This is a genomic window from Methanobrevibacter sp. (assembly GCF_045539575.1).
In the GTDB taxonomy this organism is placed as follows: Archaea; Methanobacteriota; Methanobacteria; order Methanobacteriales; family Methanobacteriaceae; genus Methanocatella.
In genome coordinates, this window is record NZ_JAZQFM010000052.1 from 1 (window position 1) to 48316 (window position 48316).

General features: G+C 36.5%; 52 protein-coding genes. 38 read left to right on the plus strand and 14 right to left on the minus strand.

Annotated elements, in window-relative coordinates:
• The first annotated feature begins 16 nt into the window (after positions 1-16).
• The 6 genes from ACKI30_RS06290 to hdrA all read left to right on the plus strand — a co-directional run bounded on the left by ACKI30_RS06290 (position 17) and on the right by hdrA (position 6404).
• Positions 17-304, plus strand: coding sequence for a UPF0058 family protein (locus tag ACKI30_RS06290; protein ID WP_292742010.1), 288 nt, complete (start codon positions 17-19; stop codon positions 302-304).
• A gap of 169 nt (positions 305-473) precedes the next feature.
• Positions 474-1244, plus strand: a complete 771-nt coding sequence (gene comA / locus ACKI30_RS06295; protein ID WP_407410848.1) for a phosphosulfolactate synthase — start codon at positions 474-476, stop codon at positions 1242-1244.
• Between the two features lie 53 nt (positions 1245-1297).
• Positions 1298-2548, plus strand: coding sequence for a methanogenesis marker 16 metalloprotein (locus ACKI30_RS06300; RefSeq protein WP_407410850.1), 1251 nt, complete (start codon positions 1298-1300; stop codon positions 2546-2548).
• 12 nt (positions 2549-2560) lie between these two features.
• Positions 2561-3163, plus strand: a complete 603-nt coding sequence (gene hdrC, locus ACKI30_RS06305; protein WP_407410852.1) for a ferredoxin:CoB-CoM heterodisulfide reductase subunit HdrC — start codon at positions 2561-2563, stop codon at positions 3161-3163.
• Positions 3160-4101 (plus strand): ferredoxin:CoB-CoM heterodisulfide reductase subunit HdrB, encoded by a 942-nt coding sequence (gene hdrB / locus ACKI30_RS06310; protein ID WP_407410854.1) that lies wholly within the window; start codon positions 3160-3162, stop codon positions 4099-4101. The genes hdrC and hdrB overlap by 4 nt, the downstream gene beginning before the upstream one ends.
• Positions 4098-6404: a ferredoxin:CoB-CoM heterodisulfide reductase subunit HdrA gene (gene hdrA / locus ACKI30_RS06315; protein WP_407410855.1), complete on the plus strand. Its 2307-nt coding sequence runs from the start codon at positions 4098-4100 to the stop codon at positions 6402-6404. The genes hdrB and hdrA overlap by 4 nt, the downstream gene beginning before the upstream one ends.
• Positions 6405-6471: 67 nt before the next feature.
• Here hdrA and comE read toward each other — a convergent pair whose 3' ends face one another.
• Both comE and comD read right to left on the minus strand, forming a co-directional pair.
• Complete coding sequence (gene comE / locus ACKI30_RS06320; RefSeq protein WP_407410856.1) at positions 6472-7014, minus strand: sulfopyruvate decarboxylase subunit beta; 543 nt, start codon at positions 7012-7014, stop codon at positions 6472-6474.
• Positions 7015-7018: 4 nt separating this feature from the next.
• The gene (gene comD, locus ACKI30_RS06325) at positions 7019-7510 is read right to left on the minus strand and encodes a sulfopyruvate decarboxylase subunit alpha (RefSeq protein WP_407410858.1); all 492 of its coding nucleotides are present in this window, start codon (positions 7508-7510) and stop codon (positions 7019-7021) included.
• A gap of 195 nt (positions 7511-7705) precedes the next feature.
• Here comD and cofH point away from each other — a divergent pair, with 195 nt between their 5' ends.
• The gene (gene cofH, locus ACKI30_RS06330; protein WP_407410860.1) at positions 7706-8848 is read left to right on the plus strand and encodes a 5-amino-6-(D-ribitylamino)uracil--L-tyrosine 4-hydroxyphenyl transferase CofH; all 1143 of its coding nucleotides are present in this window, start codon (positions 7706-7708) and stop codon (positions 8846-8848) included.
• A 12-nt stretch (positions 8849-8860) separates the two neighbouring features.
• The gene (locus ACKI30_RS06335; RefSeq protein ID WP_407410862.1) at positions 8861-9433 is read left to right on the plus strand and encodes a thymidylate kinase; all 573 of its coding nucleotides are present in this window, start codon (positions 8861-8863) and stop codon (positions 9431-9433) included.
• 2 nt (positions 9434-9435) lie between these two features.
• Here ACKI30_RS06335 and ACKI30_RS06340 read toward each other — a convergent pair whose 3' ends face one another.
• The gene (locus tag ACKI30_RS06340; RefSeq protein ID WP_407410864.1) at positions 9436-9690 is read right to left on the minus strand and encodes a hypothetical protein; all 255 of its coding nucleotides are present in this window, start codon (positions 9688-9690) and stop codon (positions 9436-9438) included.
• 1 nt (position 9691) lies between these two features.
• Entirely contained in the window at positions 9692-10669 is a 978-nt protein-coding gene (gene priS, locus ACKI30_RS06345; protein WP_407410866.1) for a DNA primase catalytic subunit PriS, read from the minus strand.
• Positions 10670-10756: 87 nt separating this feature from the next.
• Here priS and ACKI30_RS06350 point away from each other — a divergent pair, with 87 nt between their 5' ends.
• Positions 10757-11272 (plus strand): hypothetical protein, encoded by a 516-nt coding sequence (locus tag ACKI30_RS06350; protein ID WP_407410868.1) that lies wholly within the window; start codon positions 10757-10759, stop codon positions 11270-11272.
• Here the strand turns inward: ACKI30_RS06350 and priL are convergent.
• A complete protein-coding gene (gene priL / locus ACKI30_RS06355; RefSeq protein WP_407410870.1) occupies positions 11262-12593 on the minus strand; it encodes a DNA primase large subunit PriL in 1332 nt (443 codons plus the stop codon). The two genes, ACKI30_RS06350 and priL, sit on opposite strands and share 11 nt — an antisense overlap.
• A 226-nt stretch (positions 12594-12819) precedes the next feature.
• On the opposite strand from priL, the gene metG reads away from it, so the two are divergent.
• The 5 genes from metG to ACKI30_RS06380 are packed head-to-tail and all read left to right on the plus strand — an operon-like array spanning position 12820 to position 18599.
• Positions 12820-14811, plus strand: a complete 1992-nt coding sequence (gene metG / locus ACKI30_RS06360) for a methionine--tRNA ligase (protein WP_407410872.1) — start codon at positions 12820-12822, stop codon at positions 14809-14811.
• 12 nt (positions 14812-14823) lie between these two features.
• Positions 14824-16401, plus strand: coding sequence for a DUF530 domain-containing protein (locus tag ACKI30_RS06365; protein ID WP_407410874.1), 1578 nt, complete (start codon positions 14824-14826; stop codon positions 16399-16401).
• 7 nt (positions 16402-16408) lie between these two features.
• Positions 16409-16873, plus strand: coding sequence for a hypothetical protein (locus tag ACKI30_RS06370; RefSeq protein WP_407410876.1), 465 nt, complete (start codon positions 16409-16411; stop codon positions 16871-16873).
• A 36-nt stretch (positions 16874-16909) separates the two neighbouring features.
• Positions 16910-17926 (plus strand): MraY family glycosyltransferase, encoded by a 1017-nt coding sequence (locus ACKI30_RS06375; RefSeq protein WP_407410934.1) that lies wholly within the window; start codon positions 16910-16912, stop codon positions 17924-17926.
• A 4-nt stretch (positions 17927-17930) separates the two neighbouring features.
• Positions 17931-18599 carry a 2,5-diamino-6-(ribosylamino)-4(3H)-pyrimidinone 5'-phosphate reductase gene (locus ACKI30_RS06380; protein WP_407410878.1) on the plus strand — a complete coding sequence of 223 codons (669 nt, stop codon included), beginning with the start codon at positions 17931-17933 and terminating at the stop codon, positions 18597-18599.
• Between the two features lie 135 nt (positions 18600-18734).
• On the opposite strand, the gene ACKI30_RS06385 is transcribed toward ACKI30_RS06380, so the two are convergent.
• Positions 18735-19400 (minus strand): histidinol phosphate phosphatase domain-containing protein, encoded by a 666-nt coding sequence (locus ACKI30_RS06385; RefSeq protein ID WP_295160507.1) that lies wholly within the window; start codon positions 19398-19400, stop codon positions 18735-18737.
• 65 nt (positions 19401-19465) lie between these two features.
• On the opposite strand from ACKI30_RS06385, the gene ACKI30_RS06390 reads away from it, so the two are divergent.
• From ACKI30_RS06390 to ACKI30_RS06475, 18 genes are all read left to right on the plus strand, one after another.
• The gene (locus ACKI30_RS06390; RefSeq protein WP_407410880.1) at positions 19466-20689 is read left to right on the plus strand and encodes an FprA family A-type flavoprotein; all 1224 of its coding nucleotides are present in this window, start codon (positions 19466-19468) and stop codon (positions 20687-20689) included.
• A 110-nt stretch (positions 20690-20799) separates the two neighbouring features.
• Positions 20800-21306, plus strand: coding sequence for a flavodoxin (locus tag ACKI30_RS06395; RefSeq protein WP_407410881.1), 507 nt, complete (start codon positions 20800-20802; stop codon positions 21304-21306).
• A 339-nt stretch (positions 21307-21645) separates the two neighbouring features.
• Positions 21646-22788, plus strand: coding sequence for an RNA-guided endonuclease InsQ/TnpB family protein (locus tag ACKI30_RS06400; protein WP_407410882.1), 1143 nt, complete (start codon positions 21646-21648; stop codon positions 22786-22788).
• Positions 22789-23034: 246 nt separating this feature from the next.
• Positions 23035-23580: a flavodoxin family protein gene (locus tag ACKI30_RS06405; RefSeq protein ID WP_407410884.1), complete on the plus strand. Its 546-nt coding sequence runs from the start codon at positions 23035-23037 to the stop codon at positions 23578-23580.
• Positions 23581-23605: 25 nt separating this feature from the next.
• Positions 23606-24451, plus strand: a complete 846-nt coding sequence (locus tag ACKI30_RS06410) for a pantoate kinase (protein ID WP_407410886.1) — start codon at positions 23606-23608, stop codon at positions 24449-24451.
• On the plus strand, positions 24444-24953 hold the full coding sequence (locus ACKI30_RS06415; protein WP_407410888.1) for an SAM-dependent methyltransferase: 510 nt from the start codon (positions 24444-24446) through the stop codon (positions 24951-24953). The genes ACKI30_RS06410 and ACKI30_RS06415 overlap by 8 nt, the downstream gene beginning before the upstream one ends.
• A gap of 230 nt (positions 24954-25183) precedes the next feature.
• Positions 25184-25978, plus strand: coding sequence for a 2-amino-3,7-dideoxy-D-threo-hept-6-ulosonate synthase (locus ACKI30_RS06420; RefSeq protein ID WP_292741056.1), 795 nt, complete (start codon positions 25184-25186; stop codon positions 25976-25978).
• 9 nt (positions 25979-25987) lie between these two features.
• Complete coding sequence (locus ACKI30_RS06425; RefSeq protein WP_407410890.1) at positions 25988-27118, plus strand: 3-dehydroquinate synthase II; 1131 nt, start codon at positions 25988-25990, stop codon at positions 27116-27118.
• Between the two features lie 8 nt (positions 27119-27126).
• Positions 27127-27684 (plus strand): RNA 2',3'-cyclic phosphodiesterase, encoded by a 558-nt coding sequence (thpR, locus tag ACKI30_RS06430; RefSeq protein ID WP_407410892.1) that lies wholly within the window; start codon positions 27127-27129, stop codon positions 27682-27684.
• Between the two features lie 5 nt (positions 27685-27689).
• Positions 27690-29057 (plus strand): CCA tRNA nucleotidyltransferase, encoded by a 1368-nt coding sequence (gene cca / locus ACKI30_RS06435; protein WP_407410894.1) that lies wholly within the window; start codon positions 27690-27692, stop codon positions 29055-29057.
• A gap of 72 nt (positions 29058-29129) precedes the next feature.
• Positions 29130-29474: a hypothetical protein gene (locus tag ACKI30_RS06440; RefSeq protein WP_292740911.1), complete on the plus strand. Its 345-nt coding sequence runs from the start codon at positions 29130-29132 to the stop codon at positions 29472-29474.
• A 177-nt stretch (positions 29475-29651) separates the two neighbouring features.
• Positions 29652-30206 carry a DUF2284 domain-containing protein gene (locus ACKI30_RS06445; protein WP_407410896.1) on the plus strand — a complete coding sequence of 185 codons (555 nt, stop codon included), beginning with the start codon at positions 29652-29654 and terminating at the stop codon, positions 30204-30206.
• A 9-nt stretch (positions 30207-30215) separates the two neighbouring features.
• Positions 30216-30905 (plus strand): NADPH-dependent F420 reductase, encoded by a 690-nt coding sequence (npdG, locus tag ACKI30_RS06450; RefSeq protein WP_407410898.1) that lies wholly within the window; start codon positions 30216-30218, stop codon positions 30903-30905.
• A gap of 6 nt (positions 30906-30911) precedes the next feature.
• The gene (locus tag ACKI30_RS06455) at positions 30912-31394 is read left to right on the plus strand and encodes a hypothetical protein (RefSeq protein ID WP_407410900.1); all 483 of its coding nucleotides are present in this window, start codon (positions 30912-30914) and stop codon (positions 31392-31394) included.
• 125 nt (positions 31395-31519) lie between these two features.
• Entirely contained in the window at positions 31520-31684 is a 165-nt protein-coding gene (locus ACKI30_RS06460; protein WP_407410902.1) for a hypothetical protein, read from the plus strand.
• A gap of 11 nt (positions 31685-31695) precedes the next feature.
• Positions 31696-33480, plus strand: coding sequence for an alkaline phosphatase family protein (locus ACKI30_RS06465; RefSeq protein ID WP_407410904.1), 1785 nt, complete (start codon positions 31696-31698; stop codon positions 33478-33480).
• A gap of 255 nt (positions 33481-33735) precedes the next feature.
• The gene (locus ACKI30_RS06470; protein ID WP_407410906.1) at positions 33736-37110 is read left to right on the plus strand and encodes a C1 family peptidase; all 3375 of its coding nucleotides are present in this window, start codon (positions 33736-33738) and stop codon (positions 37108-37110) included.
• 75 nt (positions 37111-37185) lie between these two features.
• The gene (locus ACKI30_RS06475; protein ID WP_407410908.1) at positions 37186-37515 is read left to right on the plus strand and encodes a TIGR04076 family protein; all 330 of its coding nucleotides are present in this window, start codon (positions 37186-37188) and stop codon (positions 37513-37515) included.
• Between the two features lie 5 nt (positions 37516-37520).
• Here the strand turns inward: ACKI30_RS06475 and ACKI30_RS06480 are convergent, their stop codons facing one another.
• On the minus strand, positions 37521-38150 hold the full coding sequence (locus ACKI30_RS06480) for a CatA-like O-acetyltransferase (RefSeq protein ID WP_407410910.1): 630 nt from the start codon (positions 38148-38150) through the stop codon (positions 37521-37523).
• 89 nt (positions 38151-38239) lie between these two features.
• Here ACKI30_RS06480 and ACKI30_RS06485 point away from each other — a divergent pair, with 89 nt between their 5' ends.
• A complete protein-coding gene (locus ACKI30_RS06485) occupies positions 38240-39571 on the plus strand; it encodes an FAD-dependent oxidoreductase (protein ID WP_407410912.1) in 1332 nt (443 codons plus the stop codon).
• Positions 39572-39593: 22 nt separating this feature from the next.
• Entirely contained in the window at positions 39594-40571 is a 978-nt protein-coding gene (locus ACKI30_RS06490) for an Mrp/NBP35 family ATP-binding protein (RefSeq protein WP_407410914.1), read from the plus strand.
• Here the strand turns inward: ACKI30_RS06490 and ACKI30_RS06495 are convergent.
• Positions 40568-40963 carry a hypothetical protein gene (locus ACKI30_RS06495; protein ID WP_407410916.1) on the minus strand — a complete coding sequence of 132 codons (396 nt, stop codon included), beginning with the start codon at positions 40961-40963 and terminating at the stop codon, positions 40568-40570. The genes ACKI30_RS06490 and ACKI30_RS06495 overlap by 4 nt on opposite strands.
• Before the next feature lie 50 nt (positions 40964-41013).
• Positions 41014-41892, minus strand: coding sequence for a peptide-methionine (S)-S-oxide reductase MsrA (gene msrA, locus ACKI30_RS06500; RefSeq protein ID WP_407410918.1), 879 nt, complete (start codon positions 41890-41892; stop codon positions 41014-41016).
• Between the two features lie 123 nt (positions 41893-42015).
• On the opposite strand from msrA, the gene ACKI30_RS06505 reads away from it, so the two are divergent.
• Both ACKI30_RS06505 and ACKI30_RS06510 read left to right on the plus strand, forming a co-directional pair.
• Positions 42016-42204, plus strand: a complete 189-nt coding sequence (locus tag ACKI30_RS06505) for a hypothetical protein (RefSeq protein ID WP_292740933.1) — start codon at positions 42016-42018, stop codon at positions 42202-42204.
• A 9-nt stretch (positions 42205-42213) separates the two neighbouring features.
• Entirely contained in the window at positions 42214-42492 is a 279-nt protein-coding gene (locus tag ACKI30_RS06510) for a hypothetical protein (protein WP_407410920.1), read from the plus strand.
• A 30-nt stretch (positions 42493-42522) separates the two neighbouring features.
• Here the strand turns inward: ACKI30_RS06510 and ACKI30_RS06515 are convergent, their stop codons facing one another.
• The 4 genes from ACKI30_RS06515 to ACKI30_RS06530 all read right to left on the minus strand — a co-directional run bounded on the left by ACKI30_RS06515 (position 42523) and on the right by ACKI30_RS06530 (position 44877).
• Positions 42523-42789 carry a hypothetical protein gene (locus ACKI30_RS06515; RefSeq protein WP_407410922.1) on the minus strand — a complete coding sequence of 89 codons (267 nt, stop codon included), beginning with the start codon at positions 42787-42789 and terminating at the stop codon, positions 42523-42525.
• A complete protein-coding gene (locus tag ACKI30_RS06520) occupies positions 42790-43233 on the minus strand; it encodes a hypothetical protein (protein ID WP_407410924.1) in 444 nt (147 codons plus the stop codon). It lies immediately after the preceding gene.
• Between the two features lies 1 nt (position 43234).
• Positions 43235-43723, minus strand: a complete 489-nt coding sequence (locus ACKI30_RS06525) for a hypothetical protein (RefSeq protein ID WP_292740939.1) — start codon at positions 43721-43723, stop codon at positions 43235-43237.
• Positions 43724-43926: 203 nt separating this feature from the next.
• Positions 43927-44877 (minus strand): ketopantoate reductase family protein, encoded by a 951-nt coding sequence (locus ACKI30_RS06530; protein WP_407410926.1) that lies wholly within the window; start codon positions 44875-44877, stop codon positions 43927-43929.
• A gap of 183 nt (positions 44878-45060) precedes the next feature.
• Between ACKI30_RS06530 and ACKI30_RS06535 the strand changes: the two genes are divergently transcribed.
• Positions 45061-46500, plus strand: coding sequence for a hypothetical protein (locus ACKI30_RS06535; RefSeq protein ID WP_407410928.1), 1440 nt, complete (start codon positions 45061-45063; stop codon positions 46498-46500).
• 4 nt (positions 46501-46504) lie between these two features.
• On the opposite strand, the gene ACKI30_RS06540 is transcribed toward ACKI30_RS06535, so the two are convergent.
• Positions 46505-47041: a hypothetical protein gene (locus tag ACKI30_RS06540; RefSeq protein WP_407410930.1), complete on the minus strand. Its 537-nt coding sequence runs from the start codon at positions 47039-47041 to the stop codon at positions 46505-46507.
• 243 nt (positions 47042-47284) lie between these two features.
• Between ACKI30_RS06540 and ACKI30_RS06545 the strand changes: the two genes are divergently transcribed.
• On the plus strand, positions 47285-48316 hold a 1032-nt coding region (locus tag ACKI30_RS06545), incomplete at its 3' end, for a Na+/H+ antiporter NhaC family protein (RefSeq protein ID WP_407410932.1).

Genomic DNA, 48316 nt, shown 5'->3' on the forward strand with positions numbered 1-48316 from the left:
AATGGGTTAGATATATATGTACAAAGACGAAATGATTCAATTACATCAATTTTTAGTATACGTTCTAAAATATTTAGCAGAAGATGACCAAATAACCAATGATTGCAGTGAATATATTACTCTAAAAATAAGCCCTCACCACATCCACAAGACAAAGGCTGAACATAAACATGCCATATTTGTTTTGTGTAAAATCATCGCACAAGTTGTTGCTGATAAGGAAAACAGTTCCATTCCTGAAAATGTTAGAAATTCCTTATCTGATCTTGTTAAAAGGTCTGAAGAAGAGATTAATGCACATTAATTTCTCTTATTTTTTTTACTATTTTTTTTTAATTTATTATACTCGTTATTTTTTTTAATTCTTTATATAACACCCTTTTACCGCCTTTAAAAACCAAAGGGTTAAAAATATTTAAATACTATTATTCAATATTATTATTTAAAAAATTAAAATTAACACACGTGATATTTTGAAATCTTTTGAATTTTTATCCAAAAAAAGAGAGGAAAAACCTAGAAGTAAAGGAATTACAATGGTTTTGGACAAAGGTTTAGGCCTTGAAACTGCAGAAAGTTTAATGAACATTTCAGGAGAATATGTTGACTACTTGAAATTCGGTTGGGGAACATCCATTGTCCATGAACAGGAAATTATCCAAGCAAAAGTTGAAATGTATAAATCACATGATATAACTCCTTATACTGGAGGCACACTGTTTGAACTGGCTTATATGAACGGAAAATTGGAGGATTTTTTCCAGGAGGCTCATGAATTGGGATTCCCTGCAATAGAAATATCCGACGGATCAATCACTATTCCTCATGATAAGAAGGTTGAATGCATCAGATTAGCAAGGGAAAACGGATTCGAGGTATTGTCCGAAGTGGGTAAAAAAGACCCGAATCTTGATAAGGAGTTGAGTTTGGATGAAAGGATTCAATACATGCAGGAAGAATTGGATGCAGGATCATCTCTAATTATTGTTGAAGCAAGGGAAGGCGGAAAAAACATAGGCATATTTGACAAATCCGGAAACGCTAAAGAGGATGAAATCGACTATATCCTTGATAATTTTGACGGCAGCAAATTGCTGTGGGAAGCACCAAACAAGGACCAGCAGGTATTTTTTATCCTCAAATTGGGAAATACAGTTAACCTTGGAAACGTTTCCAGTGACGATATCACTTCTCTTGAAACCTTAAGGAGAGGTTTAAGAGGAGACACAGTTGGAAAAATTTAAGATTATTAAAAACTCGGGCTGAATTCAATTAATAATAAAAAGAGGGTATTAAATTGACTAATAGAACAATTAGCCAAATCAATGAAAAAATTGAAAACGGCGAAGCAAACATATATACTGCAGAAGAATTTAAAAAACTCATTAAAAACAATGATGCTCCCAGTTTTGATGAGGTTGATGTTGTAACATGCGGTACCTGTGGAGTGATGAGCGGAACAGCCGCAATACTGAATTTCATTGTCTCACCTCCTGGTGAATTCATAAGGGCAAATGAAGTTTACTTAAATGGCGTTCCGGCATATGCAGGGCCATGCCCGAATGAATGGCTGGGTTCAGTTGATGTTATTCTTCACGGAACCGCCCATTCAATTCATGATGAAAGTTATGGGGGAGGATTTTTACTGAAGGACCTTCTTGAGGGCAACAAAATAGATGTGAGAGTTGAAAGTGCAGACGGAAAAACAATAGAAAATACCATTACTATTGAAGACATTACCCGTGGACAAATCATAGGTGCAAGGATGGCATTTAAAAACTATACTGCATTCACTAATCCGAATAGGGAACCGGTCAGCTCAATTTTTGCAGCGACACCACTTGAAGGCAACTTGAGAGGACTGACATTTTCAGGCTGTGGAGACCTGAACCCGCTTCAGAATGATATTCCACACAATGTAATTAAGGAAGGCTCAAAAGTACTCATCAACGGTGCACAGGGATATGTCCTTGGCGATGGAACAAGGTCAAGCGCTGAAAAGCCAAATCTCATGTTATCTGCTGATTTGACAAAAATGGATCCGTATTACATCGGAGGATTCAAGACAGGTCAGGGCGGGGAAATCTACGATACCGTGGCCATTCCAATACCTGTTTTGAATGAAGAGATATACAATAATCTCATGGTAACTGATGATATGGTTGACATTCCTGTTGCAGACATCAAAGGACGTCATCTGCCATTGGATGAGACAACCTATGCTGAACTTTGGGGAGAATATGATTTAAGGCCTCAATATGACAGGGCTAAATGTAAGGGTTGTGACAGTTGTATTGTAGAGGAAATATGTCCTACAAATGCATTTGCAAATGAAAGATTGAATCTTGCATACTGTTACGGATGCGGAATGTGTGCCAATTACTGCAGAAATGATGCCTTTGACATGGATACCGGAAGCGTTGATTTAAACATCAACGGCCGTGATGTTAATGTTCCGATAATATGCAGACAATCTGACAGGCTAAGGGGAAACAAATTATCCTTAAAATTAAAGAAAATGATTGAATCAAAGGAATTCGAATTGTAGTGAGGTGGGATTTTGTCCAGCCAACAGAAGATTACAGATTCACCAATCGATTTTGCAGTGGAAATTATCAATGATGTCAAAAACTCAAAAGATGAAGGGGTTTTAAAATGCGTTCAATGTGGAATGTGCACATCAACATGCCCTGCTGCAAGACACTCCGATTATAACCCTCGTGAAATTATAGAGAGGGTGTTGGACGGTGACGAAACAATTTTAAAAGACGATAACATCTGGAATTGTTTTTACTGTTACACCTGCCACAGCGTTTGTCCTGTGGGAAACAGCGTATGTGAAGTAAACCAAATTCTCAAACAGATTGCAATTGAAAATCAAATAGGCTATGAAAAGCTATATGAATATATGGGATTTGCCGATTCATACTTTACAGCGGCAATAGGTGCAATTCCAGAAATATTCTTCACAGACATTGACCGTGATGTTCCGGGATGGTGGGATTTCAGACAGCATTTGGATGAAATCAGACAGGAACTTGAACTGGATCCTCCGTTAATGCCATCAGAAGAGGTCATTGATGAGGTAAGTAAAATATTGACAATAACTGGTTTTAAAGCTAAAATTGAAAAAATAAGAGCTTCACAGGAGGCGGAAAAATGAAGAACGTTCCTGATAAAGATATCTTGCTTTTTAGAAGTTGTCTTGTTAGTGTAGAGTATCCCGGTGTCGAAGCATCAACAAAATTCGTATTTGATAAGCTGGGAATCGATTATGCAATTTCAGACAAGCAAACCTGCTGCACAGGTCTCGGCCATTATTCCGATGTGTTTGACCAGATTGACACTTCAGCAATCGGTGCAAGGAATTTCAAAATAGCCCGTGAAATGGGCCGTCCGAATCTGGTCATGATGTGTGCAACATGTTATGCAATCAACAAGAAATCTGTTAAGCTGCTCAACAAAAAAGATGATTTGAGAGAGCACATTAACAAGCTATTTGACGATAACGGATTGTCTCATTTAAAATATGAAAAGGATGACTTAAAACCTACAGAAAACATTTTTCATGTAGTTGACATACTTTACGGCAAAAAGGATGAGATAAAAGACCATATCAAATATGACCTGAGCGGTTATACAATAGCCACTCACCACGGATGCCATTACTGCAAGGTGCATTATGAGGATACCATCGGTGGGGTGAGAGATCCGAACATAATGGATGAGATTATTGAGGAATGCGGCTGTAGGACAATTGGCTTTTATGACCACAAGAGAGCCACCTGCGGGACAGGTTTCAGACAGAGATATTCCAATCCTGACTTGTCTTTTACAGCCACTGCAGATAAGATGAATGCAATAGCAGATGAGGACGTGGACATTCTGGTTCACCTATGTCCTAACTGCCATATTCAGTTTGATAGGTATCAGCATTTGATAGCTGAAAGGGAAGGCAGAAAATTCAAAGCTATACATTTGAATATTACACAGTTCATTGCATTGGCTATGGGCGGAGATTTGGACAAAGTTATTGGGCAAAAAGCACATACTGTACCGATAAATTCAATTATTAAGGAGTTAAAGGAGGTTGAAAAATGAGGGATGATTTGAAAGTTGGCGTGTTTTTATGTGAATGCGGAGGAAATATAGCAGATATTGTTGATTTGGACAAGGTCAGAGAGGAGCTTGATGTTGAATTCATCGGCCAGTTTGAAAACTTATGTTCATTAAATGGCCGTAAAATTATCAGGGATGCAATATTTGACCATGATTTGGACAGGGTTGTGGTTGCGGCATGCTCACCGATTTCTCATGAAAAAACATTTCAGGACTATGTAAAACCTCTAAATCCTTATTTGATGGATATGGCCAATATACGTGAACAGTGTTCTTGGGTTCACTCAGATAAAGAAAAGGCAACACACAAGGCCATAACATTGATTAACGCATCAATAGAAAAGGTGAAACAATCCGATGCAGTAGATCCGATTTACTGTCAGACTCCTGATGAAGTTGCAGTTATCGGTGGTGGAATTGCCGGTATGAATGCAGCATTGTCCCTTGCAAAGCAGGGAACCAAAGTAACATTGATAGAGCAGTCCCCTTCAATCGGTGGGCATATGGCAAAAATAGGTAAGGTGTTCTCTCCGGTTAAAATCGCTGAAGAGTGTGGAATGTGTCTTTTAAATCCTATTTTAAACGAACTTGTCTGGAATGAAAACATTGAGGTTTTAACAAATACCAAGGTCATTGAGGCGGAAAGGCGTGCAGGAACATATAATCTGATTTTGGAAAAATCTCCAAGGTATGTTGACACGGAAAAATGTATTGCATGCGGAAAATGTGCTGAAGCGTGCGAAGTTGAAGTTCCTAATGATTGGAATGACAATCTCTCAATGAGAAAAGCTATTTACAGGCCATTTGGGCAGTCTTATCCTGAATCATATGTAATTGACATGGACAACTGTACAAAATGCAGTAACTGTGTTAAAGTGTGCACTATGAGAGCAATCAAGCTTAGGGGAAAACCGGAAAGGATACCTCTGCAGGTTGGTTCAATAGTTGTTGCAACAGGCCATAAGCTGTTTGACATGGAAAAGCGCCCTGAATACGGATACACAAGATATGATGATGTGATAACACAGTCCGAATTGGGCCGTATTACTGGTGTTAACGGTCCGACTAAAGGAAAACTCCTTAAATCAAATGGGGAAGTTCCAAAACGTGTCGTAATGATACAGTGTGTTGGTTCACGTGATGAAAAGCCTGATGGGCACAGGTACTGTTCAAAAATATGCTGTACAGTGGCCTTAAAGAATGCAAACATCATCAAGCACAAGTATCCTGATACTGACGTATTAATCTGCTACACTGATATCAGAACTCCGGGAATGTTTGAGAAATACTACAAGCACACTCAGGAAAATGAGGTCAGGTTCCTGAGGGGCCGTCCTGGTGAGGTAGTTAAAAAAGGAGACAACTTCATTGTCAGAACTGAGGATACTCTCAAGGGAGAATTTGTTGAAATTGAAGCTGATATGGTAGTGCTTTCAACAGCAATGGAGCCTTCAGACGGTACAAAAGAGATTGCTGATATTTTAAATGTCGGTGTTACTGAAGATGGATTTATCAAGGAGTCACATCCAAAAATCAAGCCGATAGCTACTGATGTTCAGGGAATATTTGTATGCGGAACCGCTCATGACCCGAAAGACATCACAGATTCAATCATGCAGGCAACAGCCGCCGCTGCAAAAGTCAATGAATACAACTATGGTGGTGTTGAAATAGAACCGTTCATAGCGGAAATCGACACTGAAAAATGTATAGTTTGCGGTGAATGTATAGAGCGATGCAAATACAAGTCCATGAGTGTACAGAATGACCAAATATACATTGACCCTATGAGCTGTACAGGATGCGGCAAATGTCTGAACGGATGCAGGCAGAGGGCCATTACCGTAAACGGTAACATTGATGAAAAGATCATGTCGACCATTAATGGAGTATTGTCTAAAAAACAAGATGGCGAACGCATGATTTTAGTATTCCTTGACAATATAGGCTATACTGCTGCCGATAATATTGGTGTAAATAGGATGTCATATCCGGAATCAATACATATCATTAAGGTAATTTCCGTAAATCGTGTAAGGCCAAGACATATCAGACATGCTCTTGAAAACGGTGCGGACGGAGTATTCATCGGTGAATTCCCAGGAGATTTAATGTACGACGAAGTTGAACGTAAAATCCAAAGGGCTAAAGATAGAATTGCGGAAATGGGTCATAATCCTGATAGAATTGCCTTTTCCAAAGTGTATATTCCGTATTTCTCAGGACTGGCTCGCAAGTTCAATGACTTCGATGAAAAGATTGCCGAGTTGGACTCATCCAAATAGTAAAATAAGTTTAAATGAGAATCTTTTGGATTCTCATGAATATTTTTTTTTAAAATTAAATTTACAGCTATTTTTCAATAGCTTTCATGAATCTGTTTTTGATGGTTATCGGATCCAAATCGATGATTGGCGCTTTGGAATTTCCAGGTTCTGTTTTATAGACAATAAAGCTGGCATCATCACTGCCGATGATTTCCTTTAAATTAATCTCGCTAAAATTATAGCTGTTTTTAAATCCTACGCTTTTTGCAATATCAACAAGGTCCAATTTTTGGGCGTAGGTGTCCTGATTTCCGGTTGAGCCGTAAGCGCCGTTGTCAATAACAATCCATGTTAGGTTTCTTGGTTTATTTGCAAATATTGTTACGAGTGAACCCATGTTCATTAAAAGAGACCCGTCTCCGTCAATGACAACAATGTCCTTATCATCTCTGGCCAAAGCCAGTCCAAAACCGATTGATGATGCAAGACCCATTGATCCGATCATATAAAAGTTTTCGTCCCTGTCGTTTATCTCATACAGTTCTCTTGAAGGAAATCCGATATTGCAGATAATCAGTTCATCGTCAATATATTCCATTATTTCGTAAATTGCTTCGAATCTTGCCATATTATCACCAATATTTAATTTCTAAAAGTATGCTAACAGGTTTTCCTTCTTCATTAGACAAATCCCATGCTTTTTTAACGTCTACATAAGCTCCTTCAGGGTTTGCAGGTTTGAAAAAATTAAAATCCATTGCCTCAAGGATTCTTGGTGTTGACTCGCCCATAGGGACCTGTCCGCAGATGTTTTCCCCTTCAGTACCTCTGTGACTCATTATCATCAAAAGAGGAAATTCATATAATTCCATCAGTGACTTGAGTGCGTTGATTGAGTTTCCAAGTCCGGAATTCTGCATTAGGATTGCTGGGCTTTTCCCTCCAAGATAAGCTCCTGCACAAATTCCGATTCCCTCCTCTTCACGGGTAACTGGGATATGGGTAATTTCTGAATCGTCATCAATCATGTTTAGTAATTTTGATAAGTTTACGCATGGAACACTAACAACAAAGTCAATTCCACAGTCTTTAAGACTATTGTAAATAGCTTCACTACTGTCCATAATATCACATTTTTTTGTTTATGTTTTTAATATAGTGAGATATATTATAAAAATATATTTAAATTATCAATTTTCATTTAATTTATAATTTTATGAATATATTTGTCATAATCTGCAATATCTTAATGTACATTTTCATACATTTGATTTAATTAATAGTAACCTTTTTATTTAACTTTTTACTTATATATATTCATGTTTGATAAACTACCAATTTCTTCTAAAACAGAAAAGATTTTAACCAAATCTTTGGATGAGCAAATCACTGTTGAAGAAGCAAATCATTTAATGAATATAAAAGGTGCAGATTTGTATCCTTTACTAGCAACTGCTGACTATTTACGACAAGAAATCGTCGGAGACGACGTTACATTCATTAATAATTGTAATATCAATTTTACAAACATTTGTACTGTCAGATGTGGATTCTGCGCATTTGGAAAAGATGCCGATGACCCTGAAGCATACATTTTAAATGACGAGCAAATCTTGGCTAAAGCCCAAGGCGCTGTAGAAAAGGGAGCTCATGAGTTCTGTGTAATGGGCGGAGTGCTGCCTGATGCTGACATTGAATATTATGAGCATTTAATGCATTTGCTGAAGGATGAATATCCGAATGTCATGATTCATGGATTTTCACCAACTATGATTAACGATGCATGTCTGGTTTCAGGAATAGATATTGCTGAAGGATGTGAAAGACTTCGCGATGCTGGTCTTGATACACTTCCTGGAACTGCTGCTGAAATATTGACTGACAGGTCAAGGGATTTGATTTGTCCTGAGAAGGTAAGCGTATCCGAATGGGTTGACATTGTAAAGACAGCTCATGAATGTGGAATTCCGGGCTCAGCTACTATCATGTACGGGCATGTGGAAACTTTAGAAGAAAGGGTAGAACATATTGATGTTATTAGACGTCTTCAGGAAGAGACTCACGGATTCACTGAGTTTATTCCAATGACTTTTATGCATGAGTACTCTCCAATCTTTTTGGAAGGCCAATCAGATTTGGGAGCTACTGGAACTCAGGATTTAAAATTATATGCGGTTTCAAGATTGATGCTTAGGGATCTGATTCCTAATATTCAGGTTTCATGGGTTAAAATGGGATTCAGATTTGCTCAGGTTGCTTTAACTGCAGGAACCAATGATTTGGGAGGTACCTTAGGTGGAGATGAATTGTCAGAAGCTTCAGGTGCGCCTGATGGAGTTGAAGCATCTATTGGAACTTTAAGCAGAATGGTTGAGGATTTAGGAAGAAAACCAATTGAAAGAAATTCCAAATATACTGAGTTCTATCCAATTGATGATGCAATTGGAATGCACTCAAAATAGACAAGTGATGCTATGAATAAGTTTATTGTTATTGATGGATTGGACGGTTCAGGAAAGGACACTCAGGTTAATATGCTTGCTGATGCATATGAGAAGAAAGGTCGCAGTGTCATTGTCCGCTCTCATCCATGTTCTGACAATAAATTCGGTAGAAAATCAAAACAGGCATTGCTTAAAACCGGAAAATACAATAAAATTAAAGCTACTGTTTATTTTGGACTTGATGCAATCCGATCAGTTCAAATGTACTATTATAATAAGGATGTTGATGTTGTAATATTTTCAAGATATATTCTGGCAGTGATGTACCTTCCAAATGTCGTAAACACAATCGTATATAAGATTGTTGCGTTCATTCTTCCAACATCAGATTGCATGTTCTTTTTGGACATCACTCCCGAAGAATCCTTAAGGAGAATAGGTGCCCGTGATGAGGAAACTGAAATGTTTGAAAATATAGACTCACTGAGAGAAAATCGCCAAAAATCAAAAAAATTTACCTATAACTGGAACGTGGTTTCAGCGGATGACGCTCCGGAAATAATTTCAGAAAAAATAAAAGCAAAGTGTTTCCAGTCCGATTAGTTTTAAAACACTTTTTTAATGCCGTCACTTGTAATAATCATCATTGAGTTTAGGTTTTCCAATACTATGGAAACGATTGGATGGGTTTGAATATCCTTATGCATGAATATCGCTTCATTTTCAACAATATCAATCCAATTGACATGGTATATGACAACGCCATTCACGATCAATCCCAGATATTCCGGAATGAATCTGCTTTCGGATACCTCTTCAAAATACTGATTTTTACGTAGAACTTCTCTTAAATCATCCATTTTAAACACCTTTTCTTTCATAAACAAATTTAGGGACGGCCTTGTCAAAAGGATCAAATGTTTCCCTGTTTTTGACTTCCATACATTTCATGCTGACCTTTGAGTGGAGTGATGAAGGAAGTCTTAAAATCCTTTTCAAGTCGATTGACACTTTGGCATCGATTGTTGCAAGATTGACCCTTGCCATTGCTTCAACAAGATTTTTATACCTTCTAGGGCCGATATCCTTTTTGAAAAGTCCCCAGTTGTCATTGTCCAGGTGATGTCTTGAAGCGATGATGTCCTTCATTAGCTTAGGGTTGATTCCGTCGAGCTTTTCATTTCCCACAAGATGTTGAATATTAAACTTAACCTTGTCTGTGAATATTTTGGAATATCCAATAGGAATTGAGAAATGCTCAAAGTTAAAGCTTTGGTTTGAAATTTCAGAGTTTATAAACTGTGATTTTGGAACTTCAGCACCTGCAGCGTACTTAAGCACTTCAGAGCGTAGTTCACTGTTTGCAAGCATCATTTCCTCATCCAAAATTCTGATGTGGTAACCCCTTCCTGAATAAATCAGATGGATATTCTTAAGGCCCAAATCACCTTCCAAAGTATCAATTAGAGTATTAACTATTTCTAAAGCTTCACCAAGGCATATTTCACATACTCCATCGCACTGACAGGACCTTATAGGTATGTCTTTTGCATCAACATCGAAAATGTATTCTGCCTTTAGCCAATCTTCTCTTCTTCTTGGATTGTTATAGAAAGCTACAGAGATATAGGCTGCAAAAGGAGCCTTATATCTTAAGAATTTTCTCAATGATTCAGTATTGCTGAAGACTTTATATCTGTCGTTAGGACCTCTTCCGTTATGGTCAAAACCGAACTCCCTTTTTTTAATGTCGGTTGAAATGAATTCCGGCAGGTCTTTAGGGTCCCATTCCTCACGATAATATTGTCTTCGCTCTTTGATTGTAGCTTTAGAAAACATGATTAATAGTTTATTTTTAAAGTATATATTATTTGGGCAAGCGTGATTTTGCACACTTTTATTAGTTATGTAAAATAATATAATTACATGGAAGATTTTGTTGAAGTTATAGGAGTTGAACATCTAAAAACAGTCCTGTCAGGATTGTCTCCTGAAGAAATCATTAAACCTGCTTATGACAATTGGATGCCTGGCATTAAAACAGGCCACACTATTGTAAATTTGGAAAACGGTAATGTTTACGGTTTAGGAGTGGACTTTAATGAGCTGCATTTGGCCACTGAAATATACATTGAGTTATTTACTTTAAAATTCGATGAGTGTCCAATCAATGAAGAGGAGCTTTTTTCACCTCATGAATATGAGGAATTTTTAGAGTTCAGCAGCGATGATCCATGCGAATACATTCCGGACATTATCACTGATTTTTGTGAAATGAAGGGCATTGATGAACATGAGAGAAAAATCGGGTTATTGGCTTATAACTTTGAAAAAAATGAGCAGGCCAACTACAACATGTGGGAATCTAAAATATTAAATAAGTATTATGATGCAATCTATGAGGACCACAATCCGTTCAAGTTTTCACAATCTACTCTTTAGGAGCTTCCTTGTCCAATTGGAATTTTTTACGTCCGTAACAGGATAAAGGATTGTTTATTCCTTTGCATGACTTGTCGGGATGGCACAGGTGTGGAAGGTGAATCTTGATTTTCTCACAGCTCATAGGAGTGTACCATTTTGTTTCGCCTTCATGATTGATGTCTATTCTGTCATGCATTCCAAAGCCTAATTTTGATATGATGTTTATTTTTTCCTGTGGTTGGTCTTCAAATAATGGTGGTGTACAGTTATCTGCAGCATCAAAAATCAAAGGCAAAATCTCATTTTCAGTAATTGACAGGTCAGGGTCCATATCAGATACCTTAACGCTTTCATCTGATGCAAATATTCTTGGATAAAGTCTGGCATATGATGCGAATGATGTAAGCAGAAGTACAATTGCATCGTTACGTCCTCCTGATGACACTCCATCAACGGTTGCCTTAATGCATGGTGGAAATGCATCCGGATTTAATTTTCCAGCCTGAACTGAACCGAACAGTCCTCCGCTTCCTGCATAATACTGATTGTATTTGCTGATTTCTTCAGGGATGAAATCCTTGAGATCTTCACCTATCTTTATGATAGCAGGGTGAATTTCGATTCTTGCTGACATCTCCTTGATTCTTGCAATGTATTCTTCAGTCTTTTGCATGACAAGTCTTGAAAGTATCTGTTCCTTAACGCTGTCTCCAATAAGGATTCCATACATTCTGTCAGGGCTTCTGTCGGTAAATTCTGATGCGAACCTTTCCAAAAAGTCGTCCTGTTGAAGAATAACGTCTCCGTTGTCAATAAGCAAATCGGTAAGCTTGAGTTTTTTGGATGCCACTACATCCCTTAGGGATTTCCAGTGTATGGCTCCGTCCACTTTAACTTCATCTAAAACTTCATCAATTATTTCAGCTCTGGTCATTGGAGGTATTTTCGCCAATCTTTCTAAAATCAGTGTTCCCTGTGATTCAACGAATAACCTGGTTTCGCGTGAACCTGTATTGAACTGAATAGCTATTGCCTGGCATAAAATGTGAAATATCACTACATCCTGCATGAACAGATCTGAATTTGTCAGGTATTCGAATTCAGCCTGTGTAAAATTCTTATTGTTCTTTTTCTCAATTGCCCATTGCATGCGTTTCATTGCATAGTCAGCATAGGATTTTGGAATCAGGGAATCATCAGATATCCTTTGGTTTGTTGTATGTGTAATGGTTTCTATTAATGACTCGTCTTCATCAAAAATCTGGTTCAAATCACCGTATTGTCTGATGATTTGTCTTCCTTCGTTGGACAACGGATTGATATAGGATACTTCAGCCATGCTTTTAACTTTTTATTTTATATATTAAATAGCTATCTCATTTTTTAATGCAATTTTGAATTGGTTTTGAAAAGTTGTGTGAAAAAGATTTTATCATTATTTTTCAGTTATTTAATTTTAATTTCAATTTCAGTACTTCATGTTATAACACTGTTAAAAATATTACTTTATTATATAGGAATAACATAATTATATCATGTTTAAAATAATTGAGGGGATAAATTAAATGTCAAAAATTTTTATTTCATGTGCACTTCCTTATGCAAATGGACCATGTCATTTAGGCCATATCCGTTCCACTTATCTGCCTGCAGATATCTATGCAAGGTATAACAGGATGATAGGCAATGACGTGCTGATGGTCTGTGCTACTGACGAGCACGGAACTCCAATTGCTGTTAAGGCAGACAAAGAAAAGAAAAAACCTATTGAAATTTCTAAAAGGTATCATGACATGATTGTCAGTGATGTTGAATCAATGAACATCTCACTGGACAATTTTACAAGAACTACAGATGAAGCTCACTATGAGATTGCTAAAAATTTCTTTAAAAAGCTATATGATGACGGATACATCTATAGGGAGGATATCCAACAGCTGTACTGTCCGAAATGTAACAAGTTCCTGCCGGACAGGTATGTTGAAGGATTATGTCCTGTTTGCGGATCTGAAGCAAGAGGAGACCACTGTGAAAAATGCGGTAAGGCTCTTGACCCGACAGAGCTTGATGAACCGCACTGCATTACCTGCGGTACAACTCCAGTAATCAAGGACACCTTCCAGTATGCATTCAAACTTTCTGAATTTGAAGATGACCTTAAGGAATACATTAACGGCAATGAAAACTTGCCTGCAAACGTTAAAAACTATGCATCCAACTGGTTGAAAGAAGGATTGAATGACTGGATTTTAACCCGTGATATGGATTGGGGTATTCCAGTACCATTGGATGAGGCAAAAGGTAAAGTATTGTACGTTTGGATTGAAGCATTCTTAGGTTACATCTCATCAGCATCACAATGGTCAAAGCAATCCGGCAGTAAATGGGAAGAATATTGGAATGACTTTGTAGTTCATTTCATAGGTAAGGATATCATCTACCACCACTCAATCTTCTGGCCGGGACTTCTTAAGGCATACGGCTGCAAGCTGCCTGACATGATTTATGCAGGTGAATTCCTGTCCCTTGAAGGCGAAAAGATGTCAACAAGTAAAAATTGGGTAATCTGGATTGCTGATTTCGTAAAAGATTATGATCCTGACCTTTTAAGATATTATCTGACAATCAACGCACCTTTAAACAAGGATTCAGACTTCTCATGGGATGATTTCCAAAAAAGAAACAATGATGAATTGGCAGATGTAATTGGAAACTTCCTTCACAGAACATTTGTATTCACCAAAAAACAATTTGACAGTAAAATCCCTGAATATACAAATCCGACCGAGGAAGATGAGGAATTCAGATTGGCTATTGAAGCGCTTCCGGACAATGCAGGTGAATACATAGCGAACTTTGAATTTAGGGAAGCATTGCTTGAAATATTCAAGGTCGCTAAAAAAGGAAACAAATATTTCAATGATGCAGAACCATGGAAGGCAGTCAAGGAAGACAAAGTCAAAGCGGCAAACTGCCTGCACTTATCCAATCAATTGGCTAAAACCTTGGCCTACATGTTAAAACCGTTCCTTCCAACAAAAGCTGATAAAATTGCTGAAATCATGAACCTTGGAAGTTTGGATAATTGGAATGATGCAAAAATTGCATTGCCTGCCGGCCATGAAATCAATAAGGCCAAACCTTTATTCAAAAAAATTGATGATGAAGAAATCGATGCTCAAAAAGCAAAATTACAGGAAAATTTAAAAGAAAATAATGAGGATGAAAATATGAGTGACTTAATTAGTATTGATCAGTTTGATGAAGTTGTAATTAAAATAGGACAAGTAAAAGAAGCGGAAAAAATCGAAAAATCCGATAAATTATTAAAATTGCAAGTCGACATCGGCGAAGAAAAACCAAGACAAATCGTTGCAGGCCTTGCAAAATTCTACTCACCTGAAGAGTTAATCGACAGAAAAGTATGTGTTGTAGCTAACCTACAGCCAGCAAAACTGTTCGGAACTTTATCCGAAGGTATGATTTTAGCTACCGGAGAATCCGGAGCATTACTTTCCCCAGATGAAAAAGGAGAAGTCGGTGAAAGAATTCAATAAATCTTGATTTAAATGGAAGAATCTGTCCTGGTAAACAAAGCCGAGAACTACTTAAAAGAAATTGCAAATGATTCAATTAGTCTAGTTGATATTGATGATTTTGACAATTTCAAAAATCTTTATTTTAAGCTAGTTGACAGATTAGACTATTTACAGAAACTTAAAGATGACATGGATGCACAGGGATACACCACCCCTTTCACATCCTTAAACAGATACGGAACCAAATCAGGTTCAGATGTATCATTGGAGGAAGTTGGTGAAAACTCTCGTCACAATCAGATATTCAGGATGAGAGCTAATTCTAAAAAGAACATTTTGGACAGAGTGAAATCAGCTATTGACTCACACAAGATTGCTATTGGAAATCTCGAACAGTTCGGATATGTGAAATGCAATAACTGCTATAAGAAATATTCAATGGATGAGTACCGCCAACGCGAAGCGAAATGCAGCTGTGGCTCACAGGGTTTCACATTTAAAATCAACAGGGAAGCTACTTTTAGACTGGAGATAATCCCATACCTTCCGCTTTCAGGAAACTACATGGTTTTGATGAGTCAGTTTTCCAATTATGGAAGGGAATCATTTAAACAGGTATTGAACATTTTAAAACAGGAAAGAAAAGGTGTTGTAAAGACAATTTCACTGGTCATTAGATTCAGGGGTAAAAACAATCGTCTAATCAGGAAAAACGTTTCTCTAGGTTCTGAATATGTCAATAACTATGAGGAAGAGGTCAGACGCATCTATGGACGAAACGTCAGAATTGAGGCCTTGAGATTCCACAGAACCAAACCTGCAATCATCGATGACAAGCATGCAAGGACAGCTCTTGCAATTGCATATGTAAAGTATGGTGAAGAAATCATTGATAACATCAAGGATGACATTTTAAAAAGAAGACTGACTGATTTTAAAAGATTGAATAAGTATTATGAGATAATTTCAAAATATGAAAATGAAACTCCGGATTTCATTGACAAGTATGATTTCAATGCCATTGAAAAATGGAGACAGACTCAAATCACAAATGAATTTGTCAAGTTAAATTATGCCGACAGGTTCGGTAACCTGAAAAGATCCCTCAATCGTGATATAAAGATAAGGGATTCAATTTATATTAATACATTTAAAAACATTGCAACAACTTTGATTATATGGGATATTTTCAGATATTACATGACCACTTCCAACAATGCCCGTAAAATCACATCAGGTCCTTTCCCTTATATCAGGGTGGAGCTTGACCGTGAACAGAGGAAAGTGTTCCAGACAACCTACACAAAGGTTATAGAGACATTGAATAACTTTACAGACATCAAGATAATGTCAGTTCCCGAAATGGATCTCTTGCTGTATGAGAAATTCAAATTCGAAAAGCAGTCAAGAAGCTCCAATATCAAATTCAACTATGTGGCATTGGGCGCAGCATTGATATGCCAAAACTCTGACATTGCAATTGATGAAATATGTAATGCATTCAATATCAATGCCTCAAGAGTTAAAAAGGAAATCAAGCATATTGACCAAATCAGAAATCCGAAAAGTGACAAATCCAAAAAATTCCTGGATTTAATTAAAAAATAGTGATTTTATGGATGAGGACGTAACAACAATTCATATTACAAAGGCCCTTTCATCTTCAATGATTGTGGAGCTGATAGAGGAGTATCCGAACCTCTCAATGATAACCTGTTCTCCAAGCGTTTATAACAGAACCTCAAAAACATATATTGATGCTTTAGAGCAGCTCGACATTGAAGTTGAGAAAAAATATAACTGGGGAGCCAAATCACAAACCGAAGGGATTGAATTTGAGGTTTTAAAACTGTCAAATGATGGTTTAAAACCAAAAGAAATAGCTGAAAAGTTAAACATGACTTTAAATCGTGTTTATTACCTTTTAAGAAAAAGCAAAGCTACTTTTGACAATAGAAAACGTAAATACAACCACACTGAAATTAAAAACCTTAAAGCTGATGGGTTATCTGCAAAAGAGATTTCTGAGAAATTGGATATTCCATTAAGAAGTGTTTATTACATTTTAAATAAAAAATAATTACTTTTTTTAATAATGAGTATTAAATATTTAACTATGATGATTCTACCGCAATTGCCTTTATATGTGATAGCAATAATCTGTGGATTACTTTCCTTTTTTGTAACCAGATTATTCATGCCGAAGATTATTAGAAAATTAGAAGAAGCTGACATTGTTGGAAAAGACATTCATAAGTCATGGAAACCTGTTGTAGCGGAAATGGGTGGATTCGGAATCATATTCGGTTTTGTAATCGGAATGTTTTCAGGAATTTACATGCATGACCTTCTTGCATTTCCGTTGATTGTTGTTCTGGTTGTAATATTGCTTGTGGGAATGATTGGAATTCTCGATGATTTGCTTGCGCTTTCATCAAGGTCCAAGTTCTTCTTGCTTTTCATTGCAGGTCTTCCTTTGATGTGGGCGGCACCTCCTAATGTAGGTATTTTATATTTAATAACCATTCCGATAGCTCTTTCAATCGGATCAAACCTGACAAACATGCTTGCAGGACTAAACGGTATCGAATCAGGTTTAGGCGTTATTTCAATGGCATCACTGACAATAGCATGTATAATTCTAGGAAAATATGATGTAACAATCATTTCCATGAGTATGCTCGGTGCATTGCTTGCATTTTTATACTTCAACAGATATCCTGCTAAAATTTTCCCTGGAGACACAGGAACATTGATTATCGGTGCAGCTATCGTATGTATTGCGTTTATTGGTAGGGTCAAACTGATTGCATTAATCGTATTGATGCCAAACATCATTGATGCGGCATTGAAATTCTATTCTGCTGGTGTAATGAACCGTTCCCAGCAAAAACCGACACAACTTAATGATGAAGGAAAACTTGTAAGGCCTGATGTCGGTTTCAAATCATTGATAAGATTAATTTTAAGAAAACCTATTGCCGAAAAGGATGCAGTTAAAATAATATGGGCAATTGGAATTGCATTCGGAATTCTTGGAATCATTGTGGCATTGGTAATGCCTGGAATGCTTGAAAGCAAAACACTGATGAACTTCCTGCAGATAAAAGAGATGTTCTATCATTTAGGGTGATTGAATGAGGCCATATGTGATATTGAATGCGGCAATGACCCTGGACGGAAAGATTGCAACCGCTACCGGAAGCTCCAACATTTCCGGTGAAGAGGACCTCAAAAGAGTTCATGAAATCAGAAAGGACTGTGACGGAATAATGGTTGGAATCGGAACAGTTCTGGCTGATGATCCTCGTTTGACAGTTCACAAAATCAATGCAAGGCCTGAAGACAATCCAGTCCGTGTTGTGGTGGACAGCAAATGCAGAACTCCGATTGATGCGAGAATCACAAATTCTGATGCAAAGACAATAATTGCCTGTGCAAATGAATATAAGGATGAATTCGTTAAAACTGAAAAATATGAAACCTTCAAAAAACGTGGCGTCAAATTCATGTGGTGTGGCGATAAAAGGGTGGACTTGAGTTTGCTTATGAGCTATCTTCATGAGGAAGGAATTGATAAGCTGATGCTTGAAGGAGGATCCACACTAAACTTCTCTATGATTAAGGCAGGTCTCATTGATGAGATAAGCATTTGTATAGCTCCTATGGTTGTTGGCGGTGCAAATGCAAAGACTTTCTTCGATGGAGAAGGCTTTGACACTATGGATGAATCCGTAAAATTAGAGTTGATTGATTCATTTTCCTTAGGAAAAGACTTAATTTTAAGATATAAAGTTTTAAAATAATTATTTTTTAATTTAGACAAAAAGTTGTCTGAGTATGTAATTGCTGTTATTAAACAAGTAAATTTATTAAATAAGGATTTGGAGATTGCATCAACTTAATGGAGTTTTCAAGCAATTAATCCAATTCCAAAACAATTATAAGATTCCTTTTGATTTTAAAAGTTGGCGAGGATTGTCAACAAGGGCTTTCATAGCTTCATCATGGCTCAATCCAGCACCTAATGCAACTTCGTAGGACTTTTCAAATGTAATCAAGTCGCTTGGTGCATGGGTATCGGTGTCAACCAAAAGGTTGTTTCCAACTTCACGTGCAATGTTTGCAACATGCCCGTTTCCGAGACAATGTCCTTTACGTGCTGAAATCTCAAGATAAATGTCATTTTCTAAGGCAATTTCCGCCTCTTCTTTGGTTATCAAACCAGGATGGCCTAAAATGTCAACATGTTTTGATTCAACAGCTGCCCTGTTGGTTCCTGGTGTCACTGGTTCATTTAATGTTTCACCGTGAACGACAACTATTTTTGCTCCAAGCTGTTTTGCTCTTTTTGCAATGCCGTCAATTGATTCGCATGGTGCATGGGTTACTTCAGCACCCAATACGACGGTTATGTCCCAGTTTGCGTTTATATCATCAATTGCATCCTGGATTGCAGGTATTGTTTCAACATTTGACCAGTCGACATGGTCTGTAATTGCGATTACTTCGTGATTTAGTTTCAATGCTCTTCTTGCAAGTTCGGATGGCAGTAGTTCTCCATCGCTGAATAAACTGTGCATGTGTAAATCGATTCTTTTGTTCATATAATAATTTATATAATACGTAGAATATATATTTATATAACTTAAATTTTTTTGAGGTTATGAATATGAAAGCAAAAGCTGTAAAAATGGCAGACGGTGTTTACTGGGTTGGAGTACTCCACTGGAACAGCAGAACCTTCCATGGATATGGAATTCCAGGAACCACCTACAACGCATACATAGTATTCGGTGAAGAAAAAACCGTATTAATCGATAATGTATACAGAGGAATGTTCGAACAGTTTGATGCAAGAGTAAAAGATGCTTTCGAACAAGAAGGAAAAGAATTCAAAATTGACGTATTTGTTCAAAACCACTCAGAAATGGACCACTCCACTTTTTTACGTGAAACAATTGAAAAATACAATCCCGATGCAGAAATCTATGCCTCTGCAAACTGTATCAAATTCTTAGAAAATCAGTATCACAACTTCTCAGACCTGGAAATCAATGCAGTAGCAACCGGTGACGAATTGGATATCGGTGGAAGAACCTTGAAATTCGTATCAGCTCCAATGCTTCACTGGCCTGACAGCATGTTCACCTTCTTAGCTGAAGAAGGAATTCTGTTCTCCAATGATGCATTCGGACAACATGTATGTCACTCCAAAAGATTTGACAAAGATTATTCTTTAGATTACTTACTTAGGGAAGCTCAAAAATACTATGCAAACCTGGTTACCTTAGGTTCCCCAATGCTTAGAATGAAATTAAACGAATTGACCGAAAACGGTCTTTTGGAACAAATCAAAATGATTGCTCCATGTCACGGTCAAATTTGGACAAACCCTGCTCCAATCGTTGAAAAATACTCCGAATGGGGATCAGGTGTATGTAAAGACAAAATCACAGTTATTTATGATACAATGCACCATTCAACCGAAAAGCTTGCATACCAAATTGCTGAAGGTATCATGAGCGAAGGTGTTGAAGTTGAAATGTACTTCATGCAGGAAGACGGTCCTGATGATGTCATTACCGACATATTGGACTCCAAAGCTATTGCATTAGGTGCTCCAACAATGATGAACAAGCCGTTCCCAAGAATCGGTAACATGATGTACTGGTTGGACTGTGTAAACTTCAAAGGAACAGGCAGTGAGAAAAACGCTTTAATCTTTTCATCCAAAGGATGGGGTGGAGGAGCTGTTGCAAAACTCCAACGTGACCTTGAAGAAGCAGGATTCACTGTAACTGACACTTTGGATGTTTTGTTTGTGCCTGATGAAGATGTTTTAGCAGAAGCATTCGAAAAAGGTGCAGAACTTGCTCGTTCTATAAAAGAATAGTTTTTTAACTATTTATTTATTTTTCTTTTTTTATTTAGATAATAATTGTTGCAAGTAGCAACATTTATATATTAGATATTGATTAATATTATTTTAATAAGGTGATTAAAATGGCAAGTTTAGTTATTTACTTTTCAAGAAACGGTGAAAACTACTTCGGTGGAGAACTTAAAAACATTGAAAAAGGAAACACTGAAGTCATTGCTGAATACATTCAGGAATTTGATGGTGCTGATTTATTTAAAGTCGAACCGGCAAATGAATATCCTGCAGATTACATGAAATGCATTGATGTTGCCAAAAAGGAACAGCAAGCAGATGCAAGGCCGGAAATCAAGGAAACTCTTGAAAGCATTGATGATTATGACACAATCTATATTGGTTTTCCAAACTGGTGGGGAACATTGCCAATGCCAATGTTTACCCAATTGGAACAGCTTGACTTTGCTGGAAAAGTAGTTAAACCATTCGTAACTCATGAGGGATCAGGTTTTGGTTCATCTCAAAGGGATTTGGCAAAATTATGTGATGGTGCTGAGATTAAAAAAGGTTTATCAATTCCTGGCGCTAATGTCTATGATGTAAAAGACACTGTAAAAGCATGGATTGATGAGTAATCAATTTTATCTTAAAAAAGCGAGAATACCTCGACTTCTTAAGTCGAGGATGAATCGCAAGTTTAGGAGTACTTTTATTTTTACTAGTTTTCTGTATTTATTTTTCTAAAAACACGCTTTTTATTTGTTATTTGTTTTGTATTTTTTATTCGGCATACATTTTTCTCTATTTTTTTCGGGGTCGGAGAATACTTGTCAAATGCTCTCACATAATTTGTTTATATATAGTGTGTATTAATTGTATATTATAACCTGTAAATGTCTTTTTTTCTTTTGAAGAAAAGTAATAATATGGGTTGTTTTTGGAATGTAAATAAAAATAATGGTTGTGTTGATTTTATGGATGAGCGGACTATTGGTGTTGTGGTTAGAATTCTTCCTAATAGTGAGCAGCGTGAAGGATTTCATAGAAATTTCGGTTGTGTACGTAAAGCCTACAACGAAACCCTAGGTAAATACAATGCATTATATGAAAAGGATGATAGTATACAGCCTACTTATACTTTCTTGAATAAGTTGATGATGGAATCTAAAAAAGCATTGCCGTATCTGGATGCTATGGAATCTACCAGTTTACAGCAGGCAATAAGAGATTTAAGCTGTGGATTCGATAATTTCTTAAAAAACCCTCATTTTAATTATCCTAAATTTCACAGCAAAAAAGAAAACCGCAACAGCTTCAGACAAACCATACCTTCAAACAAGAAAATCATAGACAAAAATAAGTTATCTTTGAGAATATATGGCGAAGTCAGGTTCAGAACCAGTCCCAAATACCGTGAACTATTGAATAGCAGTGATATTAAGTTTAACAATATCACAATAGCATATGACGGCATACATTACTATGCAATAATCAACATAACCACAGATTACTCAGAACAATTACCATTAACAGGAGATAAAATTGGCTGCGACATCAATTCCAACATTAACGGCTGGCTAGTAACAAGCGACGAGGTTAAAGAGTTTTTCGATATAAATCATGAAAACCAAATGATAAAACACGTAAACCGACTAATGTCAAAATGCAGAAAACTAAGCCGCCGATGGAAAAAATTACAAAAAAGACTGCAAAAATGGTACAACAAAAGAACACATAAACTCAATGATTATATCGAAAAATTAACATATAATCTGGTAAAAGACTATGATACCATTGTTTTCGAAGAAAATTACGCCACTATCAAAATCCTGATAGGAGGAGAACAAAACATGGTCTTTCCACTATCACAGTTCATACAACGACTAAAAAACAAATTTGAAGTGTACAAACCTGATGCAGAGGGAGTAGTGTTTGTTGATGCTAAAAATACCAGTAAAACATGTCATCACTGCGGACACATAAACAAGGATTTAGATGTTAAAACAAGAAACTGGATTTGTCCAAAATGCGGTGAAGAACTTGATAGAGACGTAAATGCCGCAATTAATATATTGAACCGGTGGTGCCCCGGGGATAGCCTAGAAAATACTCAATAAACCGATTGAGTGAAAAAAAATAATCTAGGAATCCTCGCCTTCTATAAGGCGAGGTTGTTCAATTTTTTCATTGTTTACATTGCATTGTTCCTACCATGCATTAGAAGAGTTAAAAAACAAAAATAAACATTTTAAGGAGTTTTAATTAACTCATATCTTTTTCTTTTTTTAAATATAATATATCCACAATTTTTTAGTAAAATTTATATGCCTTTCTTAAATTAATTAATAAGCGAGGTAGTTAATATGAAAATTTTAGCTTTTCAAGCAAGCCCTAGAAAAAAGGGAAACACTAATCGTATTTTAGATGAAATGATCAAGGGTGCCGAAGATAACGGCCACGAAGTCATAAAATATTATTTGCAAGATTTGGACATCAAACCGTGCAGCGGTTGTGAAATCTGTGCAAAAGGCAAGGACTGCAGATATGAAGATGATGGAGCGGAAATCATCAATCAGCTTGCAGATGGAGCGGGCGTGATTTTAGCTTCCCCAATATACTTTGGACAAATGACTGCACAGGCAAAAACAATAGTTGACAGATTTTATTCAATTTTCAACAATCCTGACAAGAAATTTAACGGAAAGGCAGCAATGATTTTCACCCATGCTTATCCAGATAAAGACATATACCAAGATTACATCAAACTCACGGAAACACAACCCTTCTTAAACAATACTGAACTTGAATATATTGAAACATTGGAAGTAGCCGGTGTTAAATTCATTGGTGATGCAGATAATGCTGAAGAAGACCTTAAAAAAGCATATGAGATAGGTCAAAAGTTTTAATTAATTTAAAAACATATTATTTATCATGTCAAATTCAGTTTTTGTACCGGGCCACATTACCGGCTTTTTTACAATAGAAAATCATGAGATAAAACTGAAAAACGGTTCATGCGGTGCCGGATTTTTACTTTCTAAAGGTGTAAAGACAACAATATCTCCTTGCGATAAACTCATAATTGATGTAAATCAGGGAGATAAAACTGTAATTGATGAAGTCTTATCCATTTTGGAAATTGATACTAATTTTAAGATTACTCAGGATATTCAGCTTCCGATTGGAGCGGGTTTTGGAACATCCGCCGCATCGGCCTTAAGCCTGACCTTGGCTCTAAACGAATTTTTGAATCTTGGATACTCCGATGAGCTGTGCGGTCAGATTGCACATATGGCTGAAGTAGATTTGGGAGGCGGCCTTGGCGATGTCATTGCGCAGACAGGAAAAGGACTGGTTTTAAGGACAAAACCGGGCGCTCCGGGAATAGGTGAGATAAAATCATTTAATGAAAATGTATTTATCGGATGGAAAACCTTTGGAAGAATTGACACGTCAAGTGTAATACGTGATTCTCATCAAAAGGAGGTCATCACCTCTGCCGGCGGGAAATATCTGGGACTCTTTGAAGATGACCCTTCAGTGGAGAATTTTTTGGATTTTTCATTGAAGTTTTCCCAGGATATAGGATTAATGTCAGATGAAGTGAAAAATCTAATTGATTATTTTAATTCTTCGAGTGATATTTTAGGTAGTTCCATGGCAATGTTGGGAAATACAGTATTTGCATTTGCATATGATGAAGATGTGCTCAAAAACCTAAACGTTGAAAACTTGAATATAGATGAACTTAACAACATTGGGATAGTTTATGATTAAACTCAGTTATAATGTAAAAAACTATAGGAAAGATCTTCAGGATTTAATTGAAGATGGTGATGTGGTAATTGAATTGGGCTGCCATACAGGAGGTACAACACAATTGATTGCTGATAAATGCAGTGTTATTGCTGTAGATAACTCACCTGAGGCCGTTGATGAAATGGCAAAACTTGATGTTGAGTTTATTTCAGGTGATGTCAGGCTTCATGATGTTATTGCAGAAGTATTCAAAAAGGTTCAGAAATGTGATGTTCTTGCAATTGATCTGGGTGGAGGATATCATCCAGACACAGTCTTTAAGGTGTTCTACATTTGGTCTTCCACATTCAAGCCGAAACACACTGTAATAAGAAATCGTGGACTTCTGGAATTTTTCAACTCAGCTAAAAGCAGCGGTGAAGATTATTTCAGCGAAGAGGGTTATCTTGAAAGCTATCATGATTCAGGCATTCCTCCTCAAATCAAGGAATTTGAATTGTGGACTCCTTCCCTAAAATAATGAATAGTTTTATTTTTTTAAAATATGTGTCCAATTAAAACATGCGCATAAAATTCATTATTTAATCATTTTTTTAATATAAATTTTTTAAAGTAATGTAATTTTTATTATATATTTTTATTCATTTATTCAATTTTAATTAATTAACTTTATAGAATTGTATATTTTTGTACAATCAAGATTTATATATCATAATGAAGAGAAATATAATTCATAAGTAAAGAGGTTTTATAATGATAGGTAAAAAGATTCGTTTAGAAAGAATCATCAACAGAAATACGGGTAGAACCGTCATTGCACCTATGGATCATGGTGTATCAAGCGGTCCTATTCCAGGAATCATCAATATGGATGAAACAGTAGAAGAAATCTCCCAAGGCGGAGCAGATGCAATCTTAATGCACAAAGGTATTGTTAAACAAGGGCACCGTGGTTACGGTAACGATATAGGTCTTATTGTGCACTTGTCAGCAAGTACTTCTCTTGCACCAGATCCAAACGATAAGGTAACTGTAACAAGTGTGGAAAAAGCTATTCAGCTCGGTGCAGATGCAGTTTCCATTCATGTAAACCTAGGTTCAGAAACAGAAAGCCAAATGTTACAGGAATTGGGTGAGATTGCAGAAACCTGTGACTACTGGGGAATGCCACTTTTAGCTATGATGTACCCACGTGGACAAAAAGTTGAAAACGAGCATGACGTTGAATTCGTAAAACATGCAGCACGTGTAGGGTCAGAACTTGGTGTAGACATTGTCAAAACCAATTATACCGGTGATCCTGATTCATTCAGGGAAGTTGTTGAAGGAGCAATCGTACCTGTTGTAATTGCAGGCGGTCCTAAAGTGGAAACCGATGAGGAATTACTCCAGATGGTTAAAGATTCTCTTGAAGTTGGTGGTGCAGGTGTTGCGTTTGGACGTAACTTGTTCCAGGCAGAACAGCCAGGTAAAATCACCAGGGCAATTTCCGAAGTTGTTCACCACGATTTAGAAGTTGAAGAGGCTTTAGAATTCTTAAAATAGGTGTATTAAATGCAAAACAAATTCGCTTGGATAAGCACTCCTGATGAACTGTGGGAAGACAAAAAGGAAATGATTACCACTGCGCTTGAATCAGGAATTGACCATGTCCTTGACTTCGATGACATCGAAAACATCAGAAAATTGGGCAATGTAAAAATCATTGCAAATTCAGATGACGCTGACATTTATCTTGTCGGAATAAATGGTGAAGGAGACGGTTTTGTAGAGTTGAACGATGACTTTACAGATTCTAGAGATATTGCAGATGCAAAAAGAGCAAAAAGCGAAGGTAAACAAGTTTGTGCTTATATTAAAATTATTGATAAGGCTCATGAACAATTGGCAGTTAAATTGGGTCCGATTGTTGATTATATAATATTGGTCGGAACTGACTGGACAATCATTCCTCTTGAAAACATCATTGCAGACCTTCAAAAGGAAGATGTTGAAATCATTGCGGCAGTCCGTGACCTTGACGGCGCACGTGTCGCACTTGAAACATTGGAGCACGGAACAGACGGAGTCATATTTGAGGCAAATGACTTCAATCAAACTAAAAAAATTGCTGAAGAGGTCGTTAAGGCATCACAGGCAAAATATGAATTGAAAGTGGCTACCATAACCAATGTAAAACCATTGGGCTCAGGCGACAGGGTATGCGTTGACACCACAGACATGATGAAGCCGGGTGAAGGAATGCTCATCGGTTCATATTCAAAATCAATGTTTTTAGTGCATTCAGAATCACTTGAAAGTGAATATGTTGCATCACGTCCGTTCAGAGTAAATGCAGGTCCGGTTCAGGCCTATGTGATGGTTCCGGGAAACAAGACCAGATATCTTTCCGAACTTGTAGCAGGTGATGAGGTATTGATCGTCAATACTGAAGGAGAGACAAGAACAGCATATGTCGGAAGAAGCAAAATAGAAAGAAGGCCTTTGATTTTAATTGAAGCTGAATATGAAGGAAAAACTATCAGAACATTACTGCAGAATGCGGAAACAATCAGAATTGTAGATGAAAACAATGAACCTCTTTCAGTGGCTGATGTAAAACCTGGAGACAAGGTAAAAGTCTACATTGAATCCAGTGCACGTCACTTTGGAATAGCTATTGATGAGACAATCATAGAGCAATAGGTGTCAAAATGAGTCAGCTTAGGGCATTTTTAGCAATCGACGTTGATGAAGACTTGAAAGCCAAGATGTATAAGATCATCAAGGAATTTAAGCAAATTGATGCCAATATCAAATATGTTGATTTGGAAAACCTGCATCTTACACTTAAGTTCTTTGGAGACATCGATGTTGAGGGAATCGACTTATTGTCTTCAAAAATAGAAAGTGTAGTTTCAGGATTTGACAAGTTTCCGGTTAAAATCAAGGGATGCGGTGCCTTTCCAAATACAAAAAGAATAAAAGTCATCTGGCTGGGCATTGACGATGATGCAATTGTTAAAAGGCTTCATGATGAGCTTGACAAGGAATTTGTTAAGTTGGGTTTTGACAAGGACAAAAGATTCTCATCCCACTTGACCATTGGCCGTATGAAAACCGCCAAAGGCAAAGACAAGGTCAAATCAACAATCGAGGAATTTAGTGAAGTTGAGATTGGAGAAATGACAGTGGATAAAATCATTCTCAAAAAATCCACTTTAACTCCTCAAGGACCGATTTATGAAGATTTAGAAATATTTGAATTGTGATTATAATGGATTATGAGCTAATATTGAAAGACATTAAACCTACCGTTGAAGAAAAACGTCATATTGATGATGTTTCTTCAAGATTGATGAACTTCCTGCAGAAAACCTGCGATGAAAAGGGCATTGATGCAAAAGTTACACTGGTAGGTTCAGTTGCAAAAAACACTGCTCTTAAGGGAAAATCAGACATTGACATATTCATTGCATTTCCCCTTGATACAGACAAGCAGTTTTTAAAGCAAACAGGTCTTGATTTGGCTCATATCTGTTGTGATGAATTCGGTTCAACTCCTGAACATCACTTTGCATCACATCCTTACGTTACAACTGATATTGAAGGATGTGAAGTTGACATCGTTCCATGCTATCAGATTGAAGACGGAAGCCAGCTTAAATCCGCAGTGGACAGGACAATCCTGCACACCCGCTATGTCAAGGCAAACTTAGCTGAAGGACAAGAAGATGAGGTCCTGCTTTTAAAACGTTTCATGGCAGCGACCGGAACTTACGGTTCTGAATTTAAAGTCGGAGGATTTGCAGGTTATCTGTGTGAACTTCTTATTATTCACTACGGCAGCTTTGAAAATACTCTAAAGGAAGCTATCAACTGGAAGCATGGCCATTCAATAGATTTGGAAAACTACAACACTTCTAGCTTGTTTAAGGGAGATCCTTTGATTGTAATAGATCCCACTGACATGAACCGTAATGTGGCTGCAGCTTTAAGATTGAATAAGATGGCGGAATTCATTCAGTCCGCCCGTAATTACATATTTTCAGATAATAAGAATGATTATTTCTATCCTTTGAAAAGAAATCTTAATAAGGAAGATATTCTGGATGAATTTTCAAAAAGAAACAGTGATTTGATTGCAGTCAGATTCAACATTCCTGACATGCCCCTGGACACTCTTCATCCGCAGCTTAAAAAGACCTGTGAAGCGTTGGAGCGCAAATTAAATGAAAATGAATTCAATGTCTTTAAAGCGGATTACTGGAGTGATGAGATATTGAATGCTGTTATACTTCTTGAAATGGCGTCATCAAAGCTCAACGACATTAAAGTCAATGTGGGGCCAAAAGTGTTCATTAACAAGGCCTGTGAGAATTTCACTGCAAAATACGGCCGTGAAAACTGCTATATACAGGATGACTTTTTGGTTCATATGCAAAAAAGGGAATTCAGTCAAGCGGAAGACCTATTGAAATATGTTTTCACACAGGAACATATCGGCCTTATTAAAGTAGGCAAAAACCTTAAAAAAACCATTATCAAATCACATGAATTCATTGACATTGCCGATGTGGGCAATGAAAACTTCCTGGAGTTTTTGGATGACTTCATTAACCCCGGACAGCATATCGTAAGATGATTTGCAGTCACTATTTTTTAACTTATTTTTTTGCAAAAAGTACATATATTTAGTTATACCTTAAAATTAACTATGACTCAAAAAACATTTCTTTATGAATATTCAAAAGAGGATTTTGAAAATTTGGAATATATAGAAAAGGAAGCTTTCAAGAAAGCCGATGAGATCAACGATAAATTTCTTGATGTTAAAATACTGATGGATGAAATAACTGAAGAATTGAATGAATATTTGAAATATCTTGAAGTCAAAAAAATCTCTAAGATACATGAGTTCAGGGGAGGCACATGCATTGAATTTGACGATGAGCTTAGGCATGCAATAGTAAACACCCTTAAAAAATCACTTACCGACACTCAAAAATCTGTTAATTTTAACACTAAAAAAATTGCACTAAATCGTGTAATCAATGGTTAAATATATTATTTTGTTCAATTTTAAGGGGATTAATTTGGATATGAAATTGGCGAAAAAATAGAAATACGGTCTTTTCTTATTCAAATACCAATCATTTTTAATTTTAAACAAATTTGATTAAATTTTGAAATTTTTCAATAGAAACTTTTATAATGTTCAATTTATATATTGATTATTATGTCAGAGATAAAAAAACTCACATGCGATGTTGATGTGGGGGAGTTTGTGGAGAAATATGTAAATTTTGAAGAGGTTTCAAAATTATGCATTGAAGAGGAGGAAGCGCTGGGATACAACTGGAATTATCCTCCGTTTGATTTTGATGTTTATGGGGATGTATGGAATGCATACAACAAATTAAAGATTATTGCTTTTAAAATTGACTTTTCTGCTGAAGAATTGGAGCACGAATTTTCAGAAGAGGAACTTCAATTCATCCTAAAAAGATTTGAACGCATGAAAGTCAAATTCATGAATGAAATTTACATGCTAGAAAGTGAGGATGCACTGGGATTATTTATGGGAAAATGCAACCTGTGCATGAGATGTACAAGAGAATTCAACATGCCGTGCAAAATGCCATTTAAAATGAGATATTCCCTTGAATCATTGGGGGCATACACTGATAAGGCTATTGAAGATTATCTCGGATGCGAAATTAAATATGCGCGAGACGGTAAACTGCCTGAATATTTGATTTTCGTAGGCGGATTATTATATGATAAAAAATAGGTGAGATATATGAAAGTAAGTATAATAGGTGGAACAGGCCCACAAGGACTTGGTATTGCTGAAAGACTAGCTATTGCTGGTGTAGATGTAATTGTCGGATCAAGAAAAGAAGAAAAAGCATTGGATGTAGTTGCAAAAGCAAAAGAAGACCTAGCAGACTATGACTTATCCAACATGGTTGGAATGGCAAACGAAGATGCTGCAAAAGAAGGTGACGTATTGATTATCACAGTACCTTTAGTTGCTCAAAAGCCAACTGTCGAAGGAATCAAGGAGTTCTGTAAGGACAAAATTGTCATGGACGCAACTGTACCTCTAGAAACAGCTATCGGTGGAAAACCTTTCAGATTCATTGATTTGATGGAAGGATCTGCAGCTGAAAGAACTGCTTCCATCTTAGAAGGAACCGGTGCTAAGGTAATATGTGCATTCTGTAATATTTCCAACTCCCACTTAGCAAATATTCCTGAAGAAATAGACTGTGACTGTTTAATTGCAGGTGACGACAATGATGCTAAGGCAGCTGCTGCTGAAATCATCGACAAAATCCCTGGAATTAAAACAATTGACTGTGGAATTCTGGAAAAAGCAAGAATCATTGAAAAAATCACACCATTATTAATCGGATTGAACATCAAATACAAATCCCACTATGGCGGATTAAGAATTACAGGAATTCCTGCTTTAGACAAAGACTAGATTAACATGGATTCATTTGAGGCATTGATTGGTAAAAACATAAATGAAGTTGTCTTGAATGAATCAACAACTTTTTTTATTGCTCCATTGGAGTATTTTTACAAGAACTGCGGTAAAAGATACCCTGCAAGCAAGTTTAAACTGGCTGACTTGGATTATTTTAACCTGATTGAGTTTTATGAACTGTTTAAGTATGAGTCAATCCTGATAATATGGTATTGCAATGACATAATCACTGATTTGGAACTCTATTACTTAAGCAATGACTTTGACGTGCTTTTTGGCGATTACTATATAATAAAAAAGGCCATTGACAGAGGCGAGGCCCACAAGTTGCGTGAAGGGGATACCAAATATCTGGGAGCTTCAAGACTGAATGAAAAGGTTCCGCAGCCAAACAGCGACAAATTGGCCAACAAACGTGAACTTGTTTTAAAAAAGAAATACCTGCAAAAAATCCTTAATGAGCTTGGATTTAAATGCAGATAGCTATTTGATTGATGGAAAGGTATTTTTATTATTGTTTTGCTGGTTTTTTTATTTTTATGTTTTTAGCGTCTGAGATAAAAATAGATGGGAAATATTTTTTAACATAAATAAATATAATAATTGTTATGGAAAGAATTAGTGAAAAACCGCCACGAAATATTTCGATTAAAAGAACCTTGATATTATTTTTTGCAAACGTAATTGCCATGTATGTGGTCAGTTATTTCGGTTTAGGCGTTGAGATTGAGTATCTTGATGAATTCTTCTTTTTGTTTTATTTTACAGTTTAGTAAATGCTATTTTGTGGCCGATTATCACTAGATTATTCCTGCCGTTCATACTTTTGACATTTGGTTTTGCTTTATTCATAGTGAACGCTATTATAATAGTGATTATTGCACCGATGTTTTACATTAACCTGGTTGGATATGGCTTTTTAGTTGCGGCATTTGTATTAACTGCAGTAAATACTCTGTTAACAGCAATTCTGACTATTGATGATGATACTTCATATTATAGGGTTGTTTTGAGGGATGCAAGAAAGAAAAGGAAAAAGGAAGTTAAGGATTATCCAGGTGTTATAGTGGTAGAAGTTGACGGTCTTTCCTATGGAATGCTGCGTGAAGCTATTGAAAGCGGTTATATGAACAATGTTAAAAAGCTAATTGAATCAGAAACTCACACTCTTAAACCTTGGATTACCGATCTGTCTTCTCAGACCGGAGCAAGCCAGGCCGGAATCCTGCATGGAAACAACAGTGACATTGTTGCTTTCAGATGGGTTGAAAAGGAAAATAATAATAAAATTGTCGAATGTTCCTCTTTAAAGGATATTGAAGTATTGGAAGAGAGAATTTCCGATGGAAATGGGTTGCTTGCAGATAATGGAGCTAGCCGGTCAAATCTATTTTCCGGTGATGCTAAAGACATTATTTTAACATCAAGTAAATTCAGAAACTTTAAAAAATTATATAACACTGCATGGTTTTCCCTGTATTCAAGTCCAAGTTATACAGCACGTATTGCACTTTTGGGATTATATGATTTGATTAAGGAGCTTCGTTCACAAAGAAAGCATAAAGTTGAAGATATTCAACCAAGAATTGACAGGGATTTCAAGTACGCTTCCATCAGAGTCGGAACAAATGTCTTTTTGAGCGAAGCCAACACTGCTACATTGATTGGAGACGTGATGGTGGGGGATATTGACGTTGCATATTCCACATATCTCGGCTATGATGAAATAGCGTATCATTCAGGCGTTGAAGATGAGGATTCATATTATGCCCTCAGATTAATAGATAAGCATATCAAACGGTTAATTGAAGGAAGCAGGTATGCTTCAAGAGAATATCAGTTTGTAATTCAGTCAGACCACGGGCAAAGTAAAGGGGCAACATTCACACAGAGATACGGAAAGACCTTTGAGGAATTCGTTATTTCACTGCTTCCGGAGGACATGTCCATTTATGCCAATCTCTCATCACAGGAAGACCACCACACAGAAATTTTCAATCCTTTTTCACGCAAAAAGGATGAAGAAGAGGAAGAGGATGAATGCATAGAATCCCAGGTAACTGTACTTGCATCAGGAAATCTAGCACTGATTAATTTGACTCAATGGGATTACAGATTGACTTATGAGGAACTGATGGAACAATACCCTGACCTTATTCCAGGCATCCTTGACAATGAGTACATCGGTTTCATAGTGGTCTATTCACAAGAGCACGGCAATTTGGTTTTAAGCAAAAACGGCAAATATTTCCTTGACAGTGATAAGATTGAAGGTGAAGATCCTCTTAAAAACTACGGTAAAAATGCTGCTGAAAAAATCAAAAGGCACTGCACTTTCAATCACCTCCCGGATATTCTGGTAAACAGTTTTTATGAGGCTGAAAAAGATGAGGTCTGTGCATTTGAAGAGCTGATTGGAAGCCATGGAGGAATAGGTGGTATGCAGTCCGAACCGTTTATTTTATATCCTTCAGATTGGAAAGTGCCTGACGGGGATATTGTAGGTGCGGAAAATATTTATTCAGTTCTGAAAGAGAATCTGCAGTTATTGAAAAATAACGGAAAATAACGTGTTGGCAGAGATTTAGAGCTAATTTGATATTTTTTTTAAATGAACAGTTATGAAAAAATTGAATATGTCAGTTTAGAGACAATTGGATTATGCATTAATACTTTTGACTACATTTCTTGTTCAGCATTAAATCGATAGTTATATGAATATTTATAATTATATGATAAGTTAATAACTCAATTGTTAATATAATTAGGGGAAAGGGAAATGAAATCAATAAAAAATTTAATATTCCTTTGTTTTTTTATATGTTTGTTTTGTATAGCCAGCGTAAGTGCAGCTGAGTTGGATATAAATGCCTTATCGGCCGAAACGGACTTTGAAAAAACAGCAGATGAAATAATAAGCGTTGAAGACAATGCTGTCATTACTGGAGATAAGGGCAGTGAAGTTAAGACATTCGATGATTTGAAAACAGAAATTGATGATGCTGAAGATGGGGGTATTTTAAACCTCACACAGGACTACATTTACAAATCAGGTTCCTGTGATGGTTTGATAATTAATAAGAGTCTGACAATTGATGGAAACAACCATAAGATTGATGGGGATTCACAGTCAAGAATATTTAAAACATTCGACGGCAACATTACTTTAAAGAATCTTATTTTGGTAAATGGTCATGCTGATAAGGGCGGAGCAATATTCGTCACTAATACTGTCACCTGTATCAATGTTATTTTTGAAAACAATAATGCTCAGGAAGGGGGATCCATCTATACGATGCAAAATGTAACTTTGGATTCCTGCACTTTCAACGGAGGTTATGCAAAAACCGGTGCTGCGATTTATATTAATTTCATTAATCCGAGAAGCAGTGATCTTTCTGATGATAACTTAGATAACATTTCTGATGATGATTTGTATAATGGGAGTGATTTTGGTCCTGATGATGATTTGGATGATGGAAGCGATTTAAATCCGGATGATATGTCTGATGAGATACCTATTGATGATGATGAAGAAGAAGATACTGACTCTCAGGATTTTCCAGAACCTAGGGAAAGATTTATAGATGATGAAAATGACTTTGAGTATGAGTGGTCTGATATTGCCTACAGATGTGTCATTTCAAATTCCATATTCAAGAACTATGATGATATTGGACTGGCATTGATATACGTAGGCGAAGAGCAGCAAATCTCCATAGTCAACACAACATTTGCAAACTCAACTTCACAGTATGCCACAGCAATATACTGTCCATCTATGGTGAGTGTATACTTGGCTAATGACACATTTATGAACCTTCATGCAAACAAAAGCGGTGGTGCAATTGGTTTTAACGGATTTTCAATGTGGAAAATTGAAAATTCTACATTTGATAATGTCTCATCCAATTTGGGTGGAGGAGTTATAAATGCCGACGGAGAGGGTTGGCGTACAGGAATTCAGGCTCAGGTATTGCTTAACAATTCAATATTCAAGAATTCCAAAAGCAGATACGGATCAGTAATAGCCCAATTCGGTAATGAACTCTACATAACCAATTCCACATTCACGGACAATTATGCGGGAGCCAATGCACTGATTTATTCATCTCAGGGAAGATTGAAAATCAAAAATTCCACATTTAAAAACAATGAGTTGAATTCAACCGGAGATGACGTTACAAAAGCCATGATGTATCTCTATGCTACAAATACCATCATAAGCGACTCCAAATTCATAAATAATTCCGACTTGATATTCTCATTGGAGGGCAGGTACAATATAACAAACAGCATATTTGACAATAACGGTCGTGTTGTATATGCTGCAGACCCATTATATTATGTTTTAAAAGATAATGACTATAACAATGATACTTTGGTTGAAAATGCAAGCGGCTCCCAGTTCTATGTTCTCATTGTCAACAGCAAAGGAGCCAATATCGAGCTGGTTGAAAACAATATAAATGTTGAAAAGCTTCCTTCACGTTTTGACTCCAGAGATTGGGGATGGGTGACTGTACCTAAGGACCAATGGATTTCAGGAGCCTGCTGGGTCTTTTCAACATGTGCCGCTCTGGAAACTGCCATTCTAAAATCAACAGGTGTTGAATACAATTTATCCATTCAAAATATTCATAAAAATCTGCTGAGATACTCTCCATACGGATTGGCCTGGCTTTCCGAAGGGGGATGGACTATCTTTGTGGGACATTACATGCTGAGCTGGTATGGGGCATTGCCGGTTGAATACGGTGAATTTGACATGATTGGAAAGGTAAGCGGACCAATCATTTCATCAGATGCGGTTCATGTCCAGGATATGATATGGACTAATCCGCGCAATGGCAATTTAAGCGACATTGATCAGTTTAAAGAGGCAATCATAAAATACGGTGCCATAACTTCCGACATGTTTGTGGATTATAATTCAAAATACTTCAACAGGAACACTTCCGCATGGTATTATAATGAAACAGTGGCTACAAGTCCATCTCATGCAGTCTGTGTAGTTGGATGGGATGACAATTATCCGGCAGGAAACTTCAACATTGCTCCTCCGGGCAACGGAGCATGGATTGTGAAAAACAGCTACGGTCCGGATAGCTATGATAACGGATATATCTACATATCATACTATGACACAGTATTCAACAACGAATCAGTTGAGGTGGCATTCGTCTTTGAAAACACCGAAAATTACACAAAAAATTATCAGACAGACGTTTCCGGCGAAGTCACAATCAAGAACAAATCCGAAAACTATTCCTACAGGAATTCATATGTGGCAATTGAAGACGATTTCATTGCGGCTGTCGGAACATACTTCGATGCTTTGGATGAAGATTATTCACTTGAAATTTATGTAAACGATGTATTGAAATACTCCCAAAGCGGAAAAGCACCATTTAGAGGTTATCATACAATCAAATTGGAAAAATATGTTCCTGTAAGGGCGGGGGATACTTTTGAAATTCTCATGAAAACCCATTCCATGCCTTTGGTTACCAGTTCAAACATTCCATATCATCAGGGTGTTTCAACTGCAACAAATGGTACTGAATGGATTGATTTAAGTACAATCAATGCCACAGTGTCTCTGAAAGCTTATACAAAACCGTTGGTCAATCTGACAACAGCAATCAAGGCCAGCGCAGTAAAAACTGTGTATAACGGAGGTAAATATCTGACAGTCAATGTCAAGGATGTGTATGGGGATGCTCTTAAAGGCGTCAAAGTCACCATAAAACTTTCAAACGGCAAGGTTAAGACATTGACAACAGATTCCAAAGGTCAGGTCAAGTTTTCAACAAACGGTTTGGCTCCAAAAACATACACTGCAACAATAACAACTGCATCATTTGGAAATTATCTAAAGACCACTGCAACCTCAAAAATAACAGTCAAAAAGGCAACTCCTAAAATCACTGCCAAGGCAAAGACATTCAGCAAATCTGTCAAAACCAAAAAGTACACAATAACCTTGAAAACCAACCAAAACAAGGTAATGAAAAAGACTAAGGTTACTTTGAAAATCAATGGTAAGACTTACACAGCAAAAACCAATTCAAAAGGTAAGGCTACCTTCAAAATCACTAAATTGGCCAAAAAAGGTAAGTTCACCGCAACCATCAAGTATGCCGGCAGTACATATTACAATGCTAAGACTGTTAAAGCTAAGATAACTGTTAAGTAATTGCCAAGGCAGTTACTTTACTTTTTTTATTTTTTTACCATACTATTATCATATATTTTAAACAAATACTTTAATATGAAAAAGGTAAAAATCACTATTTTAAAGACAACTCTTCAAGAAGATCTTGCAAAGGAGTATGGTGTTGAAGGACTTTCCACATGCCCTATGATGAATGAGGGTGAAGTGTATTATGCCGATTATGCAAAGCCTGACGGATTCTGCGATGAGGCATGGAAAGCCATTTATCAGTATGTCTTTGCACTCGCTCACGGCGCTCAGGAGATTTGGTATTATTCAGACTGGATAAAAACTCCCGGTGTAGCTATTGTTTCATGCAATGACGGTTTAAGGCCAGTCATAATGAAGCTTGAAGCAACTGACATCGAATCAAAAGCAGAGGAATAATATTACTAAAAAGTAATATTGTCAAATTCCTTTTGGGCATTTTCGTAAAAGTATCCTAGCTCACGACCGTTGACAAAAATATGGCTGACTGTAATTGAAACGCTCATTTCATAGTTTTCGTTTACTTTTCCCCATGTAATTAAAGGTTGAATTGCCTTTCCGTCAACTACGCAGTTTGTAAGCATGTCAAAGTCAACCCATGGAATGCATGAAAAGTTTGCAATGTTTTCAAGGTCACGCTTTTCCATTTCAAGCATGCATCCTTCTTTTCTGCCTTCAAGAATATCTGAAGACAGCTCATTTACATAGTCATGCCATTCAAGAATATTGCCGAATTCATGTGGTGTTTTAACTCTCATTTCGCGGTAAATCTCTTTTTCCTCATTCATTATGGGTGTCAGACCTTCAAGAAATTCATGTTCAATGGCTTTGCCGTCAATTATTCTTCTTTTAAGTTGGGGAACTGAGTTCACCGCATTCATAAGGCATCCCAGGCTCATAACAAAAAAGGACTTGTCATTTTCATGACACCATTTCCACATCTTTTCCACATTAATTCTTGCTGACATCGCATATCGTGCTGAAAAAAAATTAATGAACGGATTTTCATTTAAATTTAAATCAATTTCTTTCATTTTTAAACAAAACCTTCTTAATAGTTACTTTTTTATATGTATTTAATGATATATATTAATGTTATAAATCATAAAGTGGTTTTGTTATAATGAAAGTAGTAATTGTAGGTGGAGGAGCTGGAGGAATCTCAACAGCTTCAAATATACGCAAATTGGATAAAGATATAGAAATTACAGTAATCACAAGAGATAACAAGGTGGCATACTCTCCATGTGCTATTCCTTACGTACTCTCAGGTACAATAGAATCCTTCGATGATATTGTAATGAGGACTCCTGAAGATTATAAAGAAAAGAATATTGATGTTATCATAGAAGCAGAAGTAACTGCTGTTGATTCCGATAAAAAGACAGTAACATACGAAAAAGACGGTAAGGAAACCGTTTTGAATTGGGACAAGCTGGTGCTTGCAACCGGTGGTAATCCGTTCGTCCCTCCTATGCAGGGTGTAGACCTTGACGGAGTGTTCAGAATCAGAAACATCGATGACGGTATCAAAGTACAGGAAGCAATGAAGGAAGCTAAAAGCGCTATCGTAACCGGAGCAGGTTTAATCGGTATTGAAATTGCTTTTGCCCTTAAAAAACAGGGACTGAATGTAATATTAAGTGAAATGTTACCTCAAATCGTTCCTAGATCTCTCGACAAGGACATGTCAGACATCTTGGTGAAATATCTTGAAATGGAAGGAATCAAGGTAGTTTTAGGTAAACCGATTACAAAACTCATCGGTGACGGCAAAGTCGAAAAGGCATGCTTCGGCGATGAGGAAATTTATGACGCTGACATGGTAATCATGGCAACAGGTGTAAGGGCGGAACTTGACCTTGCAAAAATGGCAGGATGCGAAATCGGAAGATGGGCAATCCTTGTCAACGACAGAATGGAAACTTCAGTTGAAGACGTATATGCTGTCGGGGACTGTGTCGAATCAAAAGACCTTATTTTAGGTTCAAATACAATTTCACAACTCGGTACCACTGCTGTGCGTGAATCCAAGACATTGGCCCGTACAATCTGCGGTAAAAAATCCAAATTCAATCCTGTATTGAACTCAATGGTTTCCAAAGTCGGCAAATTGGAATTCGGTGCTGTCGGATACACTACAAGTTTCGCTCAACAGAACAGAATCAGACCTGTTGTACAAAAGGTACAGGCTTTAACCAGAGCACGTTACTATCCAAATGCAAAACCAATGGATATTAAAGTTATATGTGATGGAAACGGAACCATTATCGGTTGTCAAATCATAGCGGAAGAAAGGGTAGCTGAAAGAATCGATACAATGACATTGGCTATCACTGAAGGTTTAACCTGCTTTGATTTAAGCAATATGGAGTTCGCTTATGCTCCACCGGTATCAATGGTTACAGATCCACTAATCCTTGCTGTAGAAGAAGTAAGTAAAAAATTCAATTAAATAAAAAAGGGGGAAGATAATTATGCCAGAACATGGACACGGACACGGTCATCACGGTCACGGAGGCCAAATGACACCTGAACAACAAAGACAAATGATTGAACAGGAAATCAGGTTAGCTAAAAACCTTGGCCAAATCAAACATAAGATTGTTGTAATGAGTGGAAAAGGTGGAGTAGGAAAATCCACCGTAGCAGCAAACATTGCTGAAACCTTACAGAAATTAGGATTCAAAACTGGAATTTTAGACGCAGATATTCACGGACCAAACATCCCTAAAATGTTAGGCCTTGAATTATACGGAGAAGCTTTCCAGAATAATCAGTTTGAACAGTTCAAAGCAATTACCGAAGCGGGTCTTGCCAGTCAGGACTTCAAGAATGATGAGGAAAAATTAGAATTCATCGAGTCCAAAAAACAGGAATATTCACATTCAATGTTTCCTGTAGTCGCTCCAAGCGGTTTGAAAGTAATGTCAATGGCATTCCTGTTGGACAGCATTGACACACCAATCATCTGGAGAGGACCTCAAAAAACCGGAGCAATCAAGCAGCTGATTTCCGATTGCCACTGGGGAAGCCTTGACTATCTAATCATCGACAACCCGCCGGGCACAGGTGACGAACCTTTGACAGTTCTTCAAACAATTCCTGATGCTGATGCAGTAATCATGGTAACCACTCCTAACGTCGTATCCCAGGAAGACGTATTGAAATGTGTAAAAATGGTTCAGCAAATGGGCATTCAAAAGGTTGGCCTCATTGAAAACATGGCTTATTATATCTGCCCGCACTGTGACGAAAAACTCCACATTTTCGGTAAAGGAAATGGCGAAGCTTTCGCTGAAGAAATGGAAATCACTTACCTGGGCGATTTGCCAATTGAAGAAAAAGTATCTGATTCACCTAACAAAGATGGTGTTATCTCAACAATCGAACCTGATGATGAAGTTTCAAAAAGATTTGTTGAGATTGTCGGCGAAATCCAAAAAGAGTTTTAGATAAGAGAAGTGTTTAATATATAACTTACTCTTGCTATATTTACGATGTATCCTAAGAAATTAGGATCTTCTTTTAATTTTTTAAAGTAATCTAGTTTTTCAATAATGTAATCCTTGTTTTCATCCATCACATTGAATGAGAAGTACTGCATTCCATTGATGTATTCCTGCTCATCTGTAAAAATAGGAACAATGTATTCTCCGTCGTTTGCATAAGGAATTTTAACGGGTTTTGAATCTTCCACGGATATGATGAAGTGCTTGTCCTTGATGTATTCCTTAATTTCACTTTCGGTTTTATCAATGGCGTCCTGGTTTTGATTTTCACTGTGCATGTAAATCATGTTGATATGATTTTTCAATTCCGGATGTTTAATCTCTTCAAGCTTCATTATGTATTATTTTATCTTTAAAGATTATAAAGTTTGGTTTGTGCAATCCGTTATAATTTGTCTTGTTCTTTATTTTTTGGTATGAATTTCAATGCTGCGGAGTTGATGCAGTATCTTGGAGAACCTCCCGGTCCGTCATGGAAAAGGTGGCCCAAATGTGAATTTGATTTGGCGCTTCTGATTTCTATTCTTGTTGTTCCATGTGAAAAGTCCCTGTTTTTTGTAATCACATCTTCAGATATTGGTTTTGAAAATGCCGGCCAGCCGCATCCTGAATCAAATTTGTCCTCGGAAGAGAACAGAACTTCGCCATTTACCACATCTACATATACACCTTCTTCAAAAAAGTTGTCATATTTGCCGCTAAAAGCAGGTTCCGTCATTGCAAGCTGTGTTATTTCATACTCTTCCTTGGTCAGGTGGTCGAATTCTTCATCGTCAATTTGATTTAAATCAACATGACAATAGCCCTCCGGATTTTTTTCAAGGTATTTTTGATGATACATCTCGGCGGGATAGAAACTGCCTATTGCATGGGCTTCAACTGCAATTCTTTTTTGGGATTCTCTCTGTTTTTGTTTTAAAAAATTCAATACGATGTCCTTTTGAAAATCCTCCTGCCAGTAAATTCCTGTTCTATACTGGGTTCCGACATCTGCGCCCTGACGGTTTCTGGCGTATGGGTCAATAATGCTGAAAAACCTTTCCAGAATCTCTTCAAGAGAAATGATTTGAGGATTATAGGTTGCCTTAACTGTTTCGGCATGACCTGTTTTTCCACTGCAAACCTTTTCATAAGTTGGTGCAAGGTCACGGCCATTGGCATAGCCGACTTCTGTCTGATTAACTCCTTTTAATCTGGATATGAATGCTTCAACGCCCCAGAAGCATCCTCCTGCAAGATAGATAACATGTAATTTTGTAAACATATTAAATGATTATTGCTTTTTTAATATTTTAATTTTCCATTTAAAAACTGGAAATCCCGATTGCGACAAAAATCTTTTTTATTATAAAAATCATAGTAATATTATATACTGGAGGAAATCTTAATGTTTTACAGTACCATAATGAAAATTGATTCAATTGATAGATTAAGAGATATTAGGGATGCATTACTTGTAGAACAAGGAATTAACCCTACTCGTCAAGGCGAACAAGCTATTAAAGTTGTAGTTGAAAGAATTGATGAAATCCAAGCTACTTTAGATAAATCCGCTACAAAAAACAGATACAGATAAGTGATTTTTGTGATAAGACGTGTTACTAGTAACAGGCGCCTTTTAAGAAAACGGATGTATAAAGCACCGCATACCCGTCATAGGAATTCTACATATTATCGTGAAAATAAGAGTCTTGCTAAACCGTTTCAGGATTCATTTAAAGACCTTAACGGCCCGAACATAAAATGTAAAAGACGACCAAAACGTGAAGTTCAAAGCGGTTTTAAAATGTCTTACAGATATAAGTATTACCGTAAGGAAGATATTGTAGAAGAGGACGAAGAAGAATTTGATGATTCTTCTTAAACTATTTTTTTAAAAAAAGAGTAAAAAGAGTTATAACAACTCTTCATTTGAAATAATCTTGTTTTCGTTGTGAATATTTAAAATGATGCCGCTGAAGGCCTCATCGTTTTTTGCAAGTTCTCTAAACAGCTCATCAGAAACTTCAGTAGGCTGATAGTCTTCCAGTTCCAAATATTCAAAACCTTTTGCATATTCATTTAAATCAGAAAATACAATTATCTTAAAGTCATCAAGACTTCCTGCAACAAGAAAGTCCTTTTCATGATCTTCTCCGAGTGTGGGACAAATATATTTCATCTAAAAGCTCCCGTTTCTATCCATATTAAAGTTCTGTGAGTGAGGATTTATAACAAAACCCTGGAAATATTCATCTTCATCTGCCATTTTTGAAATGTCATCCGGAGTTACAACCTTCATTTCAAGCTTGTCTAAAAACAGTTTGGAAATCTTTGCGCTTCCAACTGCATATTCACGGATATCAGTGAAAATAGGAATGATATACTCTTTATTTGGTTCCTCAATTATTAATTTCACAGGTTTTTCGACTTCATCAACCAATGTGAAGTATATCTCTTCGGGATATGTTTTCAGGATATTGTTCTTGACGGCTTCAAGCTCAAGAGCATTTTCATTTTTAAGCTTTTTGACCATGTCTGCATAAACCTGAATATACTCTTTAAGCTGGCTTTTGGAAGCCTTAACATTATTTTTTTGATAATCTTCGTAATCTTTTGGATTCATTTTAATCGTGGCATTCGTGAACTTCTTCACTACCTATGACAAAGTCCCATTGTGGAGCGTTGATTGCAAGACCAATGAAATCTTCATCTTCTGAGTGATCTGCTACAATTTCGCTTCCGGTTTTTTTATCACAGGTAAATTCATTTTCTTCAAATTGTTCCTTGAATGTTTCAATAGCTATTTCAGCTTCTTTTTCATCTGTAAATGCAGGAATTACAAATTCTTCTGCTTCTTCATCTTCATCACTGATGATTAAAGCAACAACTTCTTTTTCTTCACTGCTTGCATTTGAAACGATGATGAACTCTTCGTGGAAAACCATGTGTTCGATTTCGTGATAAAGCTCGCCTAACTCTTCGATTTGCTCTTCGTTGTCATTTTCGAAAGCTTCATCGATATCGTCATGGCTTTCAAGGTAATTTTCGATTTTTTCGTTTAAATCATCGTCAAGTTCTATAAATTTTTCTATTAATTCTTTTAATTCGCTCATAATAATCACGTAAAAAATAATTTTTATAAAAATAAGTTTTTTAAAAACAAATGAACATTCTCTTCCTAAACACCACTAAAGGAATACAAACGAATGCTCATTTCAACCATCACCATTGTTCATATTATAAAAAAATAGTATATAACAATATGAACAATATTATTTAGTTTTTCAACATATATAAAGTTTTAGTTTATTTTAGATTAAAAATCACTTTCTATAGATTTTGTAAGGTTATAGATAATCTTATTTGTGCTTACATCAACATTATTTCTCTCACCTAACTCAATTACCTTGCCGGTCAGTGAGTCAATTTCAGTTTTTATTTTTCTTTTTATGTCCTGGTGAGTTGATGAATAGTGGTTGTAAGTGTCAGGGACAAGCTTTGAATAGAATAGGGCCTTGTATTCATCTGAATTGTCCCATAGCGTTTCATATTCGCTTGCTTTTATAACTTCAAAAATCTCATCAATGATGCTGTTCATCAGCTCCTTTGAATATTCGCTTTCCGTGAGCTTTCCATACGGGACGTCAAGAATTGCGCCTAATGGATTTAATGCACAGTTATAAAGCATCTTGGCCCATAAGTATTTGTCAACCTCATCGGTCAGTTCGCAGCGGATTCCTGAAGCGGTTATCATGTCTGCAATTGGCTTTAAATCAGAGTGGTCCTGATTTTGAAGTGATCCGATTAGGATAGGTTCGGTATATACTGTGACTTCGCTGATGTGTCGTTCAGGACGTGTGAAACCGGTAATCAGACGTGCTGAAAACACCTCTTTTTTGCTGAAGAATCTCAGATATGGCTCATCATTTCCGAATCCGTTTTGGAAAATTATTATTTTGAAACCTGCCTTTAGGATTTGCCTGTGTTCATTAAGTTTTTTGGAAATATCGTCATTGGCGGTTGTTTTTGAGGTTATGAAAACATATTCGACCGTATCTTTTGGAATTTCTTTATAGGATTCGTATACTTTTACCTCATCTTTGCCAAATGAGTAATGCTCAAACAGTCCGCACCTTTTAATTCCGTTTTCCTTGATTGCCTTTGCGGTTTCACCTCTTGCAAACAGGGATACATTTGCATTTTGGGATAACATTGATGCCGCAAGTCCTATTCCTACAGCCCCCGCACCGATAACTAAAACATTCATGATTATACTTTTGATTTGGTTATTAATGTATTTTTTGTTGTTCCTAAATTTTAGCTTTAAATGTCCTTTTTTTAGTTAAAACTAAATACTGATTATTAGTTATGACTAAAAAAGCCCTTAAAATAGATTAATTTATATATAAGTAAATTTAATATAATTTTAATTATTGATGGGGAGCATTAAATGAGAGATAGTGACTTGATTGTTAGGGATGACAATACCCAAAAGGTTTTTTTAAGTGAGAGTTCCTTTGACGTAATGGACATTTTAGTTAAGCATTACGATTATATTTTGGAGGAAATCCAAAACGAAGGCATAATCCTTAAGGGCCAGACATGCAACCTCTTTAAGGAACTGATTTTTGAGGGTAATGTTGTCGGCTTTTGCTCATATGATTTTTCATCAGAATTCATCACCGCAGCTTTGAATAACGTATATGTTCTTCCCGAATTCAGGGGAAATCACCTATTCTGTCAGGAACTTCAAAAAACAATGATGGAATACAACAAGCCAAGCATCATTGAACCGACTCATCTGGTCGTGGAATTGCTTGTAAAATACGGTTTTGCCAAAAAAATCAGTGAAAATATCGTTGCAAGCTCCATAGAATTCATTGTTCCGGGCGATCATGTTGAATCAAATGGAAATTATGAAAAGGAAGAGTTGTCCACACATTTTTATGACCTGAATATCTCAGCAAGCATTCATTTTCTTGACATTGGAAAGGGCATTGTCGCTTATAGCTCTCCATTGAATTACGATATAATTCATTATGACTGCATAGATCGCAGAAATGAAATGGATGAGGGTTACTTCACTGAAATTAAGGAGTTTTTCGAGAACAATGATGTGGAAATAATGAACGAGATTTCACAGCTTGAGGATAGGCTTCCAATAAAATCCTATACTCTTGAGGAGGTTGTAGGTGATGAGGAAAACTTTTCACCATACATTCTTTCCCTGATTGAAGATGCACATGTAACTCATGAGAGGGCAATTGAGATTAAAAAGCAGATGGTTGAAGAATATGAAGCGGGGATGATATTAAATGAGTCCTTACTCATAAGACTTGCATATTTATTTGACGAAAATAAGACAATAAGCATCAAGTCCCACAGTGACGTCTGCCCCTACTGCAATATGCCGATAGACGGTCATGACAGGTTCTGTCATTTTTGCGGAATAAATTTGAATTATGACGGAGAAGAAATCTTTGACAGCCTTTTGAATACCTTTGGCGATGACGGGGACTTTGTAGAGGATATCAGCTATGTAGCTTATAAATTCTTAAAACTGATATCTGAAGGCATCAAGCTTGACTACTCAATAATCACCTGTGAAAAAGCATATAATGTTGAATGGGATTTGCTGAAAGGTTATCTGGTCGAAAATAATTATTTTTTTGAAAATCAGATTACCCAGAAAGGTCATGACTTTTTAAATTCACATCCTCTTCATTTCTTTGAGAAATATGAACTGAATCTGTTTGATTACACAGATTTCGAGAAGTTTTTCCAATCCCACAAGGAAATGCCCGGAAAAGAAATAGTTCTTAAGTATCTTAATCAGTTTGATGATGAGGAAGTTTTGGAGCTAAAAAAAGAAATAATAAATGGCAATTAACTAATTACCATCTACTTAAACCGTTTGAGTTCTGATCTGCACTGATGGAATCAATAATATTTTTACAATGATTGATGAAGTAGTCACTGTTTTCATAAGTGATGTTGCTTCCTGAAATCATATAGTTCTGATTGTTTTTGTTGAAGTAAATGTCTGCGCCATATGTTTCCGAGCCTTCATTGTAGAAGAAATATGTTGTAACTCCATTCTGGTCAATAGTTTGGCTTGATGTGTATCCACTTTGATTTAAGCCTTTGACAATGTCGGATATGTTGTTATTGTTATCCAGCAGTTGGGCATAGATTGTTATATTGTTATTTGAATCGTTATAACTTACGGCAGAATCGTTAATCTTGTTTTGAGTAAAGTTTTGTAATTGCGGGAAATCACCGCTTCCCGGATTGCTGCCTGTTGCATCATCAATTGGAGCTGTTGCATTGTTTCCAATAAAATTGATATTGCCGGCAAAAACATTGATGCCGATATATGCAACTATTAAAATTATCAATAATGTATAAAGTTTTTTCATTGTTGAGTCCATGTTAATTGATATTTAATTAAAACTATATAATGATTGGCATGTTTTTCAATACTATGCTTTAATTTTTCAATACTATACTTTTATATTAAAAAAAGTACAAATTATATTATATAATTCAATAAATTACGGTTTTAACAATTATAAACGAAATCTCATTTAAAAAATGATAAATAATTAAATTATTGTTTAAAATTTGTTTATTTGTTCATGAATTATTGATAAATATAGGAAAATGGTGTGATTATGAATAGAAATGTACGTATAGGTTTAATTGCAGCTGTATCTATTATAGCTCTTTTTATATTATCCTTGTGGATTTCTTCTACACCAGCAGGTGCAGATAATTCTGTTCGTTTTGGTGTCTTAACATTAGTACCGCCACTTGTTGCTATTGGTTTAGCATTCATTACAAAAGAAACAATCTTATCTTTGTTTGTTGGGGTATTTGTAGGAGAATTCATGTTATGTGTAAACGATTTAAACATTGTTTCCACAATAGTCAATGCATTCTTACAGTTAGGCTCACAGGTAATTTCTTGTATGGCTGATCCTTGGAATGCAGGTATCATCCTTCAATGTTTACTTATTGGAGGTGTAATTCAGTTAATTACAAAAATGGGTGGGGCAAAAGCTCTTGCAGATTCATTTGCAAAAAGAGCACACACTCCTAGAAAAGCTCAATTATTTACTTGGATTTTAGGATTATGTGTATTCTTTGACGATTACGCAAACTCCTTGATTGTAGGTCCTATCATGAGACCTGTAATGGACAAACTTAAAGTATCTAGAGAAAAATTCGCATTTGTAGTGGACGCAACTGCTGCTCCTGTAGCTGGTATTGCAATTATCTCAACCTGGATTGGTTTAGAAATTAGTTTAATTGCTGCTGGTTTCCAATCTGTAGGAGTAACTAACGCAACTGGATTCGGAATTTTCTTACAGACTATTCCATACAGATTCTATAACATATTCATATTGCTTTTCATTGTAATTTCAGCAATAACATTATACGAATTTGGTCCAATGAAAAAAGCAGAACAAGCTGCACGTAAAAGAAAAGAAGGCGAAGAAGTCATTGTTCCTGAAGCACCTGGTTTCGATGAAGTCAAACCTGTTGAAGGAATCAAATTATCCGTATGGAATGCAATCATTCCAATTTTAACATTAATCGTTGGAGCATTAATCGCATTCTACTGGAGCGGATACACTACCATTTTAGGTGGAGAAGACCAAGCATTAATCACTTTAATGCACACAGCTCCTTTATCATTCAAT

Coding starts and splice junctions, on each gene's coding strand:
- ACKI30_RS06290 (WP_292742010.1), top strand. CDS start 17: ATGTACAAAGACGAAATGATTCAATTACATCAATTTTTAGTATACGTT.
- hdrB (WP_407410854.1), top strand. CDS start 3,160: ATGAAGAACGTTCCTGATAAAGATATCTTGCTTTTTAGAAGTTGTCTT.
- hdrA (WP_407410855.1), top strand. CDS start 4,098: ATGAGGGATGATTTGAAAGTTGGCGTGTTTTTATGTGAATGCGGAGGA.
- comE (WP_407410856.1), bottom strand. CDS start 7,014: ATGGCAAGATTCGAAGCAATTTACGAAATAATGGAATATATTGACGAT.
- comD (WP_407410858.1), bottom strand. CDS start 7,510: ATGGACAGTAGTGAAGCTATTTACAATAGTCTTAAAGACTGTGGAATT.
- cofH (WP_407410860.1), top strand. CDS start 7,706: ATGTTTGATAAACTACCAATTTCTTCTAAAACAGAAAAGATTTTAACC.
- ACKI30_RS06335 (WP_407410862.1), top strand. CDS start 8,861: ATGAATAAGTTTATTGTTATTGATGGATTGGACGGTTCAGGAAAGGAC.
- ACKI30_RS06340 (WP_407410864.1), bottom strand. CDS start 9,690: ATGGATGATTTAAGAGAAGTTCTACGTAAAAATCAGTATTTTGAAGAG.
- priS (WP_407410866.1), bottom strand. CDS start 10,669: ATGTTTTCTAAAGCTACAATCAAAGAGCGAAGACAATATTATCGTGAG.
- ACKI30_RS06350 (WP_407410868.1), top strand. CDS start 10,757: ATGGAAGATTTTGTTGAAGTTATAGGAGTTGAACATCTAAAAACAGTC.
- priL (WP_407410870.1), bottom strand. CDS start 12,593: ATGGCTGAAGTATCCTATATCAATCCGTTGTCCAACGAAGGAAGACAA.
- metG (WP_407410872.1), top strand. CDS start 12,820: ATGTCAAAAATTTTTATTTCATGTGCACTTCCTTATGCAAATGGACCA.
- ACKI30_RS06365 (WP_407410874.1), top strand. CDS start 14,824: ATGGAAGAATCTGTCCTGGTAAACAAAGCCGAGAACTACTTAAAAGAA.
- ACKI30_RS06370 (WP_407410876.1), top strand. CDS start 16,409: ATGGATGAGGACGTAACAACAATTCATATTACAAAGGCCCTTTCATCT.
- ACKI30_RS06375 (WP_407410934.1), top strand. CDS start 16,910: ATGATGATTCTACCGCAATTGCCTTTATATGTGATAGCAATAATCTGT.
- ACKI30_RS06380 (WP_407410878.1), top strand. CDS start 17,931: ATGAGGCCATATGTGATATTGAATGCGGCAATGACCCTGGACGGAAAG.
- ACKI30_RS06385 (WP_295160507.1), bottom strand. CDS start 19,400: ATGAACAAAAGAATCGATTTACACATGCACAGTTTATTCAGCGATGGA.
- ACKI30_RS06390 (WP_407410880.1), top strand. CDS start 19,466: ATGAAAGCAAAAGCTGTAAAAATGGCAGACGGTGTTTACTGGGTTGGA.
- ACKI30_RS06395 (WP_407410881.1), top strand. CDS start 20,800: ATGGCAAGTTTAGTTATTTACTTTTCAAGAAACGGTGAAAACTACTTC.
- ACKI30_RS06400 (WP_407410882.1), top strand. CDS start 21,646: ATGGATGAGCGGACTATTGGTGTTGTGGTTAGAATTCTTCCTAATAGT.
- ACKI30_RS06405 (WP_407410884.1), top strand. CDS start 23,035: ATGAAAATTTTAGCTTTTCAAGCAAGCCCTAGAAAAAAGGGAAACACT.
- ACKI30_RS06410 (WP_407410886.1), top strand. CDS start 23,606: ATGTCAAATTCAGTTTTTGTACCGGGCCACATTACCGGCTTTTTTACA.
- ACKI30_RS06415 (WP_407410888.1), top strand. CDS start 24,444: ATGATTAAACTCAGTTATAATGTAAAAAACTATAGGAAAGATCTTCAG.
- ACKI30_RS06425 (WP_407410890.1), top strand. CDS start 25,988: ATGCAAAACAAATTCGCTTGGATAAGCACTCCTGATGAACTGTGGGAA.
- thpR (WP_407410892.1), top strand. CDS start 27,127: ATGAGTCAGCTTAGGGCATTTTTAGCAATCGACGTTGATGAAGACTTG.
- cca (WP_407410894.1), top strand. CDS start 27,690: ATGGATTATGAGCTAATATTGAAAGACATTAAACCTACCGTTGAAGAA.
- ACKI30_RS06440 (WP_292740911.1), top strand. CDS start 29,130: ATGACTCAAAAAACATTTCTTTATGAATATTCAAAAGAGGATTTTGAA.
- ACKI30_RS06445 (WP_407410896.1), top strand. CDS start 29,652: ATGTCAGAGATAAAAAAACTCACATGCGATGTTGATGTGGGGGAGTTT.
- npdG (WP_407410898.1), top strand. CDS start 30,216: ATGAAAGTAAGTATAATAGGTGGAACAGGCCCACAAGGACTTGGTATT.
- ACKI30_RS06455 (WP_407410900.1), top strand. CDS start 30,912: ATGGATTCATTTGAGGCATTGATTGGTAAAAACATAAATGAAGTTGTC.
- ACKI30_RS06460 (WP_407410902.1), top strand. CDS start 31,520: ATGGAAAGAATTAGTGAAAAACCGCCACGAAATATTTCGATTAAAAGA.
- ACKI30_RS06475 (WP_407410908.1), top strand. CDS start 37,186: ATGAAAAAGGTAAAAATCACTATTTTAAAGACAACTCTTCAAGAAGAT.
- ACKI30_RS06480 (WP_407410910.1), bottom strand. CDS start 38,150: ATGAAAGAAATTGATTTAAATTTAAATGAAAATCCGTTCATTAATTTT.
- ACKI30_RS06485 (WP_407410912.1), top strand. CDS start 38,240: ATGAAAGTAGTAATTGTAGGTGGAGGAGCTGGAGGAATCTCAACAGCT.
- ACKI30_RS06490 (WP_407410914.1), top strand. CDS start 39,594: ATGCCAGAACATGGACACGGACACGGTCATCACGGTCACGGAGGCCAA.
- ACKI30_RS06495 (WP_407410916.1), bottom strand. CDS start 40,963: ATGAAGCTTGAAGAGATTAAACATCCGGAATTGAAAAATCATATCAAC.
- msrA (WP_407410918.1), bottom strand. CDS start 41,892: ATGTTTACAAAATTACATGTTATCTATCTTGCAGGAGGATGCTTCTGG.
- ACKI30_RS06505 (WP_292740933.1), top strand. CDS start 42,016: ATGTTTTACAGTACCATAATGAAAATTGATTCAATTGATAGATTAAGA.
- ACKI30_RS06515 (WP_407410922.1), bottom strand. CDS start 42,789: ATGAAATATATTTGTCCCACACTCGGAGAAGATCATGAAAAGGACTTT.
- ACKI30_RS06520 (WP_407410924.1), bottom strand. CDS start 43,233: ATGAATCCAAAAGATTACGAAGATTATCAAAAAAATAATGTTAAGGCT.
- ACKI30_RS06525 (WP_292740939.1), bottom strand. CDS start 43,723: ATGAGCGAATTAAAAGAATTAATAGAAAAATTTATAGAACTTGACGAT.
- ACKI30_RS06530 (WP_407410926.1), bottom strand. CDS start 44,877: ATGAATGTTTTAGTTATCGGTGCGGGGGCTGTAGGAATAGGACTTGCG.
- ACKI30_RS06535 (WP_407410928.1), top strand. CDS start 45,061: ATGAGAGATAGTGACTTGATTGTTAGGGATGACAATACCCAAAAGGTT.
- ACKI30_RS06540 (WP_407410930.1), bottom strand. CDS start 47,041: ATGGACTCAACAATGAAAAAACTTTATACATTATTGATAATTTTAATA.